Origin of the sequence: Desulfonatronum zhilinae, assembly GCF_900182865.1 — a bacterium.
In the GTDB taxonomy this organism is placed as follows: domain Bacteria; phylum Desulfobacterota; class Desulfovibrionia; order Desulfovibrionales; family Desulfonatronaceae; genus Desulfonatronum; species Desulfonatronum lacustre.
Map to the genome: position 1 here is coordinate 1 of NZ_FXUJ01000007.1, position 57,178 is coordinate 57,178.

Here is a 57,178-nt window from a genome sequence, read left to right on the forward strand (position 1 = left end):
AAGCCTTTCAAGTCGTTACATGGCAAAAACTCCTATTAATCCATTAATTTCAAACAAATACATGTCTTGGCAATGACAATGTTGGGACACTAGTGTATTTAACACTCAACCAAAAGCAGTATACAAATGAACGTGATCAAAATCATGATCGTCATCGGCCTGCTCTTGGCCGCCGAAATGGCCTGGGCCGCGCCCAAGGCCGACCTCTGGCCGCGCTGGGAGACATACGAGTCCGTGTCTTCGCAACAGGTGGACCACGGAGCATGGGACGCGTTTCTGGCCGCCTATCTCGTGACCGACCACCCATCAGGGGTGAACATGGTCCGGTACGCCGACGTAACCCCGGCGGACCGAAAAGCCTTGCAGGCATATATCGAAAGCCTCCAGGGAACGACTGTGTCCGCGTTGAACCGCGACGAGCAGATGGCCTACTGGATCAATTTCTACAACGCCTTGACCTTGGAGGTGGTCCTGGAACACTATCCGGTCGTCAGTATACGGCGGATCAACGTTTCCCCCGGTTTTTTCACCCGCGGACCCTGGGACGCGCCCCTGGTGGAAGTCGAGGGGGAATCCCTGACCCTGAACGACATCGAGCACCGCATCCTGCGCCCGATCTGGCAAGACCCGCGCATCCACTACGCCGTGAACTGCGCCAGCATCGGCTGCCCGAACCTGCAACCAAGGGCTTTTACCGCCGAGAACCTGGAATCCATGCTGGAGGCCGCGGCCCGGGAATACATCAACCATCCCAGGGGAGTTGACGCAACGGGCCGACATCTGCGTCTTTCCTCCATTTATGACTGGTTTTCGGAGGATTTCGGGGAAAACGACCAGGAGATTCTGGAGCATATCGCCCAATACGCCGAGCCCCCCCTGGCCGCGACATTGCGCGGCTACAGCGGTCGCATCTCGTATGATTACGATTGGGACCTTAACGAGTGAATCAATCTCTTCGCACTAACAAACTCCAAGGAGCTGGGAATGCAATCCTACTATGATCCCAAAGATCTGCCGCGCTTTTCGGAAATCGGCAAGGACGCCCCGGAACTGGCCAAGAAATTCTTCGAGTACTACGGCGCGGTCATGGCCGAGGGGGAACTCACGGTCCGGGAAAAGAGCCTCATCGCCCTGGCCGTGGCCCATGCCGTGCAGTGCCCTTACTGCATCGACGCCTATGCCAAGGAATGCCTGGAGCAGGGTTCGAATACGGCGGAAATGACCGAGGCCGTGCACGTGGCCGGGGCGATCCGCGGGGGGGCCTCGCTCGTCCATGGCTTGCAGATGCGCAACGCGGCGGACAAGCTTTCCTTGTAGGCATTCCGGGTGATTTGGACATGACGTTGGAACCGCGGGATTGTGTCATGCAGGAAGCCCGGTCAGCGCTCTGCCCTTCGACCTGTGTCGGTTTTGCCCAAACCCTTGCCCGGCATGGATTGCGCCTGGAACGTGAGCAGACCCACACCCTGCAGATCAACACCGGTTTGCTCTGCAACCAGGCCTGTCGACACTGTCACCTGGAGGCCGGGCCGAAACGCACGGAGATCATGGACCGGGAAACCATGGATCAGGTCGCTGACTACGCGGAGCGGGGCGGATTCCAGTCGGCCGACGTGACCGGTGGCGCACCGGAAATGGTCCCCGAGATCGATCACCTTTTGACCCGTCTGGCCGAAGCGGCTCCAAGAGTCATGCTCCGTTCCAATTTAACCGCCATCAGGGACTCGGCCCGGGAACATCTCGGCCTGCTCTGCCGCGATTTGAAGATCGTTCTCGTCTGCTCCCTCCCGGCGACCCACGCTTCCCAGACCGACGCCCAGCGCGGCGGCGGGGTGATGGACGCCAGCGTGCGCACGCTGCAATGGCTGAACACTTTGGGTTACGGACAGTCCGGAACCGGGCTGGAGTTGAACCTGGTGTCCAACCCGGCCGGGGCGTTCATGCCGCCGGACCAGGGTCGGACAGAGGAGCGTTTTCGCCGGGAACTGCAACGCAAGTGGGACATTGTTTTCAACAATCTGTACACCTTTGCCAATGTGCCGTTGGGTCGGTTTCGGACATGGCTTGAGGCTTCAGGCAATTACGAACAGTACATGACTCGCCTGACCGAGACCTTCAATCCCGAGGCCGTGGCCGGTCTGATGTGCCGGAGCCTGGTTTCCGTGGACTGGAAAGGAGATCTGCACGACTGCGACTTTCATCTGGCCAAGGCCATTCCCCTGGACGGGACAAGACGGCACGTCGCGACAATGAGCGGCCCGCCCCTTCCCGGCACGCCCATAGCCACGGCCGAGTATTGCTACGCCTGTACCGCGGGCGCCGGGTTCACCTGAGGGGGGAGCATCGCGGCAACGTAGAGGCGGCCGGTCGGTCGCCCACACACAGAGTCCACATTTGAAACGCACAACAATCGCGGCAACCAGATGCAATCAAAATCCATCCAGAAAATCTTCCTTATTCTTGCCCTGTCCGCCCTGGTTGGGGCGTTTTTCCTCTTTGACCTGGGGCAGTTTCTTTCCCTGGACTACATCAAGGATTCCCAGCAGCGGTTTCAGACCCTGTACGCGGAACAGACCGCCACGGTGATCGCTGTGTACATGGGGGTCTACATTCTGGTCACCGCCCTGTCTCTGCCCGGTGCCGCGATCATGACCCTTGCCGGGGGAGCCTTGTTCGGCCTGTTGGTGGGGACGGTGGTTGTCTCCTTTGCCAGCACCATCGGGGCCACGCTGGCCTGTTTCGTTTCCCGCTTCGTTCTTCAGGACTGGGTCCAGCGCCGGTTCGGACAACGTCTGGTTGCGGTCAACCAGGGCATAGCGAAGGAAGGGGCGTTTTATCTGTTCACGTTGCGCCTTGTTCCCATTTTTCCATTCTGGATAATAAATCTGGTCATGGGCCTGACCCGGATGAAGCTGCGCACTTTCTTCTGGGTCTCCCAGGTCGGCATGCTCCCCGGCACCCTGGTCTACGTCAACGCCGGTCGGGAACTGGGGCGGATCGATTCCCTGGGAGGGATTCTTTCGCCGGGCTTGATTTTTTCCTTTGTCCTGCTGGGCGCCTTTCCCCTGGCCACGAAAAAAATCATGGTCTGGTACCGGGCCAGGCAGGACAAACTTCTTCCAAACGTCCCTGAATAAAACGAACAATGGCATCAGAATGGTTAAGCTAATAGCTTTCTACCTACCGCAATACCATGTTATCCCGGAAAACAATTTCTGGTGGGGAGATGGTTTTACTGAGTGGAACAATGTAAGGAGTGCGAAACCTTTTTTCAGCGGGCATGATCAGCCGAGAATTCCTGACAAGACAATTGGTTACTACGATTTATCAAGTGAAGACTTCTTGTTGTATCAGCATAAGATGGCGTTGAATTCTGGAATATTTGGATTTTGTTATTACTACTACAATTTTGATGGCCACACCCTTTTAGAGCAACCACTTCAGATCATGCTTAAAAATAAGGTAATACAAAATAAATTCTGCTTGTGCTGGGCTAATGAAAGTTGGACGAGAGCTTGGTATGGCCAAAATAAAGAAGTTTTGATCAAGCAAAATTATTCAGAAGATAACGCTGTCAGAATTTTTTATTCACTTGTCAAGTATTTTAATGACTATCGGTATATAAAGATTGAAGGAAAGCCTGTTTTTATTGTTTACAATCCTGACGAGATCACAGACACAAAAATGTATAGTCATGTCTGGAGATATCTTGCAAAGAAACATGGTTTTGAAGGTTTGTATTTGATATGTGTGGAATCTTTGGTTTATAATATGCACCCTGAATTGTATGGATTTGATGCTGCTATTGAATTTGCTCCAGACTGGACAGTTTCTTGTCTTGAAAAAAAGCTTGATACAGGATTTCGGATTTACGATTACAAGCAGACAGTCATTAACATGATGCTGAAGCCTGAACCGGGATATGTCCGTTTTAGAGGTGCTTTTCCTGGATGGGATAATACTCCGAGGTATAAGAATTCTGGGATTTGTTTTGATAATTTTTCACTTGGTACATTTAAATATTTTGTTGAGAATCGCATCTCTGAGACAAAGAAAAATTTTCCTCCTGATTACCAATATGTTTTTGTTAATGCATGGAATGAATGGGGTGAGGGCTGTTATTTGGAGCCGGATGTTAGATATGGATTTTCAAAGTTGAATATAATTAAAGATCTAATCAGATGAACGTTTTATAATCGTGGAGGCTTGACATGCCGCAATACGACTACGACATCGCCGTGATCGGGGCCGGGGCCGCCGGGTTGACCGTGGCCGCCGGGGCGGCTCAGGCCGGGGCCAAGGTTTTGATCGTGGAAAAGGAGCCGGCCATGGGCGGGGATTGCCTGCACTATGGATGCGTGCCCAGCAAGACGTTGATCAAGTCGGCCAAGGTCTACCACCAGATGCGCCAGGCGGCCCGGTACGGTCTGCCCGAGGTCGCGGTGCCGGAGGTGGATTTTCGCCAGGTTCGGGACCGCATCCGCCGGGTCATTGCCGCGATCCAGCCCCATGATTCTCCGGAGCGGTTTTGCAAACTCGGTGCGGAGGTGGAGTTCGGACGGGCCGTGTTCGTGGATGAGCACCAGGCGCGTATCGAGACCAATGCCGGGGATGTCCGGACCGTCTCGGCCAAGACCTGGGTCGTGGCCACCGGTTCCACCGCGGCCTTGCCTAAGTTGGAGGGGCTGGACCGTACGCCCTGTCTGACGAACCGGGAGATTTTTTTTCTGGACGAACTGCCGTCCTCCCTGGTGATCATCGGCGGCGGGCCCATTGCCGTGGAGATGGCCCAGGCTTTTGCCCGCCTGGGGTCCAAGGTGGACGTGATCCAGCGCAGCCCGCAGATTTTGTCCAGGGAGGACGCGGACATGGCCGGGCTGGTCCAGGGCGTCATGGAACAGGAAGGCGTGACGTTTCACTTGGGGACCGAAATGCTGCGGGTCCAGGATTTGGGCCGGGAACGTGAGATTTTTTTCAAGAACGGCGAGGGCGTTGAAATGTCGTTGCGGGGAACGGCCCTGCTGGTGGCCCTGGGGCGGAGCGTGAGCGTGGACGGCCTGGGGCTGGAGAACGCGGGAGTTGTGTTTGACCGCAAGGGTGTCCAGGTGGACGCCCGGTTGCGCACTTCCCAGAAGCACATCTTTGCCTGCGGGGACGTGACCGGAGCGTACCAGTTCACCCATGCCGCGGGATATGAGGGCGGGGTGGTGGTGACCAACGCCGTATTTCATCTGCCGCGCAAGGCGGACTACACCTGGATGCCGGCCTGCACCTACACGGACCCGGAATTCGCCAGCATTGGGATGAACGAGAAACAGGCTCGTCAACAGGGGCTGGAGTATACGGTCTGGACCGAGGAGTTCGCTGAGAACGACCGCGGTCTGGCCGAGGAGGAGCGGGAAGGGCGGATCAAGCTGCTGCTGGACAGGAAGAACAAGCCCTTGGGCGTGCAGATTGTCGGGCCGCATGCCGGGGAGCTTTTGGCCGAATGGGTCGCGGTGCTGGGCGGCAAGGTCAAGCTGAGCACCCTGGCCGGAGCGGTTCACCCCTATCCGACTCTGGCCGAGATCAACAAGCGGGTCGCCGGAAAGCATCTGAGCGAGAAAATTTTCTCGGACGGCGTCAAAAAGACCCTGAAGTTTTTCTTCGGTTTCAAGGGCCGGGGCTGCGGCGATCAGAGCGGACCCTGATAAGATTTGGGCGCAGTCGCTTCAACGCCCAGTTATGCGGATGTCTTGGAGCCATTGCGCGTGGTTCCGGCGATGGGCAGGGTGACGACGAAGCGGGCGCCGTGGCCTGGTTTGGAGAAGACATGGATGGTGCCGTCATAGTCCGTGATGATGTCGTAGCAGATGGATAGGCCGAGGCCGGTTCCGCGACCGACTTCCTTGGTGGAGAAGAACGGTTCGAAGATCCGTCCAATGACGTTTTTGGGTACGCCCGGTCCGGTGTCCAAGACCTCAGCGACCACGTGTCGGGCGTTGGATCTTGTCCGCAGGGTGATCATCCGGTCGGATTCAGCGCAGTCCTTGCCGGAGCATTTGTCCTCGATGGCGTCCCGGGCGTTGACCAGCAGGTTGATGAACACCTGTTCCAGCCTGTTCGGGTCGGCCAGTACAGGCGGCTGGTCCGCGTCCAGTTCCCATGTGACGGTGATGTCCCGGATTTTGAGCTGCTCGCTGAAAAAGTCGCAGGCCCGGCGCAGGACGTCGTTGACCTGAATGTCGGTGCTTTCCAGGTTGGGCTTGTGGCCGAACTCGCGCATGTGCTCGATGATCTTGGTGGCTCGGTCCACGTTGTTGATGATCTTGGCGGTCATCTGGCGCAGTTGGTCTTGATTCGGAGTCAGGCCTTTGTTCGTCTGGCGGGTAAAAAAGTTGGCGACCATCTTCAGGACGGCCAGGGGTTGATTCAGTTCATGGGCCACCCCGGCGGCCATCTCGCCCAAGGTGGCCATCTTGCTGGACTGGATGACCTGCTGTTCGGCCCTGATGCGGTCCGTGACGTCGGAAACCACGGCGAGAAGGAGTTCCTTGCCCTCCAGGGCGGTCCGTGAAGTGTCGATGGAGACGAAAAACTCCTGGCCGTCCTTGTCCATGTGCTTGGCCTGGGGGATGTGCCCGGAGTTGCGCAGGGCCGTGAGGTGGGCGTCCGTGGAGTTCAGCGCGAAGAGCATGGAGAAGGATTTGCCGATCACTTCTCCCTTGCAGTAGCCGTAGAGCTGGGACATGCCGCGGTTGCAGTTGCGCACGTCCAGGGTTTCGGCGTTGAGTTCAAAGACGGCCACGGGGATATTGTCAAAAATGGTGGAGTACTTTTTCTCCGATTTTCTGAGTTTTTGCTCCAAGAGCTTCCGGTCGGTAATGTCCAGGCACATCTCCATCACGGCGGTGATTTCGCCGTCGGCATCCCGGATGGGAGCGGTGCGGACGATCCAGTGCGCCGGAGTGCCGTCCTTGTAAAATCCTTTTTCCTCCGTGGTATGTGACTTTCCGTCGTTGAAGGTCCGCTCAACCGGGCAGTTCTCGCATTGCGTGATCCGGCTTTTATAGACCTTGTAGCAATGCTCCATGGGTTTGGCGTCGAACAATTCCCTGAACATTTTGTTGTATCGAAGCAGCCTGTATTCACGGTCGTGAACCGTAATCAGACAAGGGACGTTGTGAAATAGGCTTTGATACATGTTCAGTTGTTCGTCCAAAGCCAAGCGACGTTGGCGGACCGAAGCGGCGATGAGGTTGACCGTCTTCGTCATGTCACGCAGTTCCCCCGCCTTGGCTTCGTCCAGCTCCGCCCACGCGGAACCGAGGGCTTTGGCCTCCAGCGCCTCTTGCAACGCGGCCAAAGGTCGAGTCAGGCGATGGGCGACCAGAAATCCGAATCCGGTCAGAATAAGGAGGAATATGGGCAGGACTTTGAGCAGGTCCCGGCCGGCCGAGACCCAAGGCTCCGTCGGCTCGGCTTGGCCGAGCGCGATAAGGAAAAAGGCACCCATGAGCGCCGCCATCCCAAGCCCCATGGCCAGGCAGAGTTTGAACGTCAGGGAGCGAAAAAAAGGCGGGAGGGGGCGGTCAGGAGAGGGGTGAGGCATGGTCGCTGGTCGGCTCGTCCTCGGAAACCGAAGGTTGAGCCAGGGGAAGCGTGATTCGGAACGTGGTTCCTTTTCCCGGGGCGGAGTCCACGGTGATGGTTCCGCCGTGCCCGGTGATGATCTCATGGGAGACGAACATGCCGATGCCCGTGCCCAGAGCGCCCTTGGAGGAGAAGAACAGGGTGAACATGTTGTCCATGGTCTCCCGGTCCATGCCGATGCCGTTGTCCCGGATGGTGAAGACGGCGTGGCCGTCGGCTCGAACGACGTGAAAACCGATTCGGTGTTCCGCCGCGTCACGGTTGAACAGGCAGGCGTCCACGGCGTTTTCCAGAATATTGGCCATGGCCGAGTAAAACGCGACGTCGTCGATCAGGATTTGGCCGTCCGCTTGGGAAAAGTCCGTTTGAAAGATGATCTCCGACTTGCTCGCCTTGGCGGAAACGGTTTCGGCCAAATGTTCGGCCACGCCGTGCAGAGGGTGCGGGGCGAGGTTTGGTTCGCGGGACTTGGAGTAATACAAAATGTCCATCACGGTCCGGCGCATGTGGTCCAGTCTGTGGCGAACGGTTTTCCAACCCGCGGCGACACGTGGCAAGTCACCCTTTTCCAGACCCTTGTCCACCCGATAGGCCCCGCCGTCGATGGCCATGAGCAGGCCTTTGACGCCGTGGGACATGGAGCCGAGCATGATGCCCAGGGAAGCGAGATGGTCCTGCAATTGGCGAATCTGGGTGATGTCCGTGGAAACTTCCAGGACGTGGTTCACCGTGCCGTCACTATCGGCCAGGGGCGCGGTCCAGACCAGAATGTTGCGCTGCTCGCCGCCGCGGGTGGCGACCACGGTTTCGTACTGGTGCGGGGCGTTGTCGGCGAAACTGGCCAGGACCGGACAGTCGTCGCAGGGAGCGTCGCGGTGCTTGTACAGTTCGTGGCAGGCCCGGCCCGCGGGGTCGCCGAAGTCCCGGCGAAAGGTGGCGTTGGCCTCCACGACGCGCAATTCGCGGTCCTGGACGCTGATGGCGCAGGGCACCATGTTGAAGAAATATTCGAATTTGCGCTGGGTGCGGGACAGTTCTTTCTGGAGGCGGCGCATTTCCGAGACGTCCACGGCGATTTCCAGCAACAGTTCCAGTTCGCCCGCCGCGCCGATGACCGGAGAGACATGGGTCATCACCGGCACTACGGTTCCGTCCGTGGCAACCATGGTCTCGTGGCGATGGATGCTGGCCCGGGCCTCGGCGGCCTCGCGCACCGGACTTTTCCATCCCGACTCGCCGCAACGTTCGTACGCGCCGCAACTGGCCAGCCCGGAGCGGTCGCCGAAGCGGTCGCGATAGCCTTGGTTGGTGGTCACGACTTGGCAGTTGCCGTCATGAATGGCGACATGGAACGGCAATTCCGGAAAATAGTCTCCGGAAGCAGGGTCTCCGGCCAGGATGGTCAAGGCCCGGCCCATGCCTTCCATGATCTGCGTCGCGGCCAGCTTACGCTCCATTTCCACCAGGGCCGCGGATTTTTCGCGGACCAGGGCTTCCAGATTTTCCGTATGTTCGCGTACCTGACGCCGCAGGCCAATCCGTTCCGAAACCTTGCCCAGGGCGATTTCCAGCAGCTCTTCGTCGATGGGCTTGGTGATGAAGTCCGCGGCGTCGTGCTTGAGGCTTTGAATGGCCAGATGCATGTCGCCGTGGCCGGAAATCATGATTACCTCGGTTTCCGGGCGCGCGGCCTTGATCTCCCGGAGCACGCCGATGCCGTCCTTGCCGGGCATCTTGATGTCCGTGAGCACGATATGGGGCTGGTGGCGGTTAAACGCTTCCAAGGCCTTGACCCCGTCGGCGGCGAGGTGGGTCGTGAATCCGAGTTCCTGGAGCAGGATCTCCAGCATTTCGCGGATATCCTGCTCGTCGTCCACGATCAGGACGGACAAGGTCTCGGATGACGGAGCGGAAGGGAGAAGTGATTCACTCACGGGACTGAGGCGGCTGAAAGGCCGCGACCGATCCGACTGGACGTGGATCGGTCGCGGCGCAAAGCGAGATTACTGAACCATCTCGGCGACAAGCTGGAGCAGCTTGGCGTTGTCGATGGGCTTGGAGATGGTCGGGACGTCCTTGGTCAGCACCGGCGGGCGCGGACCCACGCCGCTGACCACGATCACCGGGATATCCCGGATTGCCTGGTCTTTGCGCAGTCCGGCATAGAAATTGGTTCCGCCCTTTTCGGGCATGTCCATGTCCAGGGTAATCAGGTCCGGCTGCTCGGCGCGGACTTTATCCAACCCTTCGACGCCGTTGATGGCGGTTACGGTCTGGTAGCCGTTATCCTCGAAGAGTTCGCTCAGATAGTCCAGAATTTCCGGGTCGTCGTCGACAATCAGAATTTTCTTGGCCACGGGATACTCCTTTATGACGGGTGTCGTGAAGCAAGGAAGGCCACGGACCAAGCGTCCTGGTCCGTGGCCGCGAAACGTCTATTTCAGCTTGCCAAGGGTCTTGGTCATTTCGAGCATCACGCCCAGGCCTTGTTTGGCTTCCGGACTGGACATGGCCTTCATCATGCCGAACATGCCGCAAGGTTCGCAGTCTTTCAGGTCCATGGAGGTGAACGCGTCGGAAGCCTTTTCGATCATCTCCCGGACTTTGGGATCCTTGAACTTGTTCAACATGCCGATCAGGAACACGAAGGCGTCGCCCATTTCCTCGATCTGTTCGGGGCCGTATTCCTGGGCCACCTTGGCACGCAAGGAGAGCATGGCCTGGTAGGTGCGGAAGACGCCCTTTTGTTCCAAGTCGTCGAGATAGGCGATGGCCTTGGGTACCGTGTGCTTTAACAAGGGTTCGGAAGTGTGCCAGAGATCGATGATGTTTTCCATCTGCTTCATCATGTAGGTCAGGTTCTTGACGTTGCGCATGGTGGTTTTGACCATATCGAAGAGATCTTCCAGTTGGAAGCCGGTCTCGATATCGCCCAACTCGTGGAGCATGACCTTGAACGCGTCGTTCATGATGGGCTGCAGCTCATGCCTGAGGTTCTGGGCGGCCACGGCGCGATCGTGCACCAAGGCCACCTTCGCCTCGATCTCGTCAAGGCGTTTGAGGATGAGGTCTTCTTTGGACATATGCATCAACCTCCCGCCTTAGGCTTTGGCCAAGTGGCGCATTTTTCCGGCCATGAACATCTGCGGCTCCAGGGGCAGTTCACTGCCCTTGAGCATCAGGTCGAAATAGACCCACTTGAACATCATCTTGCCCCAGTAGTTCATGTGCGATTCGCCGAGCAGGGAGAACGGGCCGACCCCGGGGAAGGGGTACTTGCCCGGAAGCGGCTGGACCTCGTAGTTGAAGTCGATCAGATAGGCCTGCTCGTACCCGGAGACGATGAAGCAGGTGGAGTGGCCGTCAAAGTCCGGACGCGGTTCCTCGCCTTCCATTTCCCGGATCAGGTTATCCACCACGATGTCGGACTGGTAGTGGGCCACGCTGCCGGCCTTGGAGGTGGGTACGTTGGTGGCGTCGCCGATGACGTACATGTTTTCGAAGTTCTTGGCCTTCAACGTGTGCTTGTCCGTATCCACGTAGCCCATGGCGTCGCCCATACCTGAATCAATGATCACCTGCTGGCCGAAGTTTGGGGGAATGGCCACCAGCAGGTCGTAGGGCACTTCCTCGCCGGAGACGGATTCAATGGCCTTCTTACCCACGTTGACGTTGTCCACCACGAAGTTCGGCGTGACCTTGATGTTCTTGTCCTCGCAGACCTTGCCCAGGATCTGTGCGGCCACGGGCTTGGTGAAGGCGCCGGTGAGGGGGGTGACCAGCTCGATTTCGATGTTCTCACGCACGCCGTTGATGGTGAAGAACCAGTCGGCGAGGTAGACGAACTCCAACGGGGCTACCGGACACTTGATGGGCATCTCGGAAATGTGATGGACGATGCGCCCTTCCTTCATGTTCTTCCACTTCTTGAACAGAGCCACCGCGCCGTCCGGAGTGTAGAAGTTCTGGATGTTTCCGCCCCAGTCGTCCATCATGCCTTCAACTTCTTCCGGCGCGATGCGACACCCCGTGGCCACGACCACCCAGTCGTAGGTGTACTTGCCGTTCTTGCATGTGACGACCTTTTTCGCCGGGTCGATGGACTCGATGGAATCCATGACCAGCTTGACGCCCTTGGGAATGAAGTCGGCCTTGGGCTTCTTGCAATCGTCCAGGGTATAGACGCCGAAGGGGACGAAGAGCCATCCGGCCTGGTAGTGGTGTTCCCAATCGCGGTCGATGACCGTGATCTCCCACTCCTTTTCCGGAAGCTTTTCGCGCATCTTCGTGGCAACCATGGTTCCCCCGGAGCCGGAACCAAGAATGAGCAATTTTTTCATGACGAGCATCTCCTGTTGAAAGGTTTATGATTTTTGATGGATCCCCGTGGAACGGTCCGTGTTCAAAAAGTCGAAAACGACTTGTGAAAGCGTATCGCCTCGGTGTGTCGGCAGTTGTTTTGGGGGTGTTCAGGCCGCTTGGGCCGTGTCGTGACGGTGTACGTCCGCCTTGGTTTTCCGTGCCGCCGGCGCGGCTTTGAAAATGGAATCCTGGCGCATCATCCCGCTCAGGGTGATGGAGTTCAGCTTGCCTTGGAGCGTGCTGGTAAGGTCGGCCCAAAGGGCTGGGGAGCCGCAGAAATCCGATGGCAAGCAGGCGTCCGGGTCGGCGCAGCAGGACAAGTGCGGCCCGCCGTCCAAGGCCTGGACAATTTCACCGAGCGTAATGTCTTCGGGAGCCCGACCGAGAAAGTAACCGCCGCCCGGGCCGCGCAATCCCTTGATCAATCCGGCTTGGCGCAAGGGCTTGATGATTTTTTCCAGATATTTGACGGAGATTCCGATATTATTGGAGATGTGGCTCGCCCGGAGAGGGCCTTTTTGGGAAAAGTGGGCCAGATTCATCAGCAGGCGTGCGCCATGGCGTGTTCGCGAGGAGAGTTGCATGTCGTGTCTCTTCTGGTTGTTCGCCGGATTGAGAAAGCGGCGAATCCCGGTATAATCGATAGGTTTAATTTAGATTGATTTTGTCGTGTTTTTGCGCACGCTATTGGCGTGAAACCTTGTCCCATTTGATAAGATCAGCAAAGGCCTAAGGAAATGAAAACACCACGTCCTGATGCCGTGAGCGATGGTGTTTGTCAGGAGAAAGGCAACAGATTTAATCTAGACTAAATTAATATGAAGTAAAAACGTCGACAAAAGATGAGGGCTCATAGGCCGAATGCGAAAGCCTGTCAAGGTCTGGTTTGAACCTTCAAACGTTCAAAGTCGGCTGTTTTCGATCGGACCGCTCTCGGCCGCGGCGCTCGGGCACAGATCGGCTCAACAGCGGAAGGCGTCGACAACGGAGGAAAGGCTGGCAGGCCAAGCCCGGGTGACTCACCGGGTCGCGGATATCCGGGGGGGGACGGTCGTGGCGTCCATGCGCCAACAACGAATCCTTTGCGGGGATCAGTTCGGTTGGGCGTCCTCAGGACAGTGAACTCGAGGTGGGGAAGACGTCCCGGACTTTACGGCGATCTGTTCCGGATTGAACATCAGATCCGCCAAGGTAATGGCGTCCAGTTCACGCTCGATGGTCCGCGATATATGGCCCCAGGCAAACCGGGTGCGGCAATCGCCGCTGCGCTCGCAGGACTCCGGCGTCGAGCAGCACTGGCTGATGTTGATTTCGCCTTCCATGGCGCGCACGATGTCGCCGAGGGTGATGCAGGAAGGTTCCTTGAGAAAGATATGCCCCCCGTAGGCCCCGCGAACGCTTTTGATATACCCGGCTTTTTTCAGGGGGCGGAGAATTTGCTCGATGAACGGCACTGAAATGTCCGTGCTTTCGGAGATCGCGGACGCACATAGCGGCCTGTCCTCGGTGTGCTCGGCCAAGTCGAGCAGGATGCGGGTGGCATAGCGTGAGCGGGCGGACAGTTTCATGATGCATCTCCCATTCGTCGCGACGTTTGTCGGGAACTGGATACGGAAGTCTCCATCTCGCAGGGACCTTCGTTCTTGACACTGGTTTCGGGTGTAGGTTCCGAATCCAGGCAAGTCAAGAAATTATTCCGCGTTCAGGAAACACCACTTGAAAGTTCACGCAGGCATACTGGACACCCCAATGGGTCTTCGATAACGTGCCACCGGCCAAGCGGACGCCTTTCCCGATACGGATCGGATGCCCCGACGGCACCCGATGATGTGCGGAGCCTGCCACGTTCGCGACGGTGTTGGAGGAAAACCTTGATTTATGTCGTCTACAATTTTGCCGCGGGACCGATGGTCTGGCTGGCGTTTACGGTATGTATCGCGGGCCTGAGCTATCGTCTGATCCGCTATCGCCGCAAGGCCGTTGCCGCGAGCAAAGGCCTGCCTTCGGATTTTCAGACAGTCTGGGCCGTGGGCTCACTGGCGCATTATCTTCTGCCGCTGAACCGGACAGCTAAAAGCAGCCCCTGGTCCACGGCGGCCGGATTCGCGCTGCATATCCCCCTGCTTGTGGTGGCCTTTTTTCTCTCGGCCCACGTGATCATGCTGGAGCAAAGCTGGGGCGTGTCCTGGCCGACGATCCCCGATGTCTGGGCCGATGGATTGACCATCATCGCCCTGGCCGCCCTGGCGTTTTTGGCCGCGAAACGGTTATTCCATCCGGCGTTGCGCGGGCTGACGGAACCCAAGGATCTGCTGATCCTGTTGCTGGTCGCCCTGCCCCTGGCCACCGGGCTGGCCGCGCACCGGCAGTGGGGCGATTATCCGCTGATGCTGACTTTGCATGTGCTTAGCGCCAACACTCTCCTGATGCTCATTCCGTTCACCAAGCTTTCGCACATGGCGCTCTTTTTTGTCTCCCGCGCGGCCACGGGCAGCGATTTCGGCAAACGTCGGGTGGGGGCATGGTGACCTTCATCTACATGAGGAGCAATCCATGAGCATCGATTCTCGGGCCCTTTCCCGCGTCCTGGCCGACAAGGCCGGAGCACGGCTGGAAATGTGGCTGTCCATTTGTTCCCGGTGCGGGATGTGCGCGGAGGGGTGCCATTACTACGCATCCAATCCCAAGCCGGAGCATGTTCCGGCTTACCGCATCAAGCCGCTGCTGAACCTGTACAAGAGGCGCGGTCGAGTGGACGCCGCTGTGCTCGAAGCGTTGCGCGACGTCTGCTACGGCACCTGCACCATGTGCCAGCGCTGCACCATGTACTGCCCGCACGGCATCGGCATCGCCTCCCTGGTCCACGCGGCACGGGGCGTGGCCGTGGCCATGGGGCTGACTCCGCCCGGTCTGGCCAAGGGGCTGGAGAACGCCTTGGAGTTCGGCAACAACCTCGGAGTGACCGAGGAAGATTTTCTGGAAACCGTGGAGTGGCAACTGGAGGAGCTTCAGGAGGAAATGCCCGGGGCCCGGGCGCCCATGGACAAAGAGGGCGCGGACTACCTGCTGACCTTTCATCCGCGGGACATCAAATTTTATCCGCAAAATCTCTTCAACTATCTCAAGCTTTACAACGCCGCTGGGATCGATTTCACTCTGTCCTCCAAGGCCTGGGACTCGACCAACCTCGGGCTTTTCGCCGGGGACGTGGCCAAGGCGTCCAGGCTGGCAGCCAACGTGGCGGACACGGCCGAAAAACTCAAGGCCAAGGCGGTGATCACCGCGGAGTGAGGGCACTCCATGAAGGCCCTCGGGTTCGAGGCGCCATACTGGTTGGGCAGAAAATTTTCCTTCGAGGCCATGCCGCCGATCAAGGTCTGGGCGGAGTGCCTGCATGCCGGAACGCTCAAGCTGAAATCCGGTTTTCATGAAGCTCCGGTCACGTTCCAGGATTCCTGCAATTTTATCCGCAACGCTGGCATGTTCCAGCAATCCAGGGATTTGATGTCCGTGGTGGCCGCGGACTTTCGGGAGATGCACCCCCACGGCAACGCGACGTACTGCTGCGGCAACGGCGGCGGTCAGGGGCTGATGCCGGAATACAAGCAGGCCAAGATCGCCGCGCTCAAGGCCAAGGCCGACTGCATCCGGGCCACGGGGGCTCAGATGGTCGTGGTGGCCTGCCACAACTGCGAGGACGGAATTCACGAAACCTGCAAAAACTATGACCTGGACGCCAAGGTCGAGCTGTTCAGCGCCTATCTGGCGGAGGCGGTTGACGTGCCCGAGGCGGATTGATCGCTCGCGGAAAGGCTCGAGGATCGCTTACATAAGCGCACGGCCCGGCAAGCTGATAGCTTGCCGGGCCGTGCGTTTTTTGGTCGAAGGTTGACGTCCTGTTCGGTGTTTTGTCGACGCGATTTCATGGAATGTGAGGAAATTACTGGTACCCCGCATTGTCACGCCCATCCAGGGCGGCCGCAAGGGCCGCCCCTACGGAAGGTCAAACGCGTCACGGGAATAACTACCACACTCATCAGGATAATTTTGCTTGCTTCCTTACGCCTCCGGGCGTTCCATGCATTGGTAGATGATGTCCCCCAAAAACTTGATATCCATGCCCAGCTCGTACTTGTGCACCGTGTCGTCCAGGCCGCCGTGGCAGTTGTGGCAGGGGGCGATGATGGTCTTGGCCCCGGTGACCCGGAGCTGATCGGCTTTGGCCTTGCTGCCGGCCACCCGAGAGTTCTTGAAGGGGGGGCCGCAGTTGATTACGCCTCCGCCGGCGGTGCAGCAGATGTTGTGATCGCCATGGGCTTCTGTTTCGATGATCTCCCCGTCCACAAGGATTCGGGCAACCTCGCGCAGTTTGTCGCCTAGGCCCCGCCCGCGAACCACGTTGCAGGGATCATGGATGGTGACCGGCCCCGGGTACTTGGAAGCCAGCTTGATCTTGCCCTGGGTCAGCAGTTCCCAGAAGAACTCGATGGAATGGATCACCGGCACGGGGTAGTGCTTCCATCCGGCCCAGCGGTTGCCCACGTCGTAGATTGAGCGAAAGGCATGGCCGCATTCGCCCATGACGATCCGCTTGACCTTCAGCTTCTGGGCGGACTCGAAGTGCTTGCGCTTCAACCGGCCCATCATTTCGAAGTCGCCGGTGAACATACACATGTCCGAGTTGTCCCAGCCAGGCTCCGAAGGCATGGTCCAGTCGATCTTGGCCGTGTGCAGGATGGCCGCGGCCTGGTAGATGAGCTGGGTCCGGAATTTCGGCTCCGGAGCGATGACCGAGTAGTAAACGTCCGCGCCCTCCTTATCCAGGGGAATCCGTAAGTCCGGAAATTCGTCTCGGGCCTCCTCCTCCTGCCATTGCAATGTGTCCGGCCACTCGTCGTCCTTGACCCACATCTGGTTGAAGGTGGCGGAATGGCTGTGGGCCGTGTCCTGGATATACTGCGGCGTGACCCCCAGCTTATGACAGATCCGGCGCATGGTGATCATCATGTAGGCCGTGTCGATGCCCACGGGACAGAAATGGACGCAGCGCCGGCACAGATTGCACTCGGTGTAGGCGATCTGGGCCATGTTGTAGATCTGGTCCGGGCTGACCCGCCCGCTGTTGGCCAGCAACGTGCCGATGGTCTGTTTGACCTTGGCCGCCGGGGCGTAGGAGGGGTCCTGGTCGTGGGAAAGGTAGAAGTGGCAGGCCTCGGTGCACATTCCGCAGCGCATGCATATCTCGGCATAGGCCTTGAGCCGCGCCCCGGTCTCCCCCTGAAACACCGCGTTGACGGTCTTCTGTATTTTATCCTCGGTCAAACGTGAAACCCCTTCGCGGAGCCCCACGTCCTCGATCAGTCTGTCTTGAATGCCCATATGTTTCTCCTTGTGATCCTACCAGTCTCTGGCTCTACGGATTTTGCCGAATTCCGAGCCCATGTAGGCGCGGGTGAACACCGCGAAAAACATGTGGCTGAGGCGGGTGAACGGGATCGCGGCGATCATGATGTTGCCGGCCAGCACGTGGGCGATGATCAGCACCTGGTAGTTGAAGAGCTGGTGGTAGGCCAGAAAGCCGGTGATGAAAGGTAAGGCCGCGATGGTCAGAATAAACCAGTCCTGGCCGGTGGTCAGAAAGCGGACGTCCTTTTGGAGCAGCCGACGTCCGGCAAAGAAGGCGCAGGAGGCAATGACCAGGATGGTCAGGATGTCCGCGGTGGAATCGGAAAGATTCCACCAGCTGACGCCCCAGGACTCCTCGATCATGATGATGTGGGCCGAAAGCAGGATGGGCGTGGCCAGCAGGCAGATGTGGAACACGTACGTGACCACGGTCAGGAACGGGTTCTTTTTCCAGCCCAAGGCGTTGAAGGGAATCAACCAGTTGAAGATGGATCGGAAAGAGAATTTCCAGTCCATGTAGGCCAGGGAGACGGCGTCCTTCTTTTTGGCCAGGGCGTACATGGAAACCAGGCGATAGATGGACCCGAGAATGAAGATGGCGAAGGACGCCCAGACCAGGGGTCCGGTGACGAAGTTGTATAGGCCGTACATATGGCTACCCCCTTGACGAGAAGTCCGAAAGTGTGGCGACGATGCGCACGAACGCGCCCTTGTCCACGGCCCGGATGAGCACCTTGGAGCCGTCGGGGCTGAAGACGGGGTCCCAGACGCGGTCAAAGTCCCGCTTGTAGGCCTTGCCGTCCACGAACACGGCATGTCGGCCCGCTTTTTCCACCTTGGCGGCGACATGGGTTCCGTCGGCGCTGAAGACCGGCTTCCAGGCCATGTCGTAGGTTCCGCTCCATGGGCTGCCGTCCACGACTATCCGCCAGTCGATATTGTTGTTGTTGGCCAGGACCGCGGCCCGTTTGCCGTCCGCGGACAGGGTCAGATCCAAGAGAACGGGAAACGTGGCGGACCAGGGCTTGGCGTTCACGGCCACGGTGAACTCGCCGAAGGTGGGAGCAACGATGGCGGCCAGGGTTTTGCCGTCCGCGCTGAACTGCTGGTGCCAGCACTGAAAAAAGTTCGGTTCCCAGATGGTCTTGCCGTCCTGGGCCATGCCCCAGGCTCCGGCGATGCGCACCGGGGCGACCACCGCGCCGGTGGCCGGGTTGAAGCGTGGTTCCCAAACGCAGTTGTAGGTTTGCCCCCAGACCGCGTCGTCCACGGCAATGGAGTATTCATAAAGGTTCAGGCGAACCTGGGCGGCCACTTTCCGGCCCTGGGAATCGAAGGTCGGGGTCCAGACGTTCATGAACGTTTTTTTCCAGGCCTCCCCGTTCACGGCCACGGTGTAGACCCCGCGACGGAAGGCGGCCAGGTCCGCGGCGGCCATGGCTTCGGTCTGGATCACGGCGGCCGTGCCTTGCCCGTCGGCGCTGACGGCGTACTCGTTGGCGTTGTCGAACAGGTTCCCCCAGACCGCGCCGTTCACGCTCATGCCGTATTGACCGTCGTTCTGGATGGCCGCGGCGATGACCGAGCCGTCCGCTGAAAAACAGGGGTGCCAGAGATACGCGTAGAATTCCTCCCAGGGCTCTCCGTCCACGGCCAGGGTCCATTCGCCGTCCTGCTGGGCGATGGCCGTGAGGCGTCCGTCAGGGGAGAATCCGGGCTTCCATAATTTGTCAAAAGCGGACTCCCAGGTTTTACCGTTTACGCACATGGAAAACGTGTCGTCTTCCAGGCGGACCACGGCGGCGAGACTCTCGCCGTCCGGAGCGACGTAGGGCTCCTCCTGCCACTGGTGCGCAACTCCGCAGGTGGTCGAATCCAGAATGACCCGCTCACCCGGCTGCCAATCCCAGGATGATGCAGCATCTTGCATAATCACTCCTCACTTTGTTTCTGTTGGAATGCCGAAGTTCGGGAAATGCTCGGGCGTCACCGCCGTTCGGCGGGATGTCGGACCGTAACGTCATGATCCGTGTTTATGGCCTGACGTGACATTCCCCGCACATGATATATCCGGTTTTCTTGTCCTGACGAAGGTATTCCTGGTGACAGCCGACACACTGCTCGTGAAAGGCCTGCATCAATCCAAGGCCCGTCTCGTCCTCTCCGCTCACCGTATGACAGTCGGAGCAATGGTTTTTGCCGGAAAACATGTCCCAATAGTTTTCTTTTTTCTCGTTGACGTAGACGTAATCATGATGACAGTCCATGCAGTCGATGATTTCATAGTGTAACAGATGGTTGAACTCCACGCCGGGGCGTTGCCGGTTTTCAAAGTCCTTGCTTTCGATGAAGTATCGATCCTCTTGAGCGACGATAGTCCCGGCGATGAAGACGCTCAGGGCAAGGCAACAGATGAAAAGAACTCTGCTTTGCATGCACTCCTCCGTTGTTACGGTTGTATTGTGTCCTGGTTGTTGATGACGTTCACCGTCGTCTCCAGACTGGTGCACGTTGCCCAAGGCCGGTGAGGGCCACATCACTGAGTCTCCCTCTTGTCGGTCGTTGCGAAGCGTTTTCAGGCATGGTCCTCCTTGTTGCGGTCTTCAGGCTTGTCCTCTTGTCGGAGATCTCCTCTTCCATTGAGTTCCGCTCGAGAGCAGACGCACCGGTCGTCCACCCACAGACAGTTTTCTTCATCGGCCACGGGAAAGGTGATGGTGAAGCAGGCGCCGCCGGTTTTCCGGTTCTCGGCGACAATGGTTCCATTGTAGTCCTGGATGATGCCGTAGGAGATGGAAAGCCCCAGGCCCGTACCCTTGCCCACCTCCTTGGTCGTGAAAAACGGCTCGAAAATTTTTTCATTCATGTTCTGCGGCAGTCCCGAGCCCGTGTCGCAGATTTTGATGATCACGACGGCGTCCGTGGAGTCGGTGACGATGGTGATGGTCTTGTCGCCGGCTTTGACGTCCTTGCCGTTCCAGCGTTCTTCAATGGCGTCCCGGGCGTTGACCAGAAGATTGATGACGACCTGTTCCAGGCGATTCGGTTCAGCGATGATCAGGGGCAGGTCCTCTTGCAGTCGCCAGTCGACGAAAATATTGCGAACATTGAGTTGTTGGCTGAAGAACTCGAATCCGCGCTTGATGACGTCGTTGATCTGGACGGGCATGGTCTTGAGTTCCGACTTGCGGCCGAATTCGCGCATGTGGGAGATGATTTTTCCCGCCCGATCCACATGGGTGCTGATGCTCTGGGATATCTCCTCCAACATCGCCATGTCGATCTCGTGGCCCTTGCCGACCTTTCTGGCCAAAAATCCGCTGATGGATTTGAGAATCGTCAACGGCTGGTTGAGTTCATGGGCCACCCCGGTGGCCATTTCGCCCAGGGTGGTCATTTTGCTGGCATGGATGAACTGCTGTTCCGCCTCCAGGCGCTTGGTGATGTCGCTGCACGAGACGATCAACACTTCGTAGGCTTCGAACGTGGACAAAGAAATGCGCATGGAGACGAAGATGCTTCGACCGTCCTTGGTGAGCTGCGATGTCTGGTTGATTTCATGGGTGGTTCGCAGGTTCCGCGTCCAATACTCTCGCTCTTCTTCCTTGAACAACGACGTAAATGGCTTGCTCAATAATTCCTCGGGCTTGTATCCGTACATTTTGAGGACCGCGTCGTTGCAGTTCATGATGGACAGATTTTGGGCGTTGAGAACGAACAGCGCACTGGGGATGGCCTCGAAAATGGAATGGTAGAACAACTCGGAGGCGGCCAGTTTGAATTCGAGTTCCTTGCGCGCCGTGATATCCAGCATCATTTCCATGGCCGCCACGGTGTTGCCCCCGGCGTCCTTGACCGGAGCCGTATAGACGATCCAGTGGATGGTTTTGCCTTCCTTGGAAAGCCCGACTTCCTCACTGACATGGGGAGAATCGTATAAAAAGGTCTTTTCCACGGGACAGACCGTGCATCGCTCCGTGCGGCCCTTGTTGATCTCGAAGCAATGCCGATCTCTGATATTGCTGCCGAAGTGATCCTCGTACTTCATGTTGTGGCGGATGACTTTGTAGTCCTTGTCCACGACGCTGAGCAGGCAGGGAACATTCTGGAAAAGATTTCGATATTCCTCGCGCTGGGCGACCAGGAGCGTTTCCTTCTCCGCCACCTTGCGGCACATGGTGTTGTACGAGTCGGCCAGGACTCCGATTTCGTCGGCCTGCTTGATGTTGATGCCCGTGTAGTCCTCTCCGGAGCAGATGTCCCTGGTCACGTTGATCAGCCGACGGATGGGCTTGAAGATGAGGATGTGGTAGTTCAGGAACAAGACCAGAAAGGTTGCCAGAAAGACCAGCAAGGAAATGAGCATGTTGGCGCGTTCAAAATCGCGCAGTTTCGTGCCTTTGATCTCCGTGCTCACCTCCATGTCCAGCAGGCCGAGCAGTTGCTCGTCCTCGGAATGCACGTGGCACGGCGGTCCGTAGCACCCGGGCTTGTTCGGAACGGGAGTGATGGTGCCGACGATGGTCGCCTCATCGGCATCGATGATTCTGCTGCGTTTCTCCTGGCTCATGGTCGCCGGGGGCGGCGACTGGGCATGGCACGTCCAACAGGACTCGTCACGCATGTCCAGGTAGGTCCCGACCTCTTCGCTTATACTGGAATAAGCGATCCGACCTTTCTTATCCAGGAGACGGATGGCCTTGATGTCTTCTTGGCGGCTGATGTTGTTGATGATCTGCTTGATATCGTCCTCGGAGTCCAGGAGCATGGCATAGTCCAAGCCGAGAAGAATGGTGTCCGAAAGGATGACGATGTCGGATTTAACGCTGCGCAGGATGAAGTCGCGCAGGTAGACGATATTGAACGCGGTCCAGAGACCGGCGCAAATGAAGAACGTTACTCCGCCGGAGAGAAGCATCTTGAACGTCAAATTCTGGAACATGCTTCGAATTTTCATGGACATTCCTTGACGCGAAGCAATGTTGATAAAATCAGTAGCATTTGTTGATTCATTGTTTTAAGGAGGAATCGCAGTAACTACTCAGCACAGAGTAATTCTGTTGCCGGGGTCGGAATCGGAATCGGGATCGAAACGCTGGGATGCTGAATTCTTCCTGTTTCGATTCCGACTCCGATACCGACCCCGACACCGATTGCCGGAGCAAGATCGGACACAAAATGTACTGAGTAGTTACTCTTATTTTCTCTCTTCCACGTTCTTTTTGAGCGGATTTATACATGGAATGATCCAATCTGGACTGCATTTGTCGTATTTGCTCGCACTTTTTTTGTGTTTTTTAGTTTGTGACATAATACACATACTTTCTAAAGTAATGCAAGAGGGAGAAATCGGAACGTTCTCTTTTGATAACCTGGCGGAAAACTTCTCTTTCAGGGGGCTGCAAGAGGAGGATGGTCAAGGGTTTGATGGTTGCGAAAAGGAAAAATGCAGGAATAGAAAGTGAATGGAATAATTTCTGTAAAGAAACGCATAAAAAGGTTTCGGGCAATCCCCCCAAGGAAATCCGACTGATCTCCCTTGACGGCGTCATGCCCGAAACCATGATCTTCTGGATCAGGAAACGCTGAATCCCATGGCATTGACGGCGCTTGTGCCGCCTTCCACGCTGACCACATTCTGAAAACCTTCGTGACCCAGGGTTATGAGCGCTTCATAGGAGCGCGCCCCGGTGCCGCAGATGACGACGATGCCCTTGTCTCGCGGCAGCTTGTCCAGGTTTTCGGCCAGATCTCCCTGGGGAATGTTGACCCAGTGCTCAGGATGGGCCAGGGCTTCTTCCTTGGCGTCGGATGGTTCGCGGCAGTCCAGGAAGAAATGCGTGTTTCTTTCTCGCTGCTTCCAGAGGGCCGCGAACTCATCCGCTTGAATGGCCATGTTCCGTCCCGCGAGGATGTTCTCCGCCGCGTTGCCCAGCACGTTCAGAATATCCAGCGCGGCGGAAAATGGCGGAGAGTAGGCCGCTTCCAAGTTGCTCAAGGCCTCTACCCTCAGGCCCGAAGGCAGCAACCCGGCGACCACGTTCACCTTGCCCACCAAGGCATCGCCTTTGTCCGCCGTTCCCTGCATTCCCAGGACGCGACCCGTTTGGCGCTCCACAACCAAGTCCAGGTTCATCACCCCTTTGTCAGGGTGGAAGTGAGCCCGATCCAGTTGACTGACGTGGACACTCAGGGCATCGAAGCCCGCGGACCGCGCGGCCTGCAATGTCAGGCCGGTTCCGGCGGCGGCGAGGTCGAACAGCTTGACGCACCAGGAGCCCACCACGCCGGAAAAAAGGGTCGCGCCGCCGGCCAGGTTGTCGCCGATCACCCGGCCTTGGCGATTGGCCAATGAGCCCATGGGCAGGAAGACGTTGGCGTTGGTCAGCAGGTGGCGCAGTTCCACGCAGTCTCCTCCGGCGTAGATGTGCGGATCGGAAGTCCGCAGGTACTCGTCCACCGTGATTCCACCGCGCTCAGAGACGGCCAAACCCGAGGCACGGGCCAGTTCCGTATTGGGTCGAACGCCCACGGCAACGATGACCAGGTCCGCCGGGATCTCGTCGTCTTTGGTGCGTACACGGGTTACCCGGCCCTGGTCGTCGCCCTCCAGGCTGAGTACCTGGTCGCCCAGTTGGAACCGTACGCCCTTGTCCCGCATGTGCCGCAGGGCCGTGAGGGACAAATTGCCCCCGATCACGCCGGGCAGGATCTGCTCCCGGAGTTCGATGACCGTGGTCTCCACCCCCCAGAGATCGACCAGGGCCACGGCCATTTCCAGGCCGATGAATCCCGCGCCCACCACCACGGCCCGCTTCACGCTCCCGCTGGAAACGAGGGTGCGGATGCTTTCGGCGGAGTCCAGGTTGTGCACGGTATGCACGCCGGCCAGTTCTCTTCCCGGGAAGGGCGGAACCACCGGTATGCTGCCCGTGGCCAGCACCAGCTGATCGTAGGCCAGCACCTCGCGGCGTCCCGTGGGTACGTGGGCAAGCGTCACGGTCTTGGCCTCGCGGTCTATGGCCACGGCCTCTGTTTCGGTGCGCACGTCTACGCCTTTGCTTTTTCGGAAATATTCAGTGTCCCGAAGGACATGAAATGACGTACTTTCCAGTTCCGGGACGTCGTTGACCTCGCCGGAAACATAGAAGGGGATGCCGCAGCCGCTGTAGGCGATGCGTTTGTCTCGATCCACGAGCGTGACCCGGCTTTCCGGTTCCAGGCGCTTGAAGCGGGCGGCGGCTTTGGAGCCCAAGGCCACAGCCCCGATGATGACGATGTGTTGTGGCATGGCTTACGCCTTCCTCCCAGTCTGACGTGGTTTTCGAAAATGAGCGGCCGGTGCGTCCGGACCAACGAGCATCACCGGGCAACGCGCTCCGGCGATGACTTGGGACGAGGTATCGGGTTTCTTTTGGGAAGAGTCCTGGGGGCCGGCGTAACAGTCCGAAGCCAGGACGATCAGGTCGGCCTCGTTTTCCCGAGCGTACTTCAGGATTTCCACGGACGGATCGCCCTCGCGAACGACGAATTCCGTTTCAGCGGGCAGGCCCAGATTTCGGCCAAGATAAGCCAACCGGTTTGCGGCTTGGTGCAGTGCGTTGGCCAGGACGGCCCGGTCGGGCGCGGCGTCGTCCAGCGGCAGGGCATGGAACGCGAACAGGGTTCCGGCATCCGCCTCAATGATGCTCGCCGCCATGGTCAGGGCGTCCTGTTTCCCATCCCGAAGGTCGGTCGCGGCGACGATGCGGCGGAACGTTCCAGACAAGGATCGATTCGAAGCCGTCGGCATTCCCGGCGGAAGAACGAGCACCGGACAGGCGGCTTCCCAGGCGATGAGCAGAGCGGTGTCCATGGTCGAGGCGGAAAGCTCCCGTCTGCAGTGCTCGGCGTCGCCCTGGTCGCCGATGACCACGAGGTCCGGCTCCATGAGGCGGATGGTCTTGAGAACCTCCACATGGACAAAGCCGGAGCCGAGCATCACGTCCGCCGTCAATCTCTCGGGCATGTTCGCCCGGCAGAATGCCTCGATTTCGGCCCGTCGGGCCGAGAGTTCCCGCTCATCGGAAAGCTGGAGCACGCAACTTTGCTCACGCTCATGAGGAGCGCTGACATGTTGGACCGTAAAGCCCGACTTGTGTCGGGCCGCCACCGCTGCCGCCAACCTGAGGGCGGACGTACCGTCGGCCTTGTCCGACAGGGCCAGGAGTACCAGCTTAAACATTTGCGCCTCCCGTGGAACTGTTCACAGTATTTGCGTCGACGTTTGAGGCGGTTTATCTTTCCGGCTCGGAGCCGTTGGTCTTGCCTCGAGCCGAGGGTTCATTCAGCAGGTTTGGACGACGTGCCCGAAGACGTGCTCGAAGGGCCACGGGGCAGCCGCCTGAAAAACGTCCTCTCTTGGGTCCGCAACCGTGTCGGCCGGTTTCTTGTTCGCCTTGGCGGCATGGTCCACGAGCCTTGCCGTTTCTACCTTGGCCCATGGGGCCTGTTCCATCTTGGTTCGGCATACACGACCTCCTTGGGGTGGCATCCCACTGACCGTGCATAAGCAGCTTTCATGCCGTCGAAAAGTTATCTGTATTTGAATGGGTTGACATCGTTGAGGTCTTGTATAGAAATGGTCTGGGCGTAAAATTTGCCCGCTAAATTTGGCCGGGCGTAATATTCTCCCGATGGGAGAAGGTTGATCATCAAGTGAGGCGGCTATGCATTTTCCGCGCGACATTTCCTGTGAACATATCATGGACAGCTTGGCCGACGGGGTGTTCACCGTGGACAAGGACTGGAACATCACCTTTTTCAACCGAGCGGCTTGCGCCATCACCGGTGTGTTGAAGGACGAGGCCTTGGGGCGGAAGTGCTGGGAAGTCTTTCGCTCCAGCATCTGCGACGGAGTCTGTGCCCTGAAGGCCTCTCTGGAAGCCGGGGAAAGCCGTGCCAATCGGTCGGTGTATTTTGTGCGCAGCGATGGAACCAGGGTGCCCATCAGCATCAACGCCGCTCCGTTGCGGGACCGGCGCGGCAAAATCGTGGGCGGAGTGGAGACGTTTCGCGACCTTTCGGCGCTGCGTCAGATTCAGAAGAAGCTGGACGGGTTGTACCGGGTGGAGGATATCATCAGCAGAAGCCCGGTGTTTCAGCGGACCTTGAGCATCCTGCCTCAGATCGCGACCAGCGGATCCACGGTGCTCTTGCTCGGCGAGTCGGGAACGGGCAAGGAGTTGGTGGCCCGGGCGATCCACAATCTGAGCGGCCGCAACGGCAAACCGTTCGTGGCCGTGAATTGCGGGGCCCTGCCGGAGCAGTTGCTGGAAAGCGAACTGTTCGGCCACAAGGCCGGGGCTTTTACGGACGCCAAGCGGGACAAGCCGGGCAGGTTCCAGGCTGCCGACGGCGGGACGCTGTTTCTCGACGAAATCGGCGACATGCCCCTGGCCCTGCAGGTCAAGATTTTGCGCGTCTTGCAGGAAAAGGTGGTTGAGCCTTTGGGCGCGGTACGCGGCGTGCCGGTGAACGTCCGGGTCGTCGCGGCCACCAACAAGGATCTCGAGAATATGGTCGCCCGCCAGGAGTTCCGGGGGGATCTTTATTACCGTTTGAACGTGGTTCGCCTGGTCCTGCCGCCCTTGCGGGAGCGACCGGAGGACGTCCCGCTGCTGGTCCGGCATGTGGTTAAGCGCCAGAACGTATTGACCGGCAAGGACATTCAGGGAGTGACGGAAGAAGTGATGCGTCTGCTGGTGCGTCATTCGTTCCCGGGCAATGTCCGGGAGTTGGAAAACATCATTGAATACGCGTTCATCCTTTGTCCCGGCGGCTTGATCAAGCCGGAGCATCTGCCCGATGGTCTGTGCCCCGACACTCCGGCCACGCCGACCATGGCCTTGCGCGGCACCATGGATGAAATCAAACAGCAGGCCGCGGCCCAGGCGCTGGCCCGCAACAACGGCCGGGTCATGGCCGCCTGCCGCGAGCTGGAGGTGTCCAAGGATACCCTGCGGCGGTTGCTGCGTCGGTGACGATTGAATTTCGTAACCGTTAAAAGAAAATGAGGTAACCATGGCCTGGATTCCCGCGAAGGAGGGAATCCAGGTTTTTTATTCGTAACTACTCGGCACAGAGTCATTCTGTTGCCGGGGTCGGAATCGGGATCGGGATCGGGATCGAAAACGCTGGGATATGTTCTGATTTATTCCTGTTCCGATACCGATACCGATTCCGATACCGACCCTGCCGGAGCAAGATCGGACGCAAAATTCGCTGAGTAGATACAATATTTGGAGATTCACCTCGACCTCTCCCTGTTATATCCTCCCTTTCCTCATTTTCCGTCGTGCCGGGTTCGGAACCTTGAGCCCGGCGTCCAACTTCTTTTCACGCCGTGATTCGGGCGAATTATACGTCCATCGCTTTGCGCCAGTTCGTCTGATTTCGTCTTACAGGCTGGAACGAATGATTATTTTTGCTTGGCATGCAATATGCCAAGTGAAGGAATAAATGGTGCGATTTTCGTAACTACTCCGCACAGCGTCATTCTGTTGCCGAAATCGGAATCGGAATCGGGATCGGGATCGAAAACGCTGGGATGCGTTCTAAATTCTTCCTGTTTCGATACCGACTCCGATACCGACCCCGACACCGATTGCCGGAGCAAGATCGGACACAAAATGTACTGAGTAGTTACCGATTTTCTTCCCCCCCGAAGCATTTCGGAGAATCGGCGATGCGAGTGTGTTTGGCCTGCTACGGAAACCGTATCGCAACATTGCTGGATACGGCCACATCGCTTCACCTCTATCAGGAACAGCCTGAAGCGGTGATGCGCGGCACTCCGGAACAGATTCATTCGGTGCCGAACCGGGAGCCGAAAACCCACGTGTTGCCGAGTACGGTGCGAGACCTTGGAATGATAGGTTTTGCGCGGACCTTGGTGCAACTGGAAGTTGAGTGGTTGCTCTGCGGCGGATTGGCCTGTCCGGACAGGGAAGTCCTTATTTTTGCCGGGGTCCAGGTGGAGCCGTGGATTCGCGGCAGGACGGATGAGGTGGCGCAAGCCTGGTTTTCGGGCCGTATTCGGTCTTTCAAAATGCCCGGCCTTGGACGGCTTGACTGTGCCGCACGGCGGGGACGGCGACGAACTACAAAAGGAGCTTGTAAAATGAAAATGAAACGGATTGCTGTTTCCAGTGAGGGCCCGCGCCTGGACGACATGGTGGATCCACGGTTCGGCAGGGCGGCGGGCTTCGTCATCGTGGACCCGGCGGCCGGAGACGCCTCCAGCTACATCGACAATGGCGCGTCCCAGGTCATGGCCCAAGGCGCGGGGATCCAGGCGGCGCAAAATCTTGCCAACGCCGACGTGGAATTGGTGATCAGTGGGTTTGTCGGGCCCAAAGCCTTTCAAGCTCTGTCCGCCGCGGGAATCCAGATCATCCAAAATGTGGAGGGCGTAACCGTGGGGCAGGCCGTGGAACGGTTCAAGCGCGGCGAACTGACCGTGGCCGATGCGCCCAACGCCCAGGCGCATGGCGGGACAGGTCGAGGCAGTGGCCAAGGGAGCGGCCAAGGAGCGCGGCGGTGATCTTCGCTGTTGCCAGCGGCAAGGGGGGGACGGGAAAAACCACGGTCACCGCCTCCCTGGCCGCCATCTGGGAGGGACCGCTGACTCTCGTGGATCTGGACGTGGAAGAACCGAATCTGCACCTTTTCCTGAATCCCGAAATAACGAGAGAGTCAGCGGCCATGCTGGAGGTTCCGGTCCATAATCCGGACACGTGCACCCTGTGCGGCGAGTGCGCTACGTTTTGCCAATACAAGGCCTTGGCAATCATGGGCAAAACCATGCTGTTCTATCCGGAAATGTGCCACGGTTGCGGCGGGTGTCTGAGAATCTGTCCCGAGGGCGCTCTCAGTCCGGGCGGACGGGAGCTGGGCCGGATCGTTGAGGGCCAAACGGAGTTCGGACGTTTTGTGATGGGCCGGTTGCGGGTGGGGGAAGCCATGAGTCCGCCACTGATGCAGCAGGTCAAGCAGCGGGTAATGGAGCATATGAGTCAAGCTGGGGTGCCTGAAGGCGTAGAGGGCGGCGCACAGGGCGGCGTACAGAGCGACGTGCTCATTGACGCCCCTCCGGGGGTGAGTTGTCCGGCGATGCATGCCGTGATGGACGCCGACGCGATCCTGCTGGTCACCGAGCCAACGCCCTTCGGCCTGTATGATTTTCGTCTGGCCGTGGAGGCCTTTTCCGGGCTGAACAAACCCATGGGCGCGGTGATCAACCGGGTCGGGATCGGGGACCAAGGCGTGGACGATTACTGCCGGGCCGCCGGCATTCCGATCTGGGCCCACATTCCCAACAGCATCCTCGCGGGCAAAGCCTATTCGCGGGGGGAGATCGTCGCCAGGGAGCTGCCTGAACTGAGAGGGCTTTTTCAGGAGTTGAAAGAGCGCATGCGGGCCGCTGTCAGTGCATCCCAGGAGGTGGGCCGTGCGTGAAATCGTTGTGATCAGCGGCAAGGGCGGCACGGGCAAGACCAGCATCACGGCGGCGTTCGCGCATTTGGCGGACAACGCCATGGTCTGCGACCTGGATGTGGACGCGCCGGACCTGCACATGTTGTTGGCCCCGGTTGTCGAGGAAGAGCATGCGTTTCGCTCCGGGCACGAAGCAGTCATCGATCAAGAGCGATGCACGAAATGTGGGGTATGCGCCGAGCTCTGCCGCTTCGGGGCCGTGCGCGAAGACCAGGGGAGGTATGTGGTCGACTCCCTGCGGTGCGAAGGCTGCAAGGTCTGTGTCCATTTCTGTCCGGATCAGGCCGTGGATTTTGTGGAAAAGCATTGTGGACAGTGGTTTTCCTCGACCATGCGTTTCGGGCCGATGATCCATGCACAGTTGTTTCCAGGGGAAGAAAATTCCGGACGGCTCGTGGCCCTGCTTAAGAAGGAGGCCCGACAGCATGCGAAAAAACAGGGATTGTCCTTGATCCTGTGCGACGGAACGCCGGGAATCGGGTGTCCGGTCATCAGCTCGCTTTCCGGGGCGAATCTGGCGGTGGTGGTCACTGAGCCGACCCCGTCCGGACGGCACGACCTGGAGCGTGTGGCCGACCTGTGCCTCCATTTCCGCATCCCCGTGGCTGTAATCGTGAATAAGTTTGACCTGAATCCCGAGAACAGCCGGGAGATCGGCGCGTACTGCCGCGAAAAGGGGCATGGCCTGTTGGGCATGCTGCCCTACGATGAGCAGATGACCAAGGCCATGATTCTGGGCAAGTGCATCACGGAAATGCCGGCCTCTCCCTTTGGCGACGAATTGCGTGGGATATGGGCAAAGATTGTCGCGTATCCCGTTGGGCCGTTGCGTCTCGCTTGACTGTTGCAACGCAACATATTGGATTTAAAATTGCTAACCGCTTCGATATGAATAAGGAGATGTCACCATGGACACGTTGATTATCGCCGTCCCGTCCGAAACCCCCGGCGGCCTGGATGCCGCCGTCGGAATGCATTTCGGCCATTGCGATCTGTACACCATCGTGGAAGCCAAAAACGGGGAGATCGTGGACGTGCGCACACTGCCCAATGTTCCTCACCAGCAGGGTGGGTGCATGGCCCCGGTCAACCACCTGGCCCGCAACGGCGTGAAGGTGCTCATTGCCGGTGGGATGGGGCTGCGTCCGCTAATGGGATTCCAACAGGCTGGAGTGCGGGTCGTCCACGGAGCCGGTGCACCTTCCGTTGGCCACGCGGTGCAAGCTTTTCTGATGGATTCCCTGCCGACTTTCAGCACCGAGAATACGTGCGGCGGGGGAGCACAACATTAGCAGTCCGTTGAAAAACTCCCAATTGCTGCGTCGCTGCAAAAAGTTCAAACTCTCACGTATTAATAACTACGCTTCGACCTTGATTCGATTGCCAGGATGGCAAATCGATAATGTGGCGAAGCCACAGCCCGTAGGGGCCGGACACAGGACGTGTCCGGATAGCTTTTTCTTGCCCCTTGCACTTGGGGTTTTTGAAAGGACTTCCGGATAAGGACTTTTTCAACACTCAGTTAACCGATCTTCCACATTGCCACGTGGATAATCCGACGTCTCCCCGTGTCGTTCTGCGCACGAGAAGCGTCGGATCATCTTTTCCATGAGGTACTCTTGAATCGCCTTGTCGCGAAGTATCGGGGTCAAGGGAGGAGACGCATGCAGATACTGATAGCCACCAATCGTTCAGAGGATATATTCGCTCGCTTTTGCGACGCGCTGCGACAAGAGGTGGAAAATGTGGAGTTGCTGTTCACCCACAACTGGACCAATGTCCTGGCCGCGGTGAAGGTCATGCCGCCGGGATTCCTGATCCTGGACCAAGGCCTGCCCGAAGGCGAGACTTTGGATCTGGTGCGTAAGTTGATGTCGGTGAACGTGGCGGTGAATTGCATCGTGATCACCGACCTGGACGACGAATCCTTTCACGAGGTCGGCGAAGGCCTGGGGATTTTCGCTCCGTTGCCGGTGGAACCCGGCTTTGAGGACGGAGTGGCCTTGGCTCGACGAATAAATCGGTTCATGGGAGCCGCGGGCGTAGCTGCCTCTTCATGATCCTGAACCCTGAACCCGAGAGTTTCCATGCCCATTCACGAATACACCTGCGCTTCTTGCGGGAAGCTGTTCGAGGCCATCCAGATCGGGAGTCAGCCGCAACCGGGATGTCCGTTTTGCGGGGCGAAAGAGGCGACAAAAGTGCTTTCTGTCCCTGCCTCCGGCGTTGGTTCCGTCCGGCAGGCCGTTCCTGGCTCGAAAGATCACGGATGCTGCGGAGAGCGGCCCGGCCAGAAGGGCTGTACGCCTGGTTCCTGCTGCGGCAGAAGCTGATCATTTCTCAACGAGTGAACCGTTGGAGCCGATTCCGGCTGAAGAGGGTTGAAAAGGCATGCGCGTCACAGTCCTTGTGGACAATAACACCCTGACGGACCGTTATCTCCTGGGTGAGCCGGGCTTGAGCATTCTGTTGGAGCATGAGGGGCGACGGACCCTGCTGGATGCCGGATACTCGGATGTCTTTTTGCGCAACGCCGCCAAGTTGGGTCAGGATCTGCTGCATTTGGACAGGGTGGTGTTGTCTCACGGTCACCTGGATCATTCCTGGGGCCTGACCGAGTTGATCCGCTTACGCACCGAGGCGGCAATCATGCGGCGCACGGTTCCGGAGACCGAATTGCTGGCCCATCCTTTGGCCCTGCATGGCAAGTACCGCGATCATCTGCCGGAAATTGGATCATTAATGGATGTTGAGCGCCTCGGTTGCCACTTTTACCTGAATCTGCGCAGCCGCCCCATGCAGCTGGGCGGGGGGCTCGTCTACCTGGGCGAGATCCCCCGACGGTTTGCTTTTGAACTTGTTGAGTCGAAAGAGAGGATGCACAGGACGCACGAGGGACCGCAACCGGATGCCCTCTTGGACGATACGGCCCTGGCGTTTCGTTCCGCCAAGGGCTTGGTGCTGATCACGGGCTGCTCGCACAGCGGTATTTGCAATATCGCGGCCCAGGCCATGGACTTGACCGGCGTAAACCGGATCGTGGACATCATCGGCGGGTTGCACCTGCTTGGCGCCTCACGAGAGCGTCTGAAAGAGACCACGAATTACCTGGCCAACGTCGGACTCGAGGCCTTGCATGCCTGCCATTGTACGGACCTCGAGGCCAAGATCGCACTGGCCGGACGGCTTCCAGTTCGGGAAACGGGCAGCGGGTTGGTTCTGGAATATCCCGAGGAGGACGCGGCTTGAGCGTATGTTCAGGTTCAGGGAGGTCTTGTCTCGGGCTTGTTGTTCTTCTGAAGGGACGAGGGGCTAGAAAACCCAGACCGCCCAATGCGGCCTGGGTTCAAGCGAGGAGAGGCGGAACAATTTTAGATTACGTGGGTATGCACTTGACTCCGGTATTCAAAGGGTCACTTCGCACAATGACTTGCTATCAAGCTAAAATGATACTTTTTCTCGAAAACTGAGACCCCAAGCGTTGGCCTGGCTAGAAATCATGTGATTTCAGCTGGTTGTGTCTGTATACCGGAAACAAGTGCATACCCACGTTAGATTAATTTCTTGTCATTCGGCCTTCTGAGATCGCCGGGATCGGCTTGATTATGTGGTGCAAAGCCTTGGCCGTAGGGCCTTCCTGGTGAATGCGCAGGAGGGCGAAGCGCTGGTCTCCGGAGCGGACCACTTCCGGATACAGGGGGGATCCTGCCCAGAAACGCATGGCCACGGTGCTCTTGTCCACGCGGCCTTGCCGGAAAGGATGACGATCTTGTTTTTGATCCGGGCAAGGCTGGCCAGGAGAGCTTTTTCTTCCTCGCTCTGCCCGGCGCAGTCCTTGTCCGAACACGTCTCGCATTCATGGTCATTCATGATGCGCATACTCCTGACTCTAATGGTTGAAGGATGCGGTTAATCGGATTCGGTCCAACATTCTCAATGGCTATGGCAGGTTCCAGCAACGATGTAGCCGCATGCGTCGTTGCTTGGGACGATTGTCGGGCATGGGGGTTGGGTTTGTCGATGTATCAGGGTCGGTCGAAACGGGTGCCGACGCGGGAGCGGTGCTGCCGTCTTCCTGACCGCGCGTGCCCCTTTGACTCCTTCCTTGACCTCGTCCCATCCCCTGGCCGCCCTGACCGCGGCAACCGCCACGACCTCGTCCTTGACCTTGGCCCTGAGGGCAATTCCTGATCGCGCCCTGTCCCGTGGGGCCGGTTCCATCACCTCTTGGCATGACAACCTCCTGTGTGCTGTTCTTTGCTTGGGTTTTGGTGAGCATGCTGAGGCTTAAACACAAACTGTACCAAATGGAGAGGTGTAGTTGTTTCAGGTGGATAGAGAGAGAAGGAGGTAATCTGGACGAAATCTGGGCTTATAATACGCCTTGGGATGGAAAGTGGGCTTTTTTTTCGCCTTGGGTGCTGTATTTCTGGCGGATTTCAAAGGTTGTCGAATCTGTTTGCTCAGAGACCGATTCAAGAGGACATGGTCAACAAAGGCCAAGAAAGCAAGACGTTGGGCCATAGCTCCCGAATTCACTCGCTGGAATGAATAAGGGGGGAGTGGACGGAAGGCAATGATACCGCCCCCTCGCTAAAGCTATTCAGCGTCGGGTTCTTGCTGCTCAGGTGACCGCCGACTTGGACAAATCGCCGGTTGTTTTCGAGGCAGGGTGATGGTGAAGATGCTGCCTTTGCCGGGTTCGGATTCCACGGTGATGGAGCCGCCGTGTTTTTCGATGGTCTGGTTGGAGATAAACAGGCCCAGGCCGGTACCCTTGCTGCCCTTGGAAGAGAAGAAGAGGGTGAAGATTTTGTCGCGGGTTTCCTTGTCCATGCCCTGGCCATGGTCCTTGACCGTGATGACGACGTGATCCGGGGTTCCCGAGGCTGAAAACTCGACCTGGCGTTGCTCGTCTTCAACTCCCTCGCAGGCATCCACCGCGTTTTCCAGGAAATTGACCAGGGCTGCGGACAGGGCGGCGGCGTCGATCTCAAAGGTGCCGAGTTTTTTTTCGGCATGAAAGGCGAACCGAACGTCGGCCTTGTCCGCTCGCAGGCGGATCAGTGCGGCCGTGTCGGCCAGGAATTTCGCCGCGTCGAGTTCTTGGACATCCAGATCCCTGGACTTGGCGTAGTACAGGATATCCAGCACCAGCTTGCGGACCTTGCCGATGATGTTCTTCAGGGTGTTCATGGCGTCCGCGATCTGGTCGGGCTGGTCGTTTTTCAGTCCGGATTCCAGGCGGTACATGCCGCCGTCCAAAGCCGTGAGCAGCCCTTTGACCCCGTGGGACATGGAGCCGAGCATGATGCCCAGGGAGGTCAGATGGTCCTGGAGGCGGCGAATTTCGGTGATGTCCGTGTACATTTCAATGACCTGATGAATATCACCCTGGGCGTTGCGAATGGGTGAGGAAATCGCCAGCACGTTGAGCTGTTCGCCGTCCTTGGTGGTGACCACGGTTTCCATCTGATGCGACTCACCGTCCTGGAGCGTTTGCTGCATCAGGCAGTCCGCGCAGGGCGCTTCGCGGCCCTTTTTTTCTTGATAACACAGCAACCCCTCGGCCTCGTTGAACTTTTCCTTGAAACGGCGGTTGGTCTCCGCCACGGTGAAGTCCGTGTTCTGCACCGTAATGTAGCAGGGCACCTCGTCGAAAAGGCGCTGGTATTTGCGCTGGGTGGCCAGCAGTTCGTCCCGGAGGCGGCTGAGTTCCGTCATGTCCACGGCAATGCTCAGGACCAGCCCGACCTCCCCGCCCTTGTCCAGGACCGGGGAGGTATGCGCCGTGACCGGGATCGGCGTTCCGTCCTTTCCGGCCAGCGTTGCCTTGAGGCGTTGACCGTTTCCCGACAGGAAGGTCGCCTGGACGGGGCATTCGGATTCGGCAAAGGCCTCCTGGGCGTACATCTGGGGCGTGTTCATGCCGTTGCAATCGCCGATGCGCTCCCTGAACAGGCTGTTGCAGGCCACGACCCGCAGATCCTTGTTGTGCAGGGAAACGAGGCAGGGCAGTTCGTTGAAGAGCCCGGTTCGGTTCTCCACCTCGGTGGTGATTCCGGATAAAAAATCACTGAATTTTTCCACCATCTGGCCGGCGGCGGTCTGGCGTTCCAGCTTGACGATGCGCTGGGTTTTTTCTTCCACGAGCCGTTCGAGGTTCTCCGTGTAGTTCCGTAGCTGGCGTTTCATCACGATTTTCTCCCGAACGCGGTTCAGGGAGATTTCCAGCACGTCGTCGTTGATGGGCTTGGTGATAAAGTCAGCGGCTTCGTGTTTCAGGGCCTCGATGGCCAGCTCCAGATCACCGTGGCCGGTGATGATCACCACTTCCACGTCGGGGTAATCTTTTTTGACCCGCCGCATTAACTCGATCCCGTCCATGACCGGCATCTTGATGTCGGTAAGCACGATGGACGGTTGAAAATCTTGCATTACGTCCAGAGCGATGCTTCCGTTCTCGGCGGTTTTGACCTCGTACCCCATGTCTTCCAGGGTCAGTCCCAGAAACCGTCTGATTCCCTCCTCGTCGTCGACGAGCAGTAATTTCTTGTCCGTGATCATGTTTGCTCCATTATGAAGATGAAGACGTAAAGCGGGCCATGCAGCGCATCCCAGGCTAAAAGGGCGGCTTTTTCTTGCCATACCGCCCCTTTTGTTTCCGAGTCAGTCATGCCCGTGAAGACAGGGATCCGGAATCGGAATGAGACCACGCACGGAATGTGCTGAACAGCTCCAGTGGTGGAAAAAAAGGAGTAAAAGGGACGGACGGAAAAGGCAATCCACGCATGGCGAAAAAACACCCCGTGGATGATAGGCGGGCGGTATTGGAAAGCGAAGAAAGTGAAAACGTCCACCCTTGCCCCGCGAGCGGGATAAGGGTGGACGGATATTCGAGGGGCCGGCTCAGCCGATGGTCTGCTTGACGATCTTCAACAGTTCGTCGCGGTCGAATGGCTTGGTCAGGCTGGCGACGGCTTTTTGGATCGCATACTGGTTGGACGGCAGGCCGCTGATTACGATGATCGGGATTTTCTTCAGGTCCGGGTTCTGGGTCAGCTTGCGGTAAAAGCGCGGACCCCATTCATTGGGCATTTCCAGATCAAGGGTGATCAGGTCCGGCTTTTCCTTGGCCACGATATCGTGAGCTTCGGAGCCGTCGTTGGCTTCCACGGTTTCATAACCGTTGTCCTTGAACAACTGGGTCAGGTACGAGGTGATTTCCTTGTCGTCGTCGACGACCATGATTTTCTTCGCCACAGTACACCTCCTGGTGAGATTCGGAATGAACTTCCAATCCTTGAGGTTGCCGAAATCAACGAGAGCCCGGCATGCATGCGAGGGTTTCCCGTTTCACACGCAACGCCCTACAATTCCACCACCCGGGTTCGGAGACATCGGGCGGCGGACGCTATGCTCGCAATACTTCTAGACTTTGTCCGGCCTGTTCACGCTGACCACCGGGCAGTTGGCCCGCAGAATCACCTGCTCCAGTGTCGATCCCATGCTGGCCAGTTCCGGGTCCAGCTCCGTGGTGTGGTGGGCCAGGACAATCAGGTCGGCCATGCGTTCTCGGGCGATCTTGACGATTTCCACGTAAGGATTGCCTTCCCAGACGTCGACTTCAAAATTCTTGAAATCGCCCATCTTGGGAACGTACACGTCCCGCAGGCGTTTGCGAAGCGTGATCAGTTTGTCCTCAATGTCGCTCTGAGCCAAGACCTTGCTGGTGATGTCCAGAGCGTGGAACAGGGTCAGTTCGCAGTCGAACTCCTTGGCCATGGACAGGGCGTACTTGAAGGCGCTTTCCGACTGCTTGGAGAAGTCCGTGGCGAAGACGATATGGGAGAAGCCGCCCATATACGACGCGGACTCGCGATGTACGGTCATTACCGGACATTTGGCGGCCTTGGCCACCCGCTGCAGGGTGCTGCCGGGATAGCCCTTGGAATACACGGCGCTGGAGTCCCCGGAGTGCGCCCCCATGATGATCATGTCCACGTCCTCGTCGCGGGCCGCCCGGAGGATTTCCCGGTGTGGCAGGCCCGTGGCCAGGATGATGCGCGAGTTCTTGCATTCCTCAAGCTGCTTGGCGTAGGTGTTCTTCAGTTCTTCCTCAACCCAGGCCATGTAGTCGTCGTCGACCTGAACGGTTTCCTGGGAGCGGACGTCGTTGACCTCCTGGTAGGAAAAGCCTTTTTTCGGTACGCCGGCGACGTGAAAGAGCAGCAGTTCCGCATCGTAGCGCCTAGCCATCTCAAAGGCCACCCGCGCGGCCCCGAAACTTGCCGGAGAGCCTGTGGTCGCCAAAAGAATCTTTTTCTTCATGAGTTACCTCGTATGTGCTGACTGTTGGTGCGACAATGCGGAGTCTATCCCTCTTCGCCTTCCTCGTCCTGGGGCTTGAGGTGATCCGGGACGATCATCATCTTGATCACCAACGGCTTGAGGAAGGACCATCGCAGGCCCATGGGATACTCTTCTTCCAGGTCGCGGATGGCGTCCCAGCAGTTGTGGCAGGGTGCGATCACGAGCTTGCACCCCGTGGCTATAATCTGCTCTCTCTTTTTTAGCAGAGCAAGGTTTCGCTGGGGGCGATACTTGCCGATACCGTTGAATCCGCCGCCGCCGCCGCAACAATAGTTGTATTCCTTGTTCGGGGCCATTTCCACGAAATATCCCGGTTCCACGATATAACTCATGATTTCCCGGGTGATGTTCTTCAGGCCCTGGTTGCGGACATAGTTGCAGGAATCCTGCAGGGTGACCGGTTCCTTGATCCGTTTGGTCGGGTCGATCTTGATCCGGCCGGTGCGCAACATCTCGGCCAGCCACTCAACGTAGTGGATATACGGCCTGGGCGGCTGGCCGTCTTCCCGACCGGCCCAATAGGGCCCTTCGATGACCGTGGCCCGGTGGGCGTGGCCGCATTCCGTGCCCACGACCCGCTTGGGGCGCAGCCGTTCGATGGCGTCATAGACATGAAGAACTTGTTGCTTGCACCCTTCCCAATCGCCGGCGAAGAGGGTCAAGGAGGTCTGTTCCCAGCCCTCGGAGGGCATGGTCCAGTTCTCGCCGGCCACGTGGAACAGGATGGCCGCCTCGGCGATGTCTTCCGGATAGTGTTTGGCCTCGCGGGCATTGATGGTGTACATGATGTCCGCGTCTTCCTTGTCCATGGGAATTTCCAGACCCGGCCACTCCTCGGAGTTTTCGTCGGCCATCCATTCGCAGGTGTCCACCCAGTCTTCGGTGGTCACGTCCATTTGGGCCTTGTACACCCGGTGCATCCCGGAACCGATTTTCAGTTCCCAAGGCACGAATCCCTGGGAGAAGAGCAGGCCGCGCAGGTAGGAGAACATCACGCCCATGTCGATGCCGTGGGGGCAAAACTGGCCGCAACGATTGCAGCAGGTACACCAACTCCAGGCGATGTCCATGCATTTGCGCATGAAGGCGTTGTCCACTTTGCCCTTGCGCTTGACAATTTCACCCAGGGTGGCGTGGATTTTGGCTGAGGGAACCTGGCGAGGGTCCCTGTTGTTGACTTCGTACAAAAAACAGCTGTCAGCGCACAAGCCGCATTTGGCGCAGATATTCAGCCATGTTTTCAAACGGGATTTCATGGTATTTTGGATCGTGGACCAGAGCTTGTCCGTGTCCACGTCCAGTTGTTCCATTTCCGCGTAGTATTGCCTGCCGCTCTTGTCATTGAGCGTCAGCTTGAGCTGCTCGTCCGTGACAATGGGCTGCTTGTTGCAAAGAATTCCTTCGGGCATTGTATTCTCCCTCTCGTTGAGCTTGTGTTTCCCAGAGGCCTACCAGGTCATCTGGGTGCCTTTCATCCCGCCGCGCTTGATGCCGTAGTCCATTCCCAGTTGCGCGCGGGACAGGAAGAAGAGGACCACGTGGTTCAGCTTGGTGAAGACCAGGCTGAGCAGCCAGACGTGGCCGGTAATGACGTGGATGAGCAGCCAGAAGTCGTAGTTGCCCACGTTGTATCGGGCGATCAGGCCGGTCAGGAAGGGGGACACGGCAATGACGATCAGCATATAGTCGTAGGCCGAGGTGAGAATCCTGACCTCGGGATAGGCGATCCGGCGCAGGATCAGGAAGATGCCGCCGATGACCACGACCCAGGACAGGAAGTCGGCCAGGCCGGCGGAAATGCCCGGCAGGCGGATGCCCCAGCTGTCCTTGAGCATGATGTTGTGCGCTTCGAGAAAAATCGGCGTGAACAGCAGGCCGACGTGAAAGCTGAAAAAGAGCAGGGTGAACAGCGGCTTGGCCCGCCAACCGTGGGAGCCCCAGGGCAGGATCCAGAAAAAGATGGATCTGGCGGCCCCTTTCAGGCCGTGCTGCATGTTGGGCCGATAGCCCACGCGGTCCAGTCGCCAGTCCAGGCCGCGGATGTACGTCACCACATGGTACGTCAATCCAACGACCACGACCAGAAACGTGATCCAGACCATGGGTCCAGTCAAGAAATTATACATATGCGTCTCCTCGAGCATCACTTATGTTGTTGCAAGTCGGACAGTGTTTCGTCCGTCGATCCAGAGGGTTGGGATCATGAGCAATTGGGCTCGTTTCGGAGGTATCCGGCACGTTCTCGTACCGGATATCCGCTCCGCCGCTTCGCCGCTTTGCTAATGACCATGGCCATTGTCATGTCCCTCACCGGTCCGGTGTGGGTTGTCGATGGGCTTCTTTTCGCCCATCAAAAACTGCCACCAGAGTACGGCGCCGATCAGTATTCCGCCCATGAGCAGGTAGGTCATGGTCTTGGTATGCAAAAAGAACTCGTGCATCGAGTTGAATTCCATTGGTATAGCCTCCCTTATGCTCAGTGTTGACCTTTGTAGTCAGGGTGCTCGAAGAAGACGGGCATCCTGGTGGACACGAATCGGAACACGACCACACCCACGGTGACGATGAACACGGAGATGATGATTTCCATGATGTGGGGGAAGTACTTGTCTTCCGAGGGCAGGTGGTAGTTGAACGCGACCAGGGAAACGTTGAACCGGTTCAAAACGATGCCCAGAACGGTCAGGATCGCCGTCCATTTGATCAGGGCGAAGTTCTTGTCCCGTGCGCCCACGGCGTACAGGAAGGCCGGCAGGGCCACGAAACAGAGCATTTCCACCAGGAACCACGCGCCGAAGCCGCTGGCCAGGTAGTTCCAATTGTTGTCGTAGGTCAGCCCGATCATCTTCAGAGCAAAGTAGCCGAACAGAACCCAGGAACAGCCCTTGGCAAAGCCGAGGACGACGTCGTTGTGGTTCCTGTTGTATTCGTCGTCCATCATCCGGTGCAGGTACTTGTGGGACAGTGAACCTTCAAAAATGACCATGGACAACCCGGCCGCGATGCTGGAGACGAAGAAGAAAACCGGGAGATAAGCCGAGTACCACAAGGGATGCAGCTTGGACGGGGCGATAGTGTACAAAGCTCCCAACGAGGACTGGTGCAGCGTGGAGAGGACCACGCCGAAGATGACCAGCACCAGGGTCATTTTGACCAGGGCGTCCCGCAGCTTCCGCCACCCGGTCCATTCGAACAGGGTGGGCAGGAACTCCATGAACAGGACGGTCAGGTACAGGAACACGCACAGACCTACTTCGAAGAGCAGGGATGTCGTGCCCTGCTGGACGAAGATCGGGTAGGGCAGCCGCCAGGGGCGACCAACGTCGTAGTGCAGGGCCAGGACCACCAGGGCGTAGCCCAGGAAGGCGGTCAGAACCGCGGGGCGAACCGCGGAATGGTATTTTTTGATGCCGAAGACGTAGCAGGCCGCGGCAGTGGTGTAGCCGCCGGCCGCCAGGGCGACGCCGCAGAGCAGATCGAAGCTGATCCAGATGCCCCAGGGGTAGTTGTCGTCCAGGTTGGTCACGGCCCCGAGCCCGCCGGTGAAGCGGATCACGGTGACGATCAGGCCCGCGATGATGATCAGGCCCGTTACGATATTGAATGGCGTCAAATATGACTTGAAGTCGTCATTGGTCACGGTGCTCATTTGCCCTCCTCCTCGTCCGTTTTGGTCGCGTCAGCCGCTTTGAGTTCTTCTTCCTTCTTGGCCAGGGCTTCCTTGACGGCCTTCTTGACCTCGTTGTCCAGGCGGCGGTTGGCGGCTTCCTCGGCCTTGCTCAGGGAGGTGGTCAGATTTTCCTCGGCCTCGGCCTTGGCTTTGGCCAGGGCGGCGGCCACGGCCTCTTGCTGTTCCTGGGCCGCGATTTTTTCCTTGCGCTTGTTGATGGCGTAGATTCCGCCAAGCAGCACGGGCCAGACGCCCACCACCACGGGGACCGCGGCCAGGGCGCCGGCGGTGAGTTCCGGAGCGGACTTGGTGCCCAGGTCCTCGCGCAAGCCGACCTGGGTGAAGGGCACGCCGGAGATGTACATCCAGCTGGTGCCGCCCATTTCATGCTCCCCGTATATCTGCTCCACATAGCGGCCCGGGAAGGCGGCGAATCGACGGCGGGCCAGGTTGATCAGTTCGTGGCGGGGGCCGTAGATCATGGCCTCCATGGGACAAGCCTGCACGCAACCCGGCAGGCGCAGTTCGCCGGAGCGCATCTGCGGACCGCACAGCGTGCACTTCATCACCCGGGGGGTGAAGGCCTTGTGGTATTCGTAGGTCGGAATTTCAAAGGGGCAGGCGATCATGCAGTACCGGCAGCCGACGCAGACGGTTTCGTCGTAGTCCACTGCGCTGTCAGATTTTTTCTGGAACGCGCTGACAAAGCACGAGGAGGCGCAGGCCGGTTCCAGACAGTGGTTGCACTGGTTCTTCCGATACACGGGACCGCCTGGGGTGTCGAACTTGTTGACCACGGTGAAGGTGGCCGAGTCCGTGCGTCGGCGGGTGTTCAGGATTTCCAGGTTGTCGAAGGGCACTTCCGGTTCGGGAAGGTTGTTGACCTGGTTGCAGGCTAATTCGCACTTGCGGCAGCCGATGCACCGCGTCCCGTCGAACAGCACGCCCGGGGTGTCGTGATAGCCTCTGAAATCCTTGGCCGCGGCCCGGGCGGCGACCGGAGCGACGGCCGGAGCCGCCAGCCCGGCCCCGGCCGCGCCCATCAATCCGAGGAATGATCTGCGTTTCATATGTCGGTTCTCCTTACGAGCTGTCAGTTCTCTTTCTGTTTGTGGCAGGAGGCGCAGTCCGTGGCCGCCGGCTTTTCCAGGCCCATCTCCGCGTGGCAGGACATGCACTGGATGTGGTAGGCGGCCAAAAGTCCCGGTCGGCCAAGACGTCCTTCCTGGGACCGCTGGTCGTGGCAGGATTGGCAGCTCGGCGGGGTCTTGGAGAGAGGGCTGTTGTGGTGGCAGCCCTGACACATGGTCACCGGCGTCGCGTGAAAGGTGGTGGCCAGGGAGTCGTCCTTCATCCTCTCCATCATGCTCATGACGATCTTACGGTGAGGCAGCTCCGCCGGCTGGTACTCGTCGGCCAGGACGTCGATCTTGACCACGTCTGGAATGTCTTCCTCGGCGATGAGCAGGGCTTCCTTGGGACGCTGGTCGATGAGTTGTTGAGCCAGAGCGGCGCGGCCTTCCTTGTCCTCGGGAACGATCACCGGCTCTCCGGCGGGCTGTCTGCCGTCGGCTTGGGCCGGAATGAGCATTTCGGTGTAGTCCGCGTAATCCGTTGACTGATGCCCGGCGGGACGCTGGGTGAGGACGTCCGGGTTGACGTGACACAGGGCGCAACTGGAAGCCGGGGGCTCGGCGCCGCGAGGCATGGCGGTGTGGCAGCCGGCGCAGGTGGGATCCTGCTTCATTTCGTTATGGCAGCCCACGCAGCTGGACTTGCTGTCCGGGGCGTGCATGGCCCGCTCCAGGGTGATGTAGCCGCCCTCCTCAGAGCCTTGCAGGGTATGACAATCCGTGCAGGAACTCTTCAGGGTTTCATGGTGGCAGTCCCGGCAGGCGTCCGTGGCCTGTTCGTGCAGTTCATGGTTGAAGGGCACGGGATACATCAAGGTCGGCCGGGTGGCGTCCTCGGGCAATTCGGGCAGCTTGGCCGCCAGCAGCACGGCGTCGGGCTGATTGCGGGGCAGGCGGGGCAACACACCGTCCAGCTCTTCCAGTTTGTCGGCGAATTTGGCCTGCATTTCCAGGCGCTGCGGCCCGCCGTGACAGGAGGCGCAGTCCAGGGGGCCGTTACGCTCGGCCTGAGCTTCCTTGTTTTCCAGGTGACAGGTCACGCACTGGCCGTGGAAGGCTTCGGAAAGATTGGCCTTGACGGGCTCCTTGGGTTCTGCCGTGTGGCAGGAGCGGCATCCTTCTTCGGCGAACTGGATGTAGACGAGTTCTTGTTTGTCCTCGTCATATTCGTGGTGACATTGTCCACAGTTGGTGTCCTTGCCTTCGTCCTTGGCGATCAGGTCCGAGTCCCAGTGGATATAGTGCAGCATGTTGTCCATGCTGCCGGAAACCCAAGCCTGGGTGTGGGCCGCGGGTTCCACGTGGCACTTGCGGCATTCGCCGATCTGGGGGCCGGGATTGGCCATTCGCGCCTTGGCGTTCTCCGCGTGACAGGCCGTACAGTTGTCGTGATACAGGTCTTTCAATTGATTCGCGGCGGGGTCCTCGAAGCGCATATACTTGTAGGAGATCGTGCCTTCGTCGTCCTTGATGTGACAGGCCGCGCAATCCTTGTCCTGTTCCGCCAGGGCTTCGGTATGCGCATCGTGTAAAAACTGAACGGCGGAGGCCTGCTTCGTGGTCTGCTTGGCTGTGGCCTGGATCATGATCAGATCGGCCCTGCCGGAATCCTTTCCGGAAGAGCTGATCATGCTCATCACGTCGGCCTGTAGAAAAAGCACGCAAACTAAAACGAACAGGCACCCGGACAAGCCCAGTACTAGTTTCCTGTATGCCATGAAAATCGCTCCCTTTTTCTCAATTTATCGAGCGGAGTTGCTTGCGGTGGTGAAAAAAACGCCTTTGCCGGATGACGGGTACTTTAATATGTTTGATGTTTATGTTCACTGTTTCACATGTACGCTCCTTTGCCGTGAATAACGCCGCTCCTCGAGCCGGAATCAGCGGAACGAGGTCCTGAACCCCTTGGGCCGAAAAAGACAAAAACCCCTCCCGGTTTGAGGGGATTTCGACAATAAAATTATGAGCAACGGCTCCCCCGGCCTCCCCGCCTTATTCATCGCGTTCCATGTGAACCGCCCGTGTGGAGGTTGGACAGCTTGCAGGTGAACACGGGGGTGGCTTCGGATACCCGAAAAACCTCTCTGAAAGGCGGGTTTTTAAGTAGGACTTGCTAGATGAGCCGGGGCGTGTTGTCAAGGCGTGGGCGCGGATTGTGAAAAATAGAGCGTAAGAATTCAATGTCTATATGTATGATTTTCTTTATCAATTAAAGGCAGCTTTCAGGGTCGCCTTTGGTTGTCCTTCGTTGCAACGGGCGGCGAGGCCAGACCTTCTGGCTCGCGGGGCTTGTAACCCCGAGATGGGCTGGTAGGCGGGATTGGGTCAGAGAGAAGGATTCGTGAGATCGGAAAGGATCTCGACGGCCTGAGGAAAGTGGTCAGGGCCGGCAAACCTGGAGCTCGCGGCTATCCGGGCCGCGGCGATTCCAAAAGCCAATCCGGCCGCGGCCCCGATCAGGGCGTTGAGATCCTCTGTGGGAAACGGTGCGACCCAATACGCTCCGAGAGCGCCGCAGAGCACGCCCAGCAAGGGGATGCCGAATAATACGGCGGGAGCGGCCACGGCGGCTTGGGGCGAGTCGACGACACGGACATGCCGACCGACGTCGGCGTCGACGATGTTGGCGACGGTCAAGGTTCTCGTTGAAGAGGGTTGGCCCTGAACATGGGGATTGGAGCAGGTGCAGGCGGCGCAACCCCGTGATTCACGCATCTGAACCCGAGCCATCCGGCCTTGTCGAGAGAGGACGATTCCGGAGCGTCCCGCGCAGGGGCGACGCGCTTTCGAGACGGCGTCACTTTCCGATGCAGAATTTGCTGAAGATGGAGTCCAGGACATCCGATGAGGTGATTTCTCCGGTTATTTCAGCGAGGATGACGCTGACGGATTCCAGCCGTACCCCGAGCAGGTCGTAGGGCAGTCCCGCATGGATGTCGGCTCGAAGGAGCGCCAGTTCCCGGTCCGCCTGTTCCAAGGCCGACGACTGGCGCAGATTTGGAGTCAGGGTGTCCGGCCGAGGCGTCGGGGCTTTGCTCGTGAGCATGGAGCGCATGGCGTCCTGCAGCGCGTCCAGTCCTTGGCCGGTCTTGGCCGAGATGTGTACCACGAGATAGCCGAGTTCGGCCAGCGAGACGACGGGTTCAGGGTCTGGTCGGGGAAGGTCGGCCTTGTTGGCCACAACCAGGGTCTTGGCGACGGGGAAGGTTTCGAGGATCGGTTCGTCTCCGGTTGGTGTTCGCTTTGGGCCGGATGTCGGGTGCCGCATCAAACTCGACTCCGAGTGGAAAGCGGCCTGGGAGCCCGCGGCGGGCTCCTCTCCCGGAGTCGCGTTGTCCACCACAAAAAGGATCAGGTCCGCCGTCTTCTGAAGTCCGCGTGCCAAGGACAAACCTGCTCGCTCCACGTCGTCGGCGTCGTGGCGCGCGCCGGCGGTGTCCACCAGCCGAACCTCAAGCCCCTGAAGGAAAAGGCGTTCCTCAAGATAGTCCCGGGTCGTTCCGGGGGTGGCGCTGACAAGAGCCCGCTCCCGGCCCAGAAGCAGGTTGAGCAGGCTGGATTTGCCCGCGTTCACGGCCCCGGAAAGAACGCAGAGGGCTCCGTCGTTCCAGATGCGGTTGCGTCGGCAGTTGTCCAGGACGGCGCGGATTTGGTCTTGGATGTGCTCCACGGCGCGAGAAAAATCTTCCGGCGCGAGGCATTCCAGGTCCTCTTCCGGAAAATCCACCGCAAGACACAGTTGGGCTCGGAGTTCCTCCAAACTGGATCGCAAGCCGTGGAGCCAGGCGCTCAGGGCTCCGGAAAGCTTGGTTTGGGCCAGGAGGGAGGCCGATGGAGACGTGGCGGCGATGATTTCGGCCACGGCTTCGGCCTGGGTCAGGTCCATGCGGCCGTTGAGGAAAGCGCGTTGGGTGAATTCGCCCGGACCGGCGGGAAGGACTCCCTGAGCCAGGATGGACTCCAGGACGTTTTGCAGCACTACCGGAGCCCCATGGCAGTGAATCTCCACCACGTCCTCACCGGTAAACGATCCCGGACCGGGCATGAATGCCGCCAGGACCTCGTCCAGGATACGTCCGTCCTCGCCCAGAATGTGGCCGTGGTGCAGGCGATAGGGGCGAAAGTCGGTGAACTTCGGACGGGTCGATGCGAAGCGGGTCAGGACCGCTGCCTTGGCTCGGGGGCCGCTGACGCGGATGATGCCCACCGCGCCGTGGCCCGGAGGCGTGGCCACGGCGGCGATGGTGGACGTGGCCTCCTGGGCCGAAGCGGTCATGAATTTTGTGGAGGCGGGGTCTCGGCGTTGGCGACTTCGTCCTGGGAAGGAGGGGCCTTGGGAATAATCAGGACGCGTTTCAACGGTCCATCGCCCTTGCTTTTTGTCTGGATGTCCGTGACCGCTTGCAGGGCCACGTGGACGATGCGGCGCTGGTAAGAGGGCAATGGCTTGGTGCTTTGCGGCGATTGCGTGGACTTGGCTTTTTCGGCCAAGGTCACGGCCAGGGCGCTGAGTTCTTGGTCCTGGCGCTCCCGGAATCCGTCGGCGTCCAGCATGATCCGTACGGCGCTGGGCCAGCGGCGGGCGACGATCCGGTTGACGACGTATTCCACCGCTCCGAGCACCTGCCCGTCGCGTCCCAAGAGCCGGTCCATGTCGTCGGAGGTTTGAATGGTGGCCTTAATTAGATCGGACTGATGCTCCACCACGACCCGAGGGTTGTCCACGATGGCGGCGGTGATCCGTTCCGTGATCGCGCGGATCATGGTTTCCAGCTCCGACAGCCGGACCCGCGGCTGGGCTTTGATCCGGGCCTTTTTTGCGCCCACCAAGCCGAAGATGCCGGCTGAACCGCCTTCCAATATCGTTATTTCCAATTCATCCCGGACACAGGAAAAAAACGAACAAGCCTCCTCAATGGCCTCATCGACACTTTTGCTTTGAAATTCCTTTGGTTCACTCATGTTGACGTTGGTCTCCTTCATCATCGGTGGACGGCTGGGCCGCGACCGATGGACGAACCGGCGACGGTTTGCGGTCTACGACTTGGCGGGTTCGCGCATCACCCACCACTGCTGGGCGATGGAGAGGACGTTGTTTACCAGCCAGTAGAGGACCAAACCCGACGGGAAAGTTAAGAACAAAAAGGTAAAAATGATCGGCAAAAACAGCATGATCTTGGCCTGCATGGGGTCCCCGGGGGCGGGGGTCAGCTTTTGTTGCAGGAACATGGTCGCCCCCATGATGATCGGGGTGACGTAGTAGGGGTCACGGGCCGAAAGGTCGGCCAGCCAGATGATGTCCGTGAACGGAACATGGGTGATGAACGGAGCGTGGCGCAACTCGATGGCCCCCATCAGGGCCTGATACAGAGCGATAAACACCGGAATCTGCACGGCTATGGGCAGACAGCCTCCCAGGGGGTTGACCTTGTAGGTCTTGTAGAGCTGCATCATCTCTTCGTTCATCTTCTGGCGATCATCTTTATGCTTCTCGCGCAGCTTGAGCATCATGGGTTGCAGCTTCTTCATCTGCTGCATGGACTTGTAGCTCTTCTGGGACAACGGGAAGAAAATCAGTTTGATGACCAGTGTCAGCAGGATGATGGCCAGACCGTAGTTGTGGACGTACCCGTGGAAGAAGTTCAGTACCTGGATCAACGGGCTGGCGATGAGGTCGAACCAGCCGTAATGCAGAGCTTCAAGCAGATTGGCCGGGGCCACGGAGAGGGCTTCCCGTTCCCGCGGACCGAAGTAGTAGGTGGACCGAAACTGCATTTCCAGTTGGGAGTCCAGAAAAAAGTTTCTGGTTTCCATGACTAGGCGGTGCATGCCGTCTTCAAGACGCGCCTTGAACACCGGGTCGGAAAAGCCGGGGATCACGGCAGCTAAAAAGTAATTGCTCTGGACCGCGCCCCAGAGGACGCCCGTGTCGGAACGGACGCCCGGCAGCAGGTTCTTGTCCTTGCGCTCTTTTTCCAACCCGTTGATGTCGTAATACATAACCTGGGTCGGGGTGTAGCGGTCCTGGATGGCGCTCAAGGGTTCGCTGGCCATGGTAAAGCCCAGGGTGGCACCGATCTGATTTGGTGAGTGGTTGCGGACCTGGAGATGCTCCTCAATCAGGTAGGTGTCTCCGGTGAAGCTGAAGGTGCGGACCAGTTCCAGTTGCCCGAAGCGGCCGGTAAACGACAGGGAGCCGCGCTCGCCATGGGCAAGATTCAGGTTGTCTCCCGTGACGGTCCACTCCCCCTGCATCCATGTGGGCTGGTCGTTCCAGAGCAAACCCAGGGGGCGTTTGCGCGGATCAGGAGAATCGACCAAATCCACGAACGGGGCGTTCGGCTCTATGGTCTGGCGGTACTGACGCAGCTTGAACTGTTCCAGCACCCCGCCCTCGGAGTTGAAGACCGCTTCGAACAGCGGGCTGCGAACCGTGATCCGCTGTCCTCGGGTCGCCGGGGAGGCAATGAATCCTGGATCCAGCGGAGTTTCGGATCGGACATCCGGTCCTGCTTCCAATCGCTCACCAGTTTGGTCTTGCGGGGCGATGGTTTGAGGAGCCAGGGCCGGGTCGATGGGCTGGATTTCCGGGACCGGTCTGGTTTCAGGACGGGATTCGGTGGATTCCTGCTGCGGCGTGGGCTGTTGGGGAGGCGGAGAGAACATCCAGCTCCAGAGGACCAGAAACAACAAGGAAACGGTGATTGCCAGGAAAGCTCTTTTGTGATCCATGATTCAGGAATTGGGGGGGTTGAGGTTGGCGGCGGCCGCCGGGAACGGAGCAGCGGCGGGTCCGGATGTGGTGGGCCGGGGCTCAGGAACCGGGTCCAGCCCGCCGGCGCAAAAGGGCTGGCAGCGCAGCAGGCGCCATGCGCTGAGCATGGTCCCCCGCACAAGGCCGTGCGTTTCCAGCGCTTGCTTGGCGTATTCCGAACACGAGGGAATAAAGCGGCAGCTGGGAGGGAAAAGAGGGGAGACGATGAGTTGATACCCTCGGATCAGCAGGATCAGCAAGTAACGCATGGTGACGAACGCGAGGTCGAGGTTGGGGCGTGACCCTGAGGGCCGTCCAGGGCGGGCTCATTCCCGCGGAGGAACGCCGGTTTCCCGACGAACCCGTTGCATGACGCCTCGGAAGTCCTTCTGGATATCGGCAAGCTTGAGCCGGGGGGTGTCGATGCCTCGTTTCACGACCACGACGACATCGGTATTGTCCGGGAACTGTTCACGCCCAAGGCGGAAGGCTTCGCGAATCAAACGTTTGATCCGATTTCGGCGAACCGCCGTGCCGATTTTACGGCTCGCGGCGATGCCCAGTCGCGGCCCCCGGGCGGGACAAGGCGCGGTGTCCGGCAGAAAAAAAAGGAGGAAATACCGGGAGTGGTATTTCCTGCCTTTGGTGTAACATTGCGTGAATTCCGCGCGTACCCTGAGCTTATCCGCGGGCCTGAGCGTTAAACGCCCAAGCGTTGGCGGCCTTTGGCGCGACGGCGGCGGATAATGGCTCGGCCGTTTTTCGTCTTCATGCGCGTCAGAAAACCGTGGGTGCGCTTGCGCCGGGTATTGCTCGGCTGATATGTCCGTTTCATGGTACTCTCCTTCGTCCTGCATGGGATGCAAATAAGTAGCTTTGAACTGCGTCGTGATCAAAACGAGAAAGATCGTGCCGTCCTCGAGTCAGGCCCGGAATCTCGTCGGTATCTCGCCAATATCTCGCCAGTATCTCGTCGAATATTTCGGAGGCTAGGCCGAGCCGGTACGTCGGATGCCGAGCAGTCTCATGCTTCCATCCGAAATTGCGACGCACGTCGTCAACTGTCGAATTCGACTCCTTACAAAGAGGCGTCCGTGGAGTCAAGGCATTGGTCGGCAAGCAGGAAAAGCCGGAATTACTTCTAAGGGCGGTCCGCGAGGGATGCAACCAGAAAATATGGACGATTCCACGTCCGGACATTGGACAGGGGCAAGCCCAGGCGTTGCCATGTGCGGGCGTGTTCCCGTCCGTGCCCCCAGAATTCGGCGGCGAAACGTCTTGGAATGTATATTTGCCGTGGGGCTCCGGGCAGTGCGGTCAGGGCTTGGATGAGCCATGACCGCAGGGCGTGGGATTTGGCCATGTGCCCCATTGCCGGATGCCAGGGGCCGCCCTGAATGGCCGGGGTCAGCGCCCCCTCCGGGGCGAGCCCGATTCGGATCACCGGGATGCCCTGTCTCCAGAAGGAACTCAGGGCCCGGCTCACGGCCCAGACCGTCCGGGACAAGGACCAGGGGCGATAGGAGCCCGCGCGGTGGGCTTGGCTGAGCGGGGTGCCGCGCAGCACGAGGCAGGGATAAATGCGGACGGCGTCGGGGGCCAAAGCGCGGGTTTGATCGACGTCCCGGAACCAGCCGGAAATGGTCGAACCAGGCAGGCCGGGCATCAGTTGGACGCCCATCTCCAAGCCGGACTTGCGAACCGTGAGGCAGGCCTCCACGGCGGTTTCGGCGCTATAGCCTCGTCGGGATTGGCGCAGGACGTCCGGCTCGAAGCTTTGAACTCCCAGTTCCACCATGTCCAGGCCGATTTCGCGCAGCCAAAGCAGGTGCTTCGCATTGATGCTGTCCGGACGGGTGGAACAGCGGACATGGGTGATGGTCCCGGCTGCTTGATGCGGCTGCACGGTCTTCAGGAATCGCTCCTGCCAGATCACGGGAAGGGCCGTGAACGTCCCTCCGTAAAAGGCAACGCCTTGATCTTTTGTACCGCCTGCCGTCAGGAGTTCCAGGCTTTGGCGCATTTTGGCGTGGATTTCTGTCAGTGCAGGCTCTCCTGTGGCGGTTTCCACGCCGTTGCTCATGCCGGTCTGCAGGTGCTGGGCGCAGTAGAGGCAGCGATGCGGACAGCCGTGGTAAGGCAGGAAAACCGGGATGATCCGAGGACGTCTTTGGACGGGTTCCGGATGGAAAAGGCGCAGCCTGTTCATTGTTTTGTCGGGGATAGATTGGAAAGGAGTTGAAAAAGTAAACGGTCTCAGGTAGATCAGGAGCGGCTTCGGTCATGCCCGATGGCCGTGATTTTTTTTCGCGAGGCGGAAAGACCTGCCTCGGGCAGTCCTGTGGGAACCTCCCGGACACCGGCCAGGCGCTCTTGAAACCGCTTGCCGCGCAACCCAAAACTGAGGGCCCGACATGTCCACATGCATCTTTTGCGAGATCGTCCGGGGCGCGATTCCTTCCGCGACGATCCACACCACGCCGAACACCATGGCCTTTCTGGATATTTCCCCGGTTCATCCAGGCCATGCCCTGATTATACCCAAGGCGCATCACGCCACGCTGTGGGATCTGCCTTCGGATTTGGGCAATGAGTTGCTGGAGGCGATGCAGACGGTTGCCGGAGCGATCCGCGCGGCCATGAACGCCGACGGCCTGAACGTGATGATGAACAACTACCGGGCCGCCGGACAGCTGGTGGACCATGCCCACTTCCATTTGATCCCCCGGTATGAGGGCGACGGTTTGCAGCTTTGGCCGCAAGCTGCGTACCCCAGTCCGGAAGCGATGCAGTCCGCCGCCGCGTCCATTCGGGCGGCGTTGGCCAGGTAAACGTTGATCCATGCGGCGTGATCTTCAGCGCTGATCGGCCACGCCGGCCAAGTAGGCACGGCGAACCCGAATATTCCATTAACCCTGCAACCAAGATGAGAACCACCGGAGAGCAACCATGAGCAGAACACTGACCAAAGCGGAAATCGTGGACACCATTTACGACAAGGTGGATCGAAGCCGGGGCGAAGTGAAAAAAGTGGTGGAGTCCCTGCTGTCGATCATGAAGACCGCCGTGAAGCGGGATCATGCGTTGCTGATCAGCGGCTTCGGCAAGTTCGAGGCCTACCCGAAAAAGGCCCGCAAGGGACGCAACCCGCAAACCAGCGAGACCATTACCCTGGACCCGCGCAAGGTGGTTGTTTTTCGGCTTTCCAAGAAGTTCCGCGCCGAAATCAATCCGCAATAACGAACGCTCCCGGTGTTTGGCGGGCGATTTGGCTCCTGGCGGCTTCGGCCTTATCCAGGTTGCCGAATTCGCCCACCTGAACCCGCCAGAAGGTCTGGCCTTCAATCTCGGCCTGGACCACTCTGCTGCCCGAGTATCCCCTGCCGCGCATTTCCTGCATCAGGCGGGCGGCGTTTTCCCGCTGGCTGAACGACCCGACCTGCACGAAGAACCTGCCGGGAATTCCGCCCGGCCACCTGCCCAAAGCCTCCACCCGTACCTTGGCCGTTCCCGGACGGATCACGTCCAATTCCTGTGCCGCCTTGTAAGAGAGGTCTACGATTCGGTTCCCGACAAAAGGTCCGCGATCGTTGACCCGTAAGACAATGGTCTTCCCGTTTTCCAGATTGGTGACCCGAATCTTGGTCTGCATGGGCAAAATTCGGTGCGCCGCCGTGAGGTCGTACATATTGTAGACCTCGCCGCTGGCAGTGCGCTTGGCGTGAAACTGCGGCCCGTACCAGGAGGCGACGCCCTCTTCCGAGAACCCGTCCGCCGAGGTCAGGGGGTGATAGGTCTGGCCGAGCACGGTGTAGGGTCTGGCCGTGGGCGGAGCTGGGGTCTGGGGTGGAGTTGGGACCTGGGGCGAGGTTGGACGACTGACCGCGGGGCGCGGCTCTCCATGGGGTGGAGATGACGTGGATGCACATCCGACCAGTAGCACCATCCCCAGCAGAATCCCGAGCACCATCCCCAACATCATCCAATGCATCGTCCGGGGCACGTCTCGGGCTGTTCCCAGCCATGGGGCACGAACCCGTCCCAAGGCAACGCCCACGGCAACGTCGGTCGACCCTTCCGGGGCGACCGACGGACAAGCAGGGAGAAAATCAGACTGGTGCATCCCCTTCTTCCTCTTCCAATTCAGTTCGGCGTTTGAGCAGTTCCTCGAAGCGGATGTCCGCGCCCAGGATGGCTTGGATGTCGTCGTTGGCGTCAAATACCGGCATGGAGACGGTCAGGCAGAGTTTGCCGGTAATGAATGACCGATAAAAGTCTGTGATGTTGAGCTTCCCGGTCTGCACCGGGGCGATGAACCATTCCCGGTCCGAGAGGTCCTTGCCCGGGTCGTAGGCCTTGTATTTGGCTTTGTCCTCCATGTGGGCGATGCTGCCGGTGATCAGGCGGCCTTTGGTGTCCACTATGTAGAGATACTGAATAAAAGGATATTTCTCCAGCACGGTGTCGATGGCGGCCCGGACGCGTTTGGAGTCCAGAGACTGGATTTCCTTGTTCTCCGACAGCTTGCGCATGATCCTGGAGGACAGGGTATGGGCCGTCTTCTTGAGCTGGTCGAATTCGGAGGAGAACAGTTGCGGCAGGTGGCGCTTGACCAGGTTCCACATCTCCTGGTTGGAAAAGGAGGTGGTCCGGCCGTCCTCGTAGGCCTTGACGATCCGGTTGTGGATCTTGCCCACGGCCGGATGGCGCTTGTCCACCTGCTGGGCGCCGCTCAGCCCGAAGCGGTTGTTGATCCAGTAGGCTACTCCGGCTCGGCCGGACTTGTCCGTGATGATGATGGAAACCGGCTTGCCCAGGATCTGGCGGGTGTCGAAAATGTTGTAGATTTCCTCGTTCTTGAGCAGGCCGTCCACGTGCACCCCGGCCTTGGTGGCGTTGAAGTCCTTGCCCACGAAGGGGTAGTTGTCCGGGATGGCGTAGCCCAGGACGTTCTCAAAATAGTCCGCGATCTCGGCGATGGTCTGGGTGGCCGCGGCGTCGTCCTCGCCGGTCAGGGAAATGTACTCAATGGCCAGGGCCTCCACCGGGGCGTTGCCGGTGCGCTCCCCGAAGCCGAGCAGGGTGGCGTTGGCCCCGGAGCAGCCGTAGAGCCAGGCCGTGACCGTGTTCACCAGGGCCTTGTGGAAATCGTTGTGTCCGTGCCACTCCAGCCAGTGACCCGGAACCTCTGCATCGTCGGTGAAGGCCCGGACGATTTTGGCCGTGCAGCGGGGCAGGGATGCGCCCGGGTAAGGCACGGCATACCCCATGGTGTCGCAGAGCCGGATCTTTACCGGCAGGCCGCTGTCCTTGGACAGGGCCATCAGTTTCTGGGCCAGGGGGATGCAGAAGCCGTAGATGTCCGCCCGGGTGATATCTTCAAAGTGGCAACGGGGAATGATCCCCCATTCCAAGGCCTTTTCCACGACACGGAGGTAGTCCTCGGCCGTCTTTTTTCGGTCTTTGCCCAGCTTCAGAAAAATGTGGTAGTCCGAAACCGAGGTCAGCATGCCGGTTTCCTTGAGCCCCATGTCCTTGACCAACTTCAGGTCGTCCTCGTTGGCCCGGATCCAGCCGGTGATCTCGGGATATCGATAGCCCTTGGCCAGGCATTGTTCCACGGCCTTGCGGTCTTTTTCCGAGTACAAAAAGAACTCGCTTTGGCGGATCAGCCCGCTGTGCCCGCCCAGCTTGTGCAGCAAATCAAAAATATGGCTGATCTGCTCCAGGGTGTAGGGTGGCCTGGCCTGCTGCCCGTCGCGGAAGGTGGTGTCGGTAATATACATCGGGTCCGCCGGGCGGGGCATGGAAAAAGAATCGTCGAAGCTGGTCCGGCAGATATTTTTGTAAGGGTAGATGTCCCGAAACAATTCGGGTTCGTCGCGGTGGTCGATTTCAAAATGACCCCGGGATCGGTTGAGATGCATCAAGCTCATGTGATTGCTCCTTGCGAGTTTTGTCCGTGACGCGGGAGTGTGGTTTTCCTTCCGCTCTTCACGCCTTATTCGCTAAAGAAACGAGAAAAGGCAAGTCGTCCGGACGGCGCGTGGGCTGAGAACGAAGGCCGCCAAGTCCGTCAACTCTATCAGATGAAGTCGGCGTAAATGCGCATGACTTGTTCCGCCGAGTCCGCCAGGAGGGTCTTGCCGTTGCACATGGCGTCGTGAAGGGAGACCGGTCCGCAGCAGATGGAAATGATCGCGGTAATGCCCGCGTCGTAGAGTTCGTCCGTGACCTTGCCGATGCTTCCGGCCAGGGCGACACAGGGGACGCCGTGTTTTTTCGCCAGTTTGGCGATGCCGGCGGGGGCCTTGCCGTAGGCCGTCTGGTAATCGATTTGCCCTTCCCCGGTGATGACCAACTTGGCCTCTTGGACATGGGATTCCATGTCCAGAAGGTCCAGGACCACGTCGATGCCGGGACGGATTTTCGCGTCGAACAGTCCGTACATGGCTCCGCCGACTCCGCCCGCTGCTCCGGCGCCCGAAACGGCCCTGACGTCCTTGCCCGCGTCCCGCTCGACGATGTCGGCCAGGTTGGCCATTCCGGCGTCCAGGGCCAGAGCCTGTTCGGGGCTGGCTCCTTTTTGCGGGCCGTAGACCAGGGCGGCCCCGTTGGGACCGAGCAGCGGGTTGTCCACATCGCAGATGATTTCAATCCGGACCTGCTCCAGACGCGGTTCGGTCCGGGAACGGTCAATGGTCCGCACCCGTGCAAGGGACGCGCCGACGGGGGGCAGTTCCTTTTGATCCTGGTCGAGAAACCTCACTCCCAGCGCGGCGGCGATGCCCATGCCTCCGTCCACGGTGGCGCTGCCGCCGATGCCCAGGTAGATGGTCTCGGCCCCCAGGTCCAAAGCCCGGCGGATCAATTCCCCGGTTCCGTAGGACGTGGTCTTGTCCGGATCGCGCTCCTTCTCGGCCACCATGGCCAGGCCCGAGGCCTTGGCCATTTCGATCAGGGCGGTCCGTCCGCCGGGGGACCAAAAGAAGTCGGACCGGGCGCTTCGAAACAACGGGTCATGGACGTCCATGGTTTCCATGGCTCCGGGGAGTCGCTGGGAAAGGACGTCCAAAAGGCCGTCCCCTCCGTCGGCAATGGGCATTTTCGCGATGCGATACGGTTTGGGCACCCGCTTGATGCCCGCGATGATCGCTTCCGCGGCCTCGGTTCCGGACAGACAGCCTTTGAAGGCGTTGGGAGCGACGACGATTTTCATGGAGACTCCTGGAGGGAAACGTCACGGGGGATTTGATTGACCCGTGAACGGTTGACGTTCGGGGATGTCTTTCCTGCTTGTGGAAAGCCTTC

Annotated in this window: 54 protein-coding genes and 1 pseudogene; 18 read left to right on the plus strand and 37 right to left on the minus strand. The window is 58.9% G+C overall.

What is annotated here, in order from left to right:
- Positions 1-126: 126 nt before the first annotated feature.
- The 6 genes from AC559A_RS07330 to AC559A_RS07355 all read left to right on the plus strand — a co-directional run bounded on the left by AC559A_RS07330 (position 127) and on the right by AC559A_RS07355 (position 5,690).
- Entirely contained in the window at positions 127-945 is an 819-nt protein-coding gene (locus AC559A_RS07330) for a DUF547 domain-containing protein (protein WP_211239049.1), read from the plus strand.
- Between the two features lie 39 nt (positions 946-984).
- On the plus strand, positions 985-1,317 hold the full coding sequence (locus AC559A_RS07335; RefSeq protein ID WP_498817167.1) for an arsenosugar biosynthesis-associated peroxidase-like protein: 333 nt from the start codon (positions 985-987) through the stop codon (positions 1,315-1,317).
- Positions 1,318-1,337: 20 nt separating this feature from the next.
- Positions 1,338-2,333, plus strand: a complete 996-nt coding sequence (arsS, locus tag AC559A_RS07340; RefSeq protein ID WP_498817169.1) for an arsenosugar biosynthesis radical SAM (seleno)protein ArsS — start codon at positions 1,338-1,340, stop codon at positions 2,331-2,333.
- 90 nt (positions 2,334-2,423) lie between these two features.
- Positions 2,424-3,137: a TVP38/TMEM64 family protein gene (locus AC559A_RS07345; RefSeq protein ID WP_498817170.1), complete on the plus strand. Its 714-nt coding sequence runs from the start codon at positions 2,424-2,426 to the stop codon at positions 3,135-3,137.
- A gap of 19 nt (positions 3,138-3,156) precedes the next feature.
- A complete protein-coding gene (locus AC559A_RS07350; RefSeq protein ID WP_498817171.1) occupies positions 3,157-4,185 on the plus strand; it encodes a glycoside hydrolase family 99-like domain-containing protein in 1,029 nt (342 codons plus the stop codon).
- Between the two features lie 26 nt (positions 4,186-4,211).
- Complete coding sequence (locus AC559A_RS07355) at positions 4,212-5,690, plus strand: dihydrolipoyl dehydrogenase family protein (RefSeq protein ID WP_498817173.1); 1,479 nt, start codon at positions 4,212-4,214, stop codon at positions 5,688-5,690.
- 32 nt (positions 5,691-5,722) lie between these two features.
- Here AC559A_RS07355 and AC559A_RS07360 read toward each other — a convergent pair whose 3' ends face one another.
- The 7 genes from AC559A_RS07360 to AC559A_RS07390 form a co-directional block, all read right to left on the minus strand.
- Positions 5,723-7,591, minus strand: a complete 1,869-nt coding sequence (locus AC559A_RS07360) for a PAS domain-containing sensor histidine kinase (protein ID WP_498817174.1) — start codon at positions 7,589-7,591, stop codon at positions 5,723-5,725.
- A complete protein-coding gene (locus AC559A_RS07365; protein WP_498817176.1) occupies positions 7,572-9,566 on the minus strand; it encodes a hybrid sensor histidine kinase/response regulator in 1,995 nt (664 codons plus the stop codon). Before AC559A_RS07365 ends, AC559A_RS07360 begins: the two co-directional genes overlap by 20 nt.
- A 69-nt stretch (positions 9,567-9,635) precedes the next feature.
- Positions 9,636-9,989 (minus strand): response regulator, encoded by a 354-nt coding sequence (locus AC559A_RS07370; protein WP_028572426.1) that lies wholly within the window; start codon positions 9,987-9,989, stop codon positions 9,636-9,638.
- Between the two features lie 78 nt (positions 9,990-10,067).
- The gene (locus AC559A_RS07375) at positions 10,068-10,715 is read right to left on the minus strand and encodes a DUF1641 domain-containing protein (protein ID WP_028572425.1); all 648 of its coding nucleotides are present in this window, start codon (positions 10,713-10,715) and stop codon (positions 10,068-10,070) included.
- A gap of 18 nt (positions 10,716-10,733) precedes the next feature.
- Positions 10,734-11,972, minus strand: coding sequence for a type III sulfide quinone reductase, selenoprotein subtype (gene sqr / locus AC559A_RS07380; protein ID WP_028572424.1), 1,239 nt, complete (start codon positions 11,970-11,972; stop codon positions 10,734-10,736).
- Positions 11,973-12,101: 129 nt separating this feature from the next.
- Positions 12,102-12,578, minus strand: a complete 477-nt coding sequence (locus AC559A_RS07385; protein ID WP_498817179.1) for an RrF2 family transcriptional regulator — start codon at positions 12,576-12,578, stop codon at positions 12,102-12,104.
- 507 nt (positions 12,579-13,085) lie between these two features.
- Positions 13,086-13,562 carry an RrF2 family transcriptional regulator gene (locus AC559A_RS07390; RefSeq protein WP_051434591.1) on the minus strand — a complete coding sequence of 159 codons (477 nt, stop codon included), beginning with the start codon at positions 13,560-13,562 and terminating at the stop codon, positions 13,086-13,088.
- Positions 13,563-13,865: 303 nt separating this feature from the next.
- Here AC559A_RS07390 and AC559A_RS07395 point away from each other — a divergent pair, with 303 nt between their 5' ends.
- Positions 13,866-14,522, plus strand: a complete 657-nt coding sequence (locus AC559A_RS07395; RefSeq protein WP_028572423.1) for a hypothetical protein — start codon at positions 13,866-13,868, stop codon at positions 14,520-14,522.
- Positions 14,523-14,547: 25 nt separating this feature from the next.
- Complete coding sequence (locus tag AC559A_RS07400; protein WP_498817181.1) at positions 14,548-15,792, plus strand: (Fe-S)-binding protein; 1,245 nt, start codon at positions 14,548-14,550, stop codon at positions 15,790-15,792.
- 261 nt (positions 15,793-16,053) lie between these two features.
- On the opposite strand, the gene tmcB is transcribed toward AC559A_RS07400, so the two are convergent.
- The 8 genes from tmcB to AC559A_RS07440 form a co-directional block, all read right to left on the minus strand.
- Complete coding sequence (gene tmcB, locus AC559A_RS07405) at positions 16,054-17,373, minus strand: electron transfer complex ferredoxin TmcB (protein ID WP_498817183.1); 1,320 nt, start codon at positions 17,371-17,373, stop codon at positions 16,054-16,056.
- 18 nt (positions 17,374-17,391) lie between these two features.
- Positions 17,392-18,051: a TmcC family electron transfer complex membrane anchor subunit gene (gene tmcC, locus AC559A_RS07410; protein ID WP_498817185.1), complete on the minus strand. Its 660-nt coding sequence runs from the start codon at positions 18,049-18,051 to the stop codon at positions 17,392-17,394.
- Positions 18,052-18,055: 4 nt separating this feature from the next.
- Entirely contained in the window at positions 18,056-19,330 is a 1,275-nt protein-coding gene (tmcD, locus tag AC559A_RS07415) for an electron transfer complex subunit TmcD (RefSeq protein WP_498817187.1), read from the minus strand.
- A gap of 103 nt (positions 19,331-19,433) precedes the next feature.
- Positions 19,434-19,835, minus strand: coding sequence for a cytochrome c3 family protein (locus AC559A_RS07420; RefSeq protein ID WP_498817189.1), 402 nt, complete (start codon positions 19,833-19,835; stop codon positions 19,434-19,436).
- A gap of 140 nt (positions 19,836-19,975) precedes the next feature.
- The gene (locus tag AC559A_RS07425; RefSeq protein ID WP_498817191.1) at positions 19,976-22,357 is read right to left on the minus strand and encodes a PAS domain S-box protein; all 2,382 of its coding nucleotides are present in this window, start codon (positions 22,355-22,357) and stop codon (positions 19,976-19,978) included.
- Between the two features lie 618 nt (positions 22,358-22,975).
- Positions 22,976-24,691, minus strand: coding sequence for an FAD-dependent oxidoreductase (locus AC559A_RS07430; protein WP_498817193.1), 1,716 nt, complete (start codon positions 24,689-24,691; stop codon positions 22,976-22,978).
- A gap of 3 nt (positions 24,692-24,694) precedes the next feature.
- Positions 24,695-25,624: a universal stress protein gene (locus tag AC559A_RS07435; protein WP_498817195.1), complete on the minus strand. Its 930-nt coding sequence runs from the start codon at positions 25,622-25,624 to the stop codon at positions 24,695-24,697.
- Positions 25,625-25,726: 102 nt separating this feature from the next.
- Positions 25,727-25,897, minus strand: a complete 171-nt coding sequence (locus AC559A_RS07440) for a hypothetical protein (RefSeq protein WP_498817197.1) — start codon at positions 25,895-25,897, stop codon at positions 25,727-25,729.
- Positions 25,898-26,108: 211 nt separating this feature from the next.
- Between AC559A_RS07440 and AC559A_RS07445 the strand changes: the two genes are divergently transcribed.
- The 8 genes from AC559A_RS07445 (at position 26,109) to AC559A_RS07480 (ending at position 33,186) form a co-directional block, all read left to right on the plus strand.
- Complete coding sequence (locus AC559A_RS07445) at positions 26,109-27,422, plus strand: sigma-54 interaction domain-containing protein (protein WP_498817199.1); 1,314 nt, start codon at positions 26,109-26,111, stop codon at positions 27,420-27,422.
- A gap of 704 nt (positions 27,423-28,126) precedes the next feature.
- Complete coding sequence (locus tag AC559A_RS07450; protein ID WP_498817201.1) at positions 28,127-28,984, plus strand: NifB/NifX family molybdenum-iron cluster-binding protein; 858 nt, start codon at positions 28,127-28,129, stop codon at positions 28,982-28,984.
- The gene (locus AC559A_RS07455; protein WP_498817203.1) at positions 28,981-29,898 is read left to right on the plus strand and encodes a nucleotide-binding protein; all 918 of its coding nucleotides are present in this window, start codon (positions 28,981-28,983) and stop codon (positions 29,896-29,898) included. The genes AC559A_RS07450 and AC559A_RS07455 overlap by 4 nt, the downstream gene beginning before the upstream one ends.
- Complete coding sequence (locus AC559A_RS07460; RefSeq protein ID WP_498817205.1) at positions 29,891-30,778, plus strand: ATP-binding protein; 888 nt, start codon at positions 29,891-29,893, stop codon at positions 30,776-30,778. Before AC559A_RS07455 ends, AC559A_RS07460 begins: the two co-directional genes overlap by 8 nt.
- A gap of 67 nt (positions 30,779-30,845) precedes the next feature.
- Positions 30,846-31,229 carry a NifB/NifX family molybdenum-iron cluster-binding protein gene (locus tag AC559A_RS07465; protein ID WP_498817207.1) on the plus strand — a complete coding sequence of 128 codons (384 nt, stop codon included), beginning with the start codon at positions 30,846-30,848 and terminating at the stop codon, positions 31,227-31,229.
- A 372-nt stretch (positions 31,230-31,601) separates the two neighbouring features.
- A complete protein-coding gene (locus AC559A_RS07470; protein WP_498817209.1) occupies positions 31,602-31,997 on the plus strand; it encodes a response regulator in 396 nt (131 codons plus the stop codon).
- A gap of 27 nt (positions 31,998-32,024) precedes the next feature.
- Entirely contained in the window at positions 32,025-32,270 is a 246-nt protein-coding gene (locus AC559A_RS07475; protein WP_498817211.1) for an FmdB family zinc ribbon protein, read from the plus strand.
- 58 nt (positions 32,271-32,328) lie between these two features.
- On the plus strand, positions 32,329-33,186 hold the full coding sequence (locus AC559A_RS07480) for an MBL fold metallo-hydrolase (RefSeq protein WP_498817213.1): 858 nt from the start codon (positions 32,329-32,331) through the stop codon (positions 33,184-33,186).
- A 354-nt stretch (positions 33,187-33,540) separates the two neighbouring features.
- On the opposite strand, the gene AC559A_RS07485 is transcribed toward AC559A_RS07480, so the two are convergent.
- The 19 genes and pseudogenes from AC559A_RS07485 to AC559A_RS07575 all read right to left on the minus strand — a co-directional run bounded on the left by AC559A_RS07485 (position 33,541) and on the right by AC559A_RS07575 (position 52,291).
- Positions 33,541-33,807: a hypothetical protein gene (locus AC559A_RS07485; RefSeq protein WP_498817215.1), complete on the minus strand. Its 267-nt coding sequence runs from the start codon at positions 33,805-33,807 to the stop codon at positions 33,541-33,543.
- A gap of 729 nt (positions 33,808-34,536) precedes the next feature.
- Positions 34,537-36,504, minus strand: coding sequence for a hybrid sensor histidine kinase/response regulator (locus AC559A_RS07490; protein WP_498817217.1), 1,968 nt, complete (start codon positions 36,502-36,504; stop codon positions 34,537-34,539).
- 342 nt (positions 36,505-36,846) lie between these two features.
- On the minus strand, positions 36,847-37,200 hold the full coding sequence (divK, locus tag AC559A_RS07495; protein ID WP_498817219.1) for a DVU0259 family response regulator domain-containing protein: 354 nt from the start codon (positions 37,198-37,200) through the stop codon (positions 36,847-36,849).
- Positions 37,201-37,368: 168 nt separating this feature from the next.
- A complete protein-coding gene (locus tag AC559A_RS07500) occupies positions 37,369-38,268 on the minus strand; it encodes a universal stress protein (protein ID WP_498817220.1) in 900 nt (299 codons plus the stop codon).
- 44 nt (positions 38,269-38,312) lie between these two features.
- Positions 38,313-39,719, minus strand: a complete 1,407-nt coding sequence (gene hmcF, locus AC559A_RS07505) for a sulfate respiration complex iron-sulfur protein HmcF (RefSeq protein ID WP_498817222.1) — start codon at positions 39,717-39,719, stop codon at positions 38,313-38,315.
- Positions 39,720-39,758: 39 nt separating this feature from the next.
- Positions 39,759-40,436, minus strand: coding sequence for a sulfate respiration complex protein HmcE (gene hmcE / locus AC559A_RS07510; RefSeq protein WP_498817224.1), 678 nt, complete (start codon positions 40,434-40,436; stop codon positions 39,759-39,761).
- 153 nt (positions 40,437-40,589) lie between these two features.
- Positions 40,590-40,766, minus strand: coding sequence for a sulfate respiration complex protein HmcD (gene hmcD / locus AC559A_RS07515; RefSeq protein ID WP_498817226.1), 177 nt, complete (start codon positions 40,764-40,766; stop codon positions 40,590-40,592).
- Between the two features lie 20 nt (positions 40,767-40,786).
- Entirely contained in the window at positions 40,787-41,959 is a 1,173-nt protein-coding gene (gene hmcC, locus AC559A_RS07520; protein ID WP_498817228.1) for a sulfate respiration complex protein HmcC, read from the minus strand.
- Positions 41,956-43,050: a sulfate respiration complex iron-sulfur protein HmcB gene (hmcB, locus tag AC559A_RS07525; RefSeq protein WP_028572404.1), complete on the minus strand. Its 1,095-nt coding sequence runs from the start codon at positions 43,048-43,050 to the stop codon at positions 41,956-41,958. Before hmcB ends, hmcC begins: the two co-directional genes overlap by 4 nt.
- Positions 43,051-43,073: 23 nt before the next feature.
- Positions 43,074-44,831, minus strand: a complete 1,758-nt coding sequence (gene hmcA / locus AC559A_RS07530; RefSeq protein WP_498817230.1) for a sulfate respiration complex hexadecaheme cytochrome HmcA — start codon at positions 44,829-44,831, stop codon at positions 43,074-43,076.
- 607 nt (positions 44,832-45,438) lie between these two features.
- Positions 45,439-45,954, minus strand: a complete 516-nt coding sequence (locus AC559A_RS07535) for a SoxR reducing system RseC family protein (protein WP_498817231.1) — start codon at positions 45,952-45,954, stop codon at positions 45,439-45,441.
- Positions 45,911-47,389 carry a tRNA uridine-5-carboxymethylaminomethyl(34) synthesis GTPase MnmE gene (gene mnmE, locus AC559A_RS07540; RefSeq protein WP_028572401.1) on the minus strand — a complete coding sequence of 493 codons (1,479 nt, stop codon included), beginning with the start codon at positions 47,387-47,389 and terminating at the stop codon, positions 45,911-45,913. The genes AC559A_RS07535 and mnmE overlap by 44 nt, the downstream gene beginning before the upstream one ends.
- Positions 47,386-48,075 carry an RNA-binding cell elongation regulator Jag/EloR gene (gene jag / locus AC559A_RS07545; RefSeq protein WP_051434883.1) on the minus strand — a complete coding sequence of 230 codons (690 nt, stop codon included), beginning with the start codon at positions 48,073-48,075 and terminating at the stop codon, positions 47,386-47,388. The genes mnmE and jag overlap by 4 nt, the downstream gene beginning before the upstream one ends.
- A gap of 75 nt (positions 48,076-48,150) precedes the next feature.
- Complete coding sequence (gene yidC / locus AC559A_RS07550; RefSeq protein ID WP_028572400.1) at positions 48,151-49,845, minus strand: membrane protein insertase YidC; 1,695 nt, start codon at positions 49,843-49,845, stop codon at positions 48,151-48,153.
- A 3-nt stretch (positions 49,846-49,848) separates the two neighbouring features.
- Positions 49,849-50,136, minus strand: a complete 288-nt coding sequence (gene yidD, locus AC559A_RS07555) for a membrane protein insertion efficiency factor YidD (RefSeq protein ID WP_498817234.1) — start codon at positions 50,134-50,136, stop codon at positions 49,849-49,851.
- Positions 50,137-50,193: 57 nt separating this feature from the next.
- Positions 50,194-50,502: pseudogene (gene rnpA / locus AC559A_RS07560) on the minus strand (ribonuclease P protein component); the annotation flags it as partial.
- Between the two features lie 65 nt (positions 50,503-50,567).
- Complete coding sequence (rpmH, locus tag AC559A_RS07565; RefSeq protein ID WP_028572398.1) at positions 50,568-50,702, minus strand: 50S ribosomal protein L34; 135 nt, start codon at positions 50,700-50,702, stop codon at positions 50,568-50,570.
- 306 nt (positions 50,703-51,008) lie between these two features.
- A complete protein-coding gene (locus AC559A_RS07570) occupies positions 51,009-52,076 on the minus strand; it encodes an elongator complex protein 3 (protein WP_498817236.1) in 1,068 nt (355 codons plus the stop codon).
- Positions 52,077-52,132: 56 nt separating this feature from the next.
- On the minus strand, positions 52,133-52,291 hold the full coding sequence (locus AC559A_RS07575) for a hypothetical protein (protein ID WP_498817238.1): 159 nt from the start codon (positions 52,289-52,291) through the stop codon (positions 52,133-52,135).
- Here AC559A_RS07575 and AC559A_RS07580 point away from each other — a divergent pair.
- Positions 52,282-52,698 (plus strand): HIT family protein, encoded by a 417-nt coding sequence (locus tag AC559A_RS07580; RefSeq protein WP_498817239.1) that lies wholly within the window; start codon positions 52,282-52,284, stop codon positions 52,696-52,698. The two genes, AC559A_RS07575 and AC559A_RS07580, sit on opposite strands and share 10 nt — an antisense overlap.
- Positions 52,699-52,816: 118 nt before the next feature.
- A complete protein-coding gene (locus AC559A_RS07585) occupies positions 52,817-53,107 on the plus strand; it encodes an integration host factor subunit alpha (protein WP_028572395.1) in 291 nt (96 codons plus the stop codon).
- Here the strand turns inward: AC559A_RS07585 and AC559A_RS07590 are convergent.
- The 3 genes from AC559A_RS07590 to AC559A_RS07600 all read right to left on the minus strand — a co-directional run bounded on the left by AC559A_RS07590 (position 53,094) and on the right by AC559A_RS07600 (position 57,086).
- Positions 53,094-53,990 carry a septal ring lytic transglycosylase RlpA family protein gene (locus AC559A_RS07590; RefSeq protein ID WP_245590043.1) on the minus strand — a complete coding sequence of 299 codons (897 nt, stop codon included), beginning with the start codon at positions 53,988-53,990 and terminating at the stop codon, positions 53,094-53,096. The genes AC559A_RS07585 and AC559A_RS07590 overlap by 14 nt on opposite strands.
- Positions 53,977-55,803, minus strand: a complete 1,827-nt coding sequence (locus AC559A_RS07595) for a triose-phosphate isomerase (protein ID WP_028572393.1) — start codon at positions 55,801-55,803, stop codon at positions 53,977-53,979. Before AC559A_RS07595 ends, AC559A_RS07590 begins: the two co-directional genes overlap by 14 nt.
- 149 nt (positions 55,804-55,952) lie before the next feature.
- Complete coding sequence (locus AC559A_RS07600) at positions 55,953-57,086, minus strand: glycerate kinase family protein (RefSeq protein WP_498817241.1); 1,134 nt, start codon at positions 57,084-57,086, stop codon at positions 55,953-55,955.
- Positions 57,087-57,178 lie beyond the last annotated feature (92 nt).

Bases quoted from the DNA above. Each gene is read 5' to 3' on its own strand.
- AC559A_RS07330 (WP_211239049.1), top strand. From the start codon at position 127: ATGAACGTGATCAAAATCATGATCGTCATCGGCCTGCTCTTGGCCGCC.
- AC559A_RS07335 (WP_498817167.1), top strand. From the start codon at position 985: ATGCAATCCTACTATGATCCCAAAGATCTGCCGCGCTTTTCGGAAATC.
- arsS (WP_498817169.1), top strand. From the start codon at position 1,338: ATGACGTTGGAACCGCGGGATTGTGTCATGCAGGAAGCCCGGTCAGCG.
- AC559A_RS07345 (WP_498817170.1), top strand. From the start codon at position 2,424: ATGCAATCAAAATCCATCCAGAAAATCTTCCTTATTCTTGCCCTGTCC.
- AC559A_RS07350 (WP_498817171.1), top strand. From the start codon at position 3,157: ATGGTTAAGCTAATAGCTTTCTACCTACCGCAATACCATGTTATCCCG.
- AC559A_RS07355 (WP_498817173.1), top strand. From the start codon at position 4,212: ATGCCGCAATACGACTACGACATCGCCGTGATCGGGGCCGGGGCCGCC.
- AC559A_RS07360 (WP_498817174.1), bottom strand. From the start codon at position 7,591: ATGCCTCACCCCTCTCCTGACCGCCCCCTCCCGCCTTTTTTTCGCTCC.
- AC559A_RS07375 (WP_028572425.1), bottom strand. From the start codon at position 10,715: ATGTCCAAAGAAGACCTCATCCTCAAACGCCTTGACGAGATCGAGGCG.
- sqr (WP_028572424.1), bottom strand. From the start codon at position 11,972: ATGAAAAAATTGCTCATTCTTGGTTCCGGCTCCGGGGGAACCATGGTT.
- AC559A_RS07385 (WP_498817179.1), bottom strand. From the start codon at position 12,578: ATGCAACTCTCCTCGCGAACACGCCATGGCGCACGCCTGCTGATGAAT.
- AC559A_RS07390 (WP_051434591.1), bottom strand. From the start codon at position 13,562: ATGAAACTGTCCGCCCGCTCACGCTATGCCACCCGCATCCTGCTCGAC.
- tmcB (WP_498817183.1), bottom strand. From the start codon at position 17,373: ATGGGCATTCAAGACAGACTGATCGAGGACGTGGGGCTCCGCGAAGGG.
- tmcC (WP_498817185.1), bottom strand. From the start codon at position 18,051: ATGTACGGCCTATACAACTTCGTCACCGGACCCCTGGTCTGGGCGTCC.
- tmcD (WP_498817187.1), bottom strand. From the start codon at position 19,330: ATGCAAGATGCTGCATCATCCTGGGATTGGCAGCCGGGTGAGCGGGTC.
- AC559A_RS07420 (WP_498817189.1), bottom strand. From the start codon at position 19,835: ATGCAAAGCAGAGTTCTTTTCATCTGTTGCCTTGCCCTGAGCGTCTTC.
- AC559A_RS07425 (WP_498817191.1), bottom strand. From the start codon at position 22,357: ATGAAAATTCGAAGCATGTTCCAGAATTTGACGTTCAAGATGCTTCTC.
- AC559A_RS07430 (WP_498817193.1), bottom strand. From the start codon at position 24,691: ATGCCACAACACATCGTCATCATCGGGGCTGTGGCCTTGGGCTCCAAA.
- AC559A_RS07435 (WP_498817195.1), bottom strand. From the start codon at position 25,624: ATGTTTAAGCTGGTACTCCTGGCCCTGTCGGACAAGGCCGACGGTACG.
- AC559A_RS07440 (WP_498817197.1), bottom strand. From the start codon at position 25,897: ATGGAACAGGCCCCATGGGCCAAGGTAGAAACGGCAAGGCTCGTGGAC.
- AC559A_RS07445 (WP_498817199.1), top strand. From the start codon at position 26,109: ATGCATTTTCCGCGCGACATTTCCTGTGAACATATCATGGACAGCTTG.
- AC559A_RS07450 (WP_498817201.1), top strand. From the start codon at position 28,127: ATGCGAGTGTGTTTGGCCTGCTACGGAAACCGTATCGCAACATTGCTG.
- AC559A_RS07465 (WP_498817207.1), top strand. From the start codon at position 30,846: ATGGACACGTTGATTATCGCCGTCCCGTCCGAAACCCCCGGCGGCCTG.
- AC559A_RS07470 (WP_498817209.1), top strand. From the start codon at position 31,602: ATGCAGATACTGATAGCCACCAATCGTTCAGAGGATATATTCGCTCGC.
- AC559A_RS07475 (WP_498817211.1), top strand. From the start codon at position 32,025: ATGCCCATTCACGAATACACCTGCGCTTCTTGCGGGAAGCTGTTCGAG.
- AC559A_RS07480 (WP_498817213.1), top strand. From the start codon at position 32,329: ATGCGCGTCACAGTCCTTGTGGACAATAACACCCTGACGGACCGTTAT.
- AC559A_RS07485 (WP_498817215.1), bottom strand. From the start codon at position 33,807: ATGAATGACCATGAATGCGAGACGTGTTCGGACAAGGACTGCGCCGGG.
- AC559A_RS07490 (WP_498817217.1), bottom strand. From the start codon at position 36,504: ATGATCACGGACAAGAAATTACTGCTCGTCGACGACGAGGAGGGAATC.
- AC559A_RS07500 (WP_498817220.1), bottom strand. From the start codon at position 38,268: ATGAAGAAAAAGATTCTTTTGGCGACCACAGGCTCTCCGGCAAGTTTC.
- hmcF (WP_498817222.1), bottom strand. From the start codon at position 39,719: ATGCCCGAAGGAATTCTTTGCAACAAGCAGCCCATTGTCACGGACGAG.
- hmcE (WP_498817224.1), bottom strand. From the start codon at position 40,436: ATGTATAATTTCTTGACTGGACCCATGGTCTGGATCACGTTTCTGGTC.
- hmcD (WP_498817226.1), bottom strand. From the start codon at position 40,766: ATGGAATTCAACTCGATGCACGAGTTCTTTTTGCATACCAAGACCATG.
- hmcC (WP_498817228.1), bottom strand. From the start codon at position 41,959: ATGAGCACCGTGACCAATGACGACTTCAAGTCATATTTGACGCCATTC.
- hmcB (WP_028572404.1), bottom strand. From the start codon at position 43,050: ATGAAACGCAGATCATTCCTCGGATTGATGGGCGCGGCCGGGGCCGGG.
- hmcA (WP_498817230.1), bottom strand. From the start codon at position 44,831: ATGGCATACAGGAAACTAGTACTGGGCTTGTCCGGGTGCCTGTTCGTT.
- AC559A_RS07535 (WP_498817231.1), bottom strand. From the start codon at position 45,954: ATGTCCTGGACTCCATCTTCAGCAAATTCTGCATCGGAAAGTGACGCC.
- mnmE (WP_028572401.1), bottom strand. From the start codon at position 47,389: ATGACCGCTTCGGCCCAGGAGGCCACGTCCACCATCGCCGCCGTGGCC.
- jag (WP_051434883.1), bottom strand. From the start codon at position 48,075: ATGAGTGAACCAAAGGAATTTCAAAGCAAAAGTGTCGATGAGGCCATT.
- yidC (WP_028572400.1), bottom strand. From the start codon at position 49,845: ATGGATCACAAAAGAGCTTTCCTGGCAATCACCGTTTCCTTGTTGTTT.
- yidD (WP_498817234.1), bottom strand. From the start codon at position 50,136: ATGCGTTACTTGCTGATCCTGCTGATCCGAGGGTATCAACTCATCGTC.
- rpmH (WP_028572398.1), bottom strand. From the start codon at position 50,702: ATGAAACGGACATATCAGCCGAGCAATACCCGGCGCAAGCGCACCCAC.
- AC559A_RS07570 (WP_498817236.1), bottom strand. From the start codon at position 52,076: ATGAACAGGCTGCGCCTTTTCCATCCGGAACCCGTCCAAAGACGTCCT.
- AC559A_RS07580 (WP_498817239.1), top strand. From the start codon at position 52,282: ATGTCCACATGCATCTTTTGCGAGATCGTCCGGGGCGCGATTCCTTCC.
- AC559A_RS07575 (WP_498817238.1), bottom strand. From the start codon at position 52,291: ATGTGGACATGTCGGGCCCTCAGTTTTGGGTTGCGCGGCAAGCGGTTT.
- AC559A_RS07585 (WP_028572395.1), top strand. From the start codon at position 52,817: ATGAGCAGAACACTGACCAAAGCGGAAATCGTGGACACCATTTACGAC.
- AC559A_RS07590 (WP_245590043.1), bottom strand. From the start codon at position 53,990: ATGCACCAGTCTGATTTTCTCCCTGCTTGTCCGTCGGTCGCCCCGGAA.
- AC559A_RS07595 (WP_028572393.1), bottom strand. From the start codon at position 55,803: ATGAGCTTGATGCATCTCAACCGATCCCGGGGTCATTTTGAAATCGAC.
- AC559A_RS07600 (WP_498817241.1), bottom strand. From the start codon at position 57,086: ATGAAAATCGTCGTCGCTCCCAACGCCTTCAAAGGCTGTCTGTCCGGA.